A 50134-nucleotide genomic window follows, 5' to 3' on the forward strand; every position below is an offset into this window, starting at 1 on the left:
ACGATGGTGTTAAAAAGCATAAAACTGAGATAGGCGATCGCACTAAGACTGGTTCCAATAGTGTTCTGGTGGCACCACTAACTTTAGGAGAGGATGTCACTGTGGCAGCTGGTTCTGTGCTTACCAAGGATGTGCCAAACGATAGCTTGGTGATTGCTCGTAGTAGAAATCAGATCGTTAAACCCGGTTGGCGATTAAAGACCACAGAAGATTCCAACAGCTGAACAAGGATAAGGGATGGCTGTAAGTTGATCAGGTTGTTCGCAAATGAGCTAAATTGGGTGTTTCAAGAGGAGCAATAGGGGTAACAGAAGTAAGTAGCAACAAGCTTATGACTAATCACTGCGATAATATTTATTGATAGAAATTAATCTAGCCCTATGACCTGGGAAATTGCTTCTGTTGTTGCTAAATCTGTTGCCCCTATTTTAGGGATAAAAATTAAAACTAGGCTAACTCCTGCCGATATCCAAAAAGCACTAGAGGAAGCACTAAAAGCTGCCCTAGTGCGAGAAGAACCCTTGGCACCAGAGCAGCGCCTTTTCTATTACTCCGCTCCTGATGCGATCGCGCTTTTTCTGGAAGACTTTTTTCAACATATGGGAGTACAGGAGGAATTACACAAACCCCTCCAAGAGGATAACAAAGCACCATTAACCTCTTTACTTGTGGAAAAATTTAAGCAGGTAGCCTTAAACCATGCCCCCACTCAACCACAAGATAGTTTTATCCTTCCCTGGATGGAAACCTTTGTCAAGACTTATACTGATAAAACCCGCAGTTATTTACAATTTCAACTAACTAAGGAAAACTATTTACAGCAAATTTCCAACAAGATTGATCATGTTAAGTTTGCTGGGATGTTGGTAGCTCCACACCATGAAAACCATTCCCTTAAGCTTGACCAAATTTTTGTCATGCCTGAGGTAGAAGTGTTACATCCTCCCAGTAGTCAGCGACCGTTAGAGTCGCGGGCTTTTCACCCTCAGGTAGCCTTACCCGATCAGTCATGGCAACCATTGCGTACGCAAACAGTTAAAAAAACTCTTGCCCAATATTTATTACGGGTAAAAACCTGGCAGGCTACCTCTGCTAAATCCCGTAACGTGATACTACTGGGTGCGCCTGGTTCAGGTAAAACCACCTTAATGAATTATGTTGCTGTAATGTTAGCCCAGAAGCAACCAGAAGCTATTGGGTTAGCGCCAGATCTTGACTGGCTGCCGATTTTAATTGATATCCGGGATTGGGCCGAGTATTCAAATATCAGTATTCTAGAGTATGCAAGGCAGTTTGCTGAAAAAAACCTATTGGTGAAATCCCTGCCTAAAGGTTTCTTTGAACATTGGCTGGAAGATGGACGGACAGTGATGTTGCTCGATGGGCTTGATCAAGTCACAGAACCAGCCAAAGGTGAGCAAGTCGTAGGGCAAATTAAGGATTTTATCCAGCAATGTCCTAACAATTGGGTAATTATCACCTGCGATAATTCTAATTACCCTAACTCAAATTTACCCGGGGAGTTTTTATGGAACGAAAAATTTTCCCACTATCAAATTCAGTTATTTGATGACAGTAAAATTGAAGAATTTATTCAGCGCTGGTACTATAGTCAAATTCAAGACAAAGCAGAAGCACAACGACTTAAAGAAAGCCTAAGCAACCTACTATCTGAGCATGAACAGATTAGAAAACTGGCAAGACATCCCCTATTGTTGACGATTATTACTTTAATTCACCGCTATCATTTCCGATTGCCTTTGGAACGCTATCAGCTTTATGACCAGGCAGTAGATATGTTATTAACCTCCTGGGATAATCAACCAGATATTAGTCCAGATATTAGTAATAATCACAAGCTGAAATATCTGGGATTGAATGATTGTAGACGATTGATGGAACGTCTCGGGTATTGGATGCATACCCAGGAGAGTAAAAAGGAAAAAGATAAAAAGGATAAAAAAGGTAAGATAGTAATTAACCGAGATGAACTAATCGCTTGGCTTGCTAGAGAAATTAATACCCTGAAACAGATTCAGTTAGACGAGGCCAAGGCAGAGGCAAAACGGTTGGTTAATTTAATTAGCGTTCGCGTAGCGGCTCCAAAGGAGCATCGCACTGGCATTTTAACACAACAAGGGCTGGATGGTTACGCCTTTATTCATAAGATATTTCAAGACTATCTCTGTGCTCAAGAAATTAACTATCAAGCCGATAATGAAGGGGATTTTGATATTATCCTGACTCATATCCAAGACTATCTCCATGACTCTTACTGGCAAGACGTCTTGCTGCTACTAATTGCTCAGCTTAAACCCAAAAAAGCCGCTAAAGCAATTCAGGAAATTTTAAATCATGGCAGTGAGTATGAGTCTTGGTTACATCGAGATTTATTATTTGCTGCCACTTGCCTTACCGAAAATACTCAACCCTTGAAGATAGCAGATAATTCCCTACTGCAAGAAATTTTAGCCGCATTAGTTACCCTAGCAGCCAGTGATTCACGGCGAGTTGGTTACCAAATTCATCAGCAAGTCTTTCAAACCCTTTCTGACTTGAATCAGACTGAGATTAAACTTGACCTTGTACAACTATTGAAAGATAGAGCAAACTCTCAGAAAGATACACAATCCCAGGAAAGCCAAGTAGAATTAGGGCAAAACCAATTAGGGCAAAACCAATTAGGGCAAAACCCGACAGTCCTCAAAAGCTTTTTGGCAGGGCTACAGGATAAGAATGATACCGTGCGTCACCAGGTCAGTGAGATATTAACTAGTGATAGATTAACTAGTGATAGATTAAATAAATTAGACTCTCCTGACTATTATCTCACTACTCTAGATAACACTAGTCTTCCAAAAAATACTCAGAACTCATCACTAAGTACTATTGCTAGATTAGACAATACTTCAGAAAGCTTAGTAAATACATTGCTGAGCTGGCTAAAAGATGACGATGCTACGGTTCGTTCTGAAGCAGCTTTAGCATTAGGTGAATTGGGTCAGGTTTCTGAGCTAGTCGTGAATAGCTTGTTGATGCGGTTAAACGATAAAAATTCTCGTGTTCGTTACTCCAGTATCTGGGCATTGGGCAAATTGAAGCAGCCTGGTAAAACCGTTGTGAGTGCGTTATTGACAAGGCTAAACGATCAAAATACTCGTGTTCGCTGCTTGAGTGCTTCGGTGTTGGGTAAATTAGAGCAGCGTAGTGAAACCGTAGTCAGTGCTTTAGTCACATCCCTCAAAGATAAAGATTCTGATCTCCGTTGTGCCGCTGCTACTGCTTTAGGTCAGTTAGGTAATGGTCAGTTTGGGAACCTTTCTGAAACAGTGGTCAGTGCCCTACTACCACAGCTAGAAGATGAAGATTCTGATGTACGTTGTGCCGCTATTAATGCCTTAAGCCAGTTGGGTAATTCTTCACAAGTTGTGATCACTGCCTTGCTGGGGTGCCTCAAAGATGAAGAGTCTGGTGTACGGGCCTCAGCAGCTGAAACCTTGGCTGAGTTAGGTAAACCATCTAGTTATGTGTCCAATGCTCTTGCACAATGGATTGAGCTGCACCAAGCCTCAGAGTATGTTGGTAGTGCAATTGATGCTCTATGGAATTTGGAGATCGCACAGTAGATTATTCGTTATAGGTCAAATCATTTTTGGCAAAAATCACCATTCTATTCTTAAGAAAATCAATAGTTTTAGGATAAATCCATCCTGGAACCTTTGGAGATTCTCGGTCAAATACAATGTGATAAGGATAGTTTTCCTCTAAAAGATCGCTAAAAAATTTGTATAGGGAAGGATAGTCATTTTTAAGACGGACAATAAATCTGTTGTAGTAGCGGGAATTAACCGCAATATAGTCTGGTTTTCGGTCTATCAATCTCTCAAGGGTATACCATTGTGTATCTTCTTCTCTATCTTCCTTCTCCCAGCGTATATGTGTTGACCACTGCAGGCGTGCCATTATCCAGGGATTATCTTTAAATAGACGGCTAAACTTTTTTTTCCGCCCGCTAATATCTGGCATTCTTTGTTCTGTTAAAATCACCCATGGTATCTTACTAAATTGTGGAGAATAGGCACTCGATTCTATTGAACTTCCCTTTTCAATATTTGTTTTTACCCACTCTTGAGCTACCATTCTAGGGTCTTCTGTAAAACGCTTACCCACATAAAAACTGCAAATCAAATTGTAACTTAAAATAACTAGTAAAAGTCCAATCATTAACCACCGATTTACCTTGATTTTAGTCCAGAATACACCAGAAATAATTAAACCAAAAGGAACTATTGGCATGACGAATCGAGTTTCCATTCTCGGAAAAGATCCAAACTTAAAATAATATAATAAAAATAAACTAAAAAGTAACAATATCCCTTTATGTTCGAGGTGGTTTTCCTTGTCTACAGCAAGACTATAAAAACAAAATAAGAAGCCAAGCAAAAACACTAACCATGATGGGAAACCGATAATTTCTTGGATGGCGACAACAAATTCACCAAAACTATTCCCTTCTGCAATTCCCCCATAGACAGGGGTGACAATATAGTTGTACCAAAAATGCTCCCAAAAAGTAGAATAGTCAAGTAAGGCAAAGGGATTGCATACCAAAAAACCAATAATGACCATCGAAAGACCAATAATAAGTTTTTTGTCGAACAGTAATTTTTTCCATTGCCTCCATGAGCTCGAAGTCAAGGAAAGAACATGAGCAACAACAATTCCCATTCCTATTGCCAAACCATTATATTTAGTAGCTGTGGCAATTCCCGTGCAAAAACCAGCTAGAACATAATCCGATAACTTGCCATATAACAAAATATTTTGAGCGAAATAGAAGGATAATAACATCCAAAACATTACGGGAATCTCTGTTGTCAAAAAATGACTAAAGCTGATGAAGCCTGCGCTGGTAGCAAAAATAATTGTCACTAGGCGAGCTGGGAAAACCCCAAAAAACCTCTTGCAGATCTGATAGACTAAAATAATTGAACCTAAAAACAGAAAAACTGTTAGCATTCTTGACCAGAGGAGTTTAGCTGGATTAATATCATCGGCGGATAGATGTAGAGTATTGCCGATTAATTCAAAGGGTAAAACAGATAAAAAGTAAACAAAATAGGTATGAAAAGGTGGCTTCTGAAATGACTCTGGATTGAAAGGTAATTTTCCAGCTTGAAAAAGTTCTTTAAAGCCCATTTGGTCAGGATTCCATTCTTCCACCCATCCCCAATTAATCCCGTAGATACAGAAAACTAGACCCAAGAAAAGAGCAAATAGCAAAACTTTGTCTAATTTTTTGAGCATTTCAGCACTCTTCATATCATGTCTGCTTGATTACTTACGATACAGCAGTTTTCAATTGGGTTAGATACTTTCGTCTTGGGTTAATGGGAGCAGGGACTGCAGTCGCTCTCATAAAAAATGGCTAAAAGTATTGCTAGGCAACGCTTTTAGCCATTGAGATACTATTTAGTATAAAAAATCAATTATCAAAATCTCAAAGCTATACACAATAGTAGTTTGAGGTGAGTGACAGCTCCTACACTGATTCAATAGAATCAGTGTAGGCTTCCCAACCAATCCAGCTATTGCTTAGGAGGCGTTGGGCTTTAAGAACGGACTGCCCTCTCTTGATGCAAAGCGCGAGTGGGGGAAACCCCCCAAGACCGCGCTGCATCGCTGCCGCTCTGTTTTTTTTGACTTTTTTAAGATTGTTTTGCTGACAAACCAGCATTTAAGGCCGTAGGCCACGCGGGGCGCGTTCGGCTTTGTTTGTCAGTATATACACTATAACATTTTCAAAAAGACCCTATGCAAAATCAATCCCACACTCACCCTTGGCCGTAGGCCACGCTGCGCGAACGTTTTGAGGTGTGGGGCTTCTTTTGCCGGATGCTAAAGTGAACAACTTAGTCTAACAGGTACCGAAGAGCCATTAATAATGATTATAAATATTTCAGCATCCTGTATCCGTAATTGTTCAGATACCTTTAAATCGACTTAAATCGACTTAAATCGACAAAAATTCCACATCCTTAGTCATATTCAACGTATCCACAATCTTTTCGCCACTATGATAAGCCGCTAGCAGAACTTCGCTAGTTTTGCCCCATGCGATCGCACCATTAGCATCTAGAGCGATAGCGGCAAAATCTCGCTGATTCTTCCGAGCTTCCTTAAATGAACGCTCCATGGCATTCACCAGGGATGAACCATCAGTGACTCGCACCACAATCCGTGCTGCTAGACACTCTTCCATAATGTCTTCCCCGATACCGGTGCAGCTCACTGCTGCATCAGAAGTAGCGTAATTTCCTGCTGGCATCGCGGAGTCACTGACGCGACCAATCCGTTCAAAACCCTTACCACCAGTAGAGGTTCCTGCTGCCAGATGACCCCGGCTATCTAGTACAACCACACCAATGGTTCCCCGTCGAGCTTCAGAGCTCGTCACCAATTCGTCCTCAGCAATCACTCCCGCCATCTTATGGCTAAAATTGGCCTGCCTTTCTTGAAGCCACTCTTGTAACCGCAGCTGCGTCATAGGATTGTAAACCGGGAGTTGCAGGTCTCGTAACAATTCTGCAGCTCCATAGTCCGACAACACGCGGTCATCGGAGCCTTGCAACGCTTCTGCCAGCTGAATCGGATGCTGCACTCGCGACACATTAATCACACCGCTGAAGCGCTGAGATTGACCTTCCATCAGGGACGCACTCATCCGGATTTGCCCATCTGATTGCAACACCGAACCGGTGCCAGCATTAAAGCGCGGGTCATCTTCTAACAGTTGGCAGCCTCGGACAACAGCATCAGTTGCACTACTACCGTTCACTAACAAGGCATAAATCTCCTCAATAATTGAGTGGAGGGACTTGCGAATCGCATCAGCCCCTCCTTTGCCTTTTATAGAACTACCAGCACCACCGTGGATAATGACTTTGGGACACACCGTCTTCACAAACATACACAAGAATGAAGAAAATATTAAGGATTAAAACATTTAGTTTGAATTATGAGACATTGGAGTGTCAAGTGTCAAAATATACAAAACCCTAAAAACTGACTAAGAAAACTTCTCGATCCAGCCCTGGTTATCCTTGATACTTCATACCTGCTTCACGCCAGATTTCCTTCTGCGACAGCGCTCTGAGCAATATTTGACTTCCTCCCAACAATCTTGCCATTTTTTGCGCCATGTAAAGGAACGTTGACAAACAGGGCAAATTTTTGTTGGCAGGTTCGATTTCAATTGCTGGCGTGTCATATTAGTTTTATTATAAATAATGACTACTCATAATTGTAACAAATTATTAAGTTATCTCAAGTTTATTTAATAATTTTTACAAAACTTAATTGTATGCCAGGGCAAACCCATCTAAATTCCACACCCCTTATCCAGTAAGGATTTCATCAATTCATGAACAACAAGACTCGATTGCTGAAATCCTAACAAGTGCCTACCTTTCAAACATAAGATGCGAAAGCCGCTGAATTATATGCAGGTTAATTGTTAATCGTTACTTGGTAATTGGTAATCGTTAATTAGTAATCGTTAATTGGTAATTGACCATTTTTCAGGTTTGATTGTCTATAGCAATGTCCATATAGGTTGTGAAATCTCACGGAAGCAGGATGCCCACAATAACAATGATTTTGGTTATTTTTCGTTTATTGATGTTCACAACTCGTTTATAAAACGAGTTTTTTGTCATACTTATGAGGTACAAATTCCTGGGTTTTAGGGATTAAGTGGTAGGGAATTGGTAGTAGGAAATTAGGAGTATGTAATTAGGACTAACCAATTGGGACTAGGCCATTAGGAGTAGGGATAAGCCAATTGACTGTACATCATTACTAGGAGAAATGCTATAGTGATGGACAAAAGAAATCTTCTCACCTTTCCCAACCCATCGATAACAATTAATCAAACTAACAATTAATTAAGCTAACAATTAATCAAAGAATCTATGCAACCTATTCGACAAGGCGACGTTATTTTACTTCCTGTAGAGCAAATAAATGGACAACAGTTACCTCACCTAACCCTAGCAGAAGGGGAGGTAACTGGACATTCCCATCGCATCAGTGACGGTGTTGCTAAGTTATACGAAAAAAAGGGCATTCTTTATCTACAAGTTCTGTCAGAAACAGCAACCTTAACTCACGAAGAGCATCAGCCAATTGAGCTTCCCCAAGGTAGCTGGATGGTGCGAATTCAACGGGAATATGAACCTCAAGGATGGCGATATGTTGCTGACTAATATCATTTCCGGTTGACTACTTATATAGCAAAGGGAACAGGGAGTAGGGAGTAGGGAGTAGGGAGTAGGGAGTAGGGAACAACAATTATTACAATTCCTACACGGATCCCTATTCAAACTTGTAACGTGAAACTTGATCAAGTGAAACTTGATAACGTGAAACTTGTAACGTGAAACTTGTAACTTGATAACTTGTAACTTGATAACTTGTAACTTACCAATTACTAATTACTAAGCATTCAGCTGACGGCTGACAGCTGACGGCTGTATGCTTACCTCGATACTATCTCCTTAAACTTTTTCCAGTCGAACCAAAGCATTGTAGTCTGGAATATCCACTTCAGGCGATCGCTTGCGTTTATCCAATAGCACATTTCCCTCAGGCCAATGTACCTGTAAATTTCCTGGTGTAATCGGTGCGATATGGATGTTTCCTTGGAATTGACCCTGTTGATTCCTCAGAATTACGGCATCGCCATGGTTTAATCCCAGTTTTTTAGCATCCACCCGACTCATCAGCACGGCCTTTCGCTTTGCCCCAGTAATGGCATCTTTCTGTTCTTGTACCATGCTGTTAAATTGTTTACCTCGCCTGGTGGCTACTAGGAAATGACCGTCTGGCAGTTCTCGCTTCGGTGGAGATAAGGGGGAAAAATGGGCTAAACCATCCGGTGTGGGGAAATTCCAGCCAAAGCAAAGATGGGAACCGCCATACTGGAACTGATCACCAGCTTCCTTAAGATGTTGGATACCAGCATACTGGGGGATAACCTGGGCAATTTCTGCCCGAATCGCGGCTGTGCTATCAAAGTGTAATTTATCTGCCAAATCCGGACGCACTCGCTGTGCTAGTTCCATAAAGACTTCCCACTCCGGACGGGCTTCCCCAATCCGAGGGCCAGGAATTTCTGGACTGAAAATCACCCTTCTCTCGGTACTGGTTTCAGTTACTCCCCCTGGGATTTCGTAGCGAGTCGTGGCGGGTAACAAGATTACGGTTTCTCCAGGTTCTACTAACATTTGACTGGAGAGGACAATATCCATATGGACTCTCAGAGGGATTCGCTGTAGTGCCTCTTTGATATAATCTGGTTCTGGCAACACCTCCAGGAAATTGCCTCCGACGGAAAATACTATATCCAACTCCCCTGAATGGGCAGCATCAATCATTTCCGCTGCTGTTAATCCTTTGGTGGTGGGGACTTCAAACTGCCATTGTTGGCTGAGCTTGGCAGCATTTTCTGGAGTAATGGGCTTGCCACCAGGAAAAACCGTGGCATAGCATCCCATTTCTGCTCCTCCTTGCACCCCAGAGTGCCCCCGAATCGGCATTAACCCACAGCCTTCTCGACCAACAAACCCTTTGGCTAAGGCTAGGTTAATGATGGCTCGCACATTATCTTCGCCACACTTATGCTGGGTAATACCCATGCTCCAGACAAACACAGCTTTATCAGCTTCAGCTAGCATCTTGGCAAAGGCGTACATATGTTCACGGGAAGTACCGGAAAGCTGTTCTAGTTCTTCCCAGGATTGGTTAGCTAGGGTTGCTTTTAATTGCTCAAAATTAGTCGTATGATTTTTGATGAAGGATGAGTCTACCCAATGGTTAGCAATCATCTCCTTGAGCGTTCCATTGAGGAATGCCATATCCCCACCCATATTGATTAAAAAGAAGTCTTCGGCAAATTTAGTACCAAATAAGGCACTTTCGGGAATCGAAGGCACCCAATAGCGTTCCATACCTGGTTCTTGGTAAGTGTTAATTACCACGATTTTGGTACCAGCCTTCTTAGCCCAGTGGAGATACTTAACTGTAACTGGCTGATTGTTGGCAACGTTAGAGCCAATAAATACTAATAAATCTGTACCAATCCAATCTTTATAAGAACAAGTAGTAGCTGCTACCCCTAATCCCGCTTTAAGTCCAGCGGTACTGGGAGAATGGCAGATGCGAGCAGCATTATCTATATTATTAGTCCCTATCGCTCGCACTGCTTTTTGGGCAGCATAGTAGGTTTCATTTACTGTACCTCTACTGGTTAGATAAACGCTAAATCGGTTAGTGCTGCTATCAATGGGTGAAGGTAAACTATTCCTTAGGGAATCACTGATTAATTCCAGTGCTTTATCCCAACTAATTCGACGAAATCCTTGCTCCCCTCGTTGCCGCATCATGGGGTAAGCAAGCCGTCCTAAATCCCGCAGTTGGATACTTTTTTTCCTCTGAAGCTGAGAGACATCTGCTAAGATTTCGGGGTCAAATGCTGCCATGGTATTCATCCGCAACAGCCGCAGCCGGACATTACAGACATGGACGCCATCAACAGTCCAGTCTTTCATACCAGTAGTGCCAAGGGCGCAACCGTCGCACACTCCCTGATTTAAGATATCCCAAGCATAGGATAACTGGTCTCGGTTTTCCCAAGCTGCTCTGAAGACTTCCCAATAATTGTTCGGGTATTGTTCACCAATACCGAATGGTTTCCAGTTTGCCCAGTAGGAAGGAGTCCAGCCTTTTTTGGGTTGACGCAGCATGAGTTTTGAGTAAGGTAAAAATCTGGGTACTTGATCACATTACCATAAACTTTAGCAGAAAAACTATTACGTAATATTAATTTTGTATCTATTACTAATTAGAGCAACTAAAAGATAGTTTAAGACATAGTTTGTTTCTTAAATAAAACAGTTGGGTAGGGTGCGTTAGGGACGGACTCGCCCTGATTTTATCAGTAGCCAGTATTGGGACAGTCCGTCCCGTAACGCACCACAGGTTCAAACAGCATGCATTGAGATGCACCCCAATATAACTATGTATTCAACGTCAGTTGTTAGCTATCATCATTAAAATAAACCTGTTTGATTATAATTTAATAGTTCGAGATTATATCGAATTTAAAGTCTGGGGAAAAGCCCATCATCTTTCCGTAACAGAGATTAGCAACAAAGCACCTCAAGTAGCTTAGCCATGACCGTAGCGTGGCCATTACCGTAGCGTCGTGACCCAAAGGCCAAGGCCAACGGCTGATATCTGAATGCTTACTCTTAACCTTTACTTCGACTGCTATACAAAACATTGGGAAGCAGGTATCCTATGCCTAAAAAATTTGTAGCACTATTAGATACTATTAGATAGGATTAGCAAAATGATTAAACTACCGATAAGGTCATATAGCAGTTCTCAATTGGGTATTGAAAACTGCTATCAACCAACTATGAATCAGTACCGCAGCAAAACTAAATCCCAAGTCTGGGTAGTGGAAAACAGCCAAGTGCGATCGCGTTTAGATCAACTGGCAACAGAAGAACCTTTGGAAATTCGCCTGACCTCTCCCCAGAAAACCGTTGCGGTGACGATGCGCACCCCAGGGGCAGATTTTGAACTAGCAGCAGGGTTCCTCTACAGTGAAGGAATTGTAAAGGATCGGGATGATATTCAACGGATTAGCTACTGTGTGGATTCTAATCGAGATGGTGAGCAGCGCTATAACATTGTGAATGTGACCCTGAGGCAGGAACTGACTCCAGATTTGCAGCCCCTGGAACGCCACTTTTTTACCACCAGCGCCTGTGGAATTTGTGGAAAAGCTAGTCTTGAGGCACTACGGTTGCGAGGGTGTCCAGTGATGTCTGATGCTATGGAAGTCAGCACTGAGGTGATTTACAGCCTCTCGGAACAGCTGCGTTCAGCTCAATCAGTGTTTTCCACAACTGGGGGAATCCATGCTGCTGGGTTGTTTAATTCCCAAGGAGAGTTACTCTCGTTACAAGAAGATGTGGGACGTCACAATGCTGTGGATAAATTGGTGGGTTCAGCCTTATTAACTAATCAACTGCCCTTAAGCGATCGCATTGTGATGGTAAGTGGGCGCTCTAGTTTTGAGATTCTACAGAAATGTCTCATGGCTAGGGTACCAATTGTTTGCGCTGTATCTGCGCCCAGCAGTCTAGCGGTAACCCTAGCCAGAGAGTTTGGGATTACTCTAGTGGGATTTCTGCGGGGAAAACGGTTTAATGTTTATTCTGGGAAAGAGCGTATTTGCAGTTTTTTTGATCATGGTTGATATGTCAGCATTCAGCCGTTAGCTGTCAGCTGTCAGCATTCCGTAACTCAGATTAAACTTTTGCTTACCTGTTGTCTTGTCCAGTCGCTTATTCAAAAGCTGTTTGGTGTAGCTTATCCTATGCCCATAAGCAAATCAAGTACCGTGGCACAGGCTAGAAGCCTGTGCCACCCATTACCTGATAGCTGATAGCTGATAGCTGATAGCTTACGCTAGATTACACAACAACAAAATCGTCAGCCGTAATCAGATTGGAGTTCACATCAGTCAAGAAAGCTAACGGTTGATTATTTTGAGTTGTGATCCAGGTGTCACCATTTTGTTCAAAGATAGAAAGTGACCCAAAGGTCAACCCTCCCTCTAATTGCAACAAATCTACACCATCTTCAAAGTCAACAATAGTGTTCTTGCCTGCAGTGGACAAGACAAAGGTATCTTCTCCAGCGCCACCAGTCAGGATGTTATCTCCTTGACCACCATTGAGGAGGTCGTTACCGCTACCGCCAAAGAGTTGATCTTGACCTTGGCCCCCTAAGAGGGTGTCATTACCCTCGTCTCCAAATAACTTATCGTCACCGCCGCCACCGTCAAGGAGGTCATCACCCGCCCCTCCTTGGAGGGTGTCTTGACTGTTAAGACCCTTGAGGGTGTCGTTTCGTGAAGTACCAGTGAGATTATCATTATTTGAGGTGCCAATTTCCGTGATACCCACAACAAGTATAGAACTCGCATCTGAGAGAGTCCATGCGCCACGCCCCAGAGTGCCAGCTACCAGTAGGTCATCGCTGGGATCGTAGTCAAGATCCCAAACAGGAACATTAGGTAAATCCGTTCCTAGCTTTAACCAATCGGTGAAATTATTGCTGCTAGTTGCTGAAAAGATGCCTATATTGCTGCCAACTACGATCCCATCTACCGTAGAACCGGAAATAAACTCAATTGATCGCAAGTTCAAATCCGCTGGCTCTAAATTTAAGTTGGTAGCGAAGTCTTGCAGGTTGCCCGTGATATCGATCCAGTTATTTGCATCAGTCGTTTGAAATACCTGGTCATCATCAATGGCAAAGCCAGTCATCCAGTCGTCGCTATCGAGTACGATGTCTCCAACGAATCCACCAGAATAGTTAGTGTTTTCTAATGTTCCGTCTGATGTGGTGCGGACAAATATGTTAGATTGAGATCCGACATAAATTACGTCTGGATTATCTTGCCCATTCCGACGACCACCATAGGCAATTGGATCGCCGTCACCGCTGTTGACCCCCACACTACCGCCGCCAGCCGTGTTCACAATAGTGACGTTATCACCCTGGTCAAACGATTCGTAGACGCGAGTGCGTCCACCAATAGCAATACGGTTGGGATCAACTTCATTGACTACTACTGGTGTGACAAATTGTCTATCAAAAGTGTTGAAACCATTTAGAGTAGGAAAAGTCTCGCTGATTCGGTTGTTATTTGCATCATAGACCCGACGTCTGAAACTATCCAGATTTTGAAAGCTTGAGTATCGCACCGATTGCTGATCGTTATTAGGATCAATCGAAACTGCGACATCGCCACCATCAGCCGTAGACACGCTGTCCCAGACAACTGAATCAGAGTTATTTTGTTGTGTTGTTCCTGTATCTTGGTTTCCGCTGATGATAATGTTGGAAACAGTATCGTAAGCAATATCGTGGATCTCAGTCACCTGCAAATTGCTATTGAGGGAAAACCAATCTCCAGTGTTGTCTTGTGGATTGGTGCGGCGGTAGATTCCTCCATCATCCACTTCAATGATGTCACCATTGGCATCGAAGGTCATTTCGCGGGAATCGGCGTGTGGTGAACTGTTGTTTGCCGTTCCGCCATTGGGAATGGCTGTAATAAGGTTGCTGTGGGTCAAATGTTCCCACTGAGGGGAAGGAGACTCATTGGTTGGATCAACTGTCGTATCACCACGGAACAGTCGCCCAGAAAAAGTTCGTGCCCCTACAAAGGTTGGGAAAGTTGTGGTCTGCCCTCGAGGTGCTCCTTGCCGATCACCACCGATATAGACAACATTCTGATTGTCAGGATCGGCAAGAATCGAGAAATGTATAGCTCCTTGACCTCCTGGTTTTTGTGTGGGGTTGAGACCCACATTTGTCGGGTTTCCTCCAACTACTTCTGGGGTCCGTGGCAAGTCCATTTGAGTCCAAGTTGGGTTGGTTGCCGTTGGATTGTCTGTAAATCCGATATAAGACGGTTGCCCATTGGTGAGAACAGCAGTGTATAGGCGACCATTGCTTGCGACCGCCATCTCTGTGTTATTATTACCTACCTCAGTGATGACCCCATCTAGATTCGCATCCTGATCAGATACGTTAGTCCAATTAGCTCCACCATCATCTGAACGAAAAATACCGTTGCCCTGAACCGATACGTAGAAACGCTGGTTATCAGTTGGGTCACCCACTAGATCAAAGGCAGCTCCCGCATCAAGTCCATTGCTACCTGATATGAATTCCCAGCTTGCACCATTGTTAGTGCTGCGGTAAACACCCCCTTGAGTACCACCACGAAAATTATTAGCACTGACTAAGAGCGTGTTGCCGCGAGAGGCCACACCTGAAATATTTCGTCCTGACAGCAGAGTTTCATCGGCTTCATCAACCATACCGTCACGATCGTTGTCCAGGTTATCAGCCGTTCCAAGTTGAATCCAGGTATTTCCTCCGTCAGTGGTCTTTAACAAACCGGTTAAAGGTCCTGGCACGTCTTGATCCTCAGAACGGAAGAAAGAACTGAAACGACCTATGCCAGCAATGATCGTTTGATTGGTTGGATCACTCGGATCAAATTCCATTGCGCCAATGGAATTCCCTAGCAAGTCATCCGTAAGCGGTGTCCAGTCTGGGCTGCTGTCCGTTGCATTCGTTGTTTTCCAAATCCCGCCATTTGTGGCTCCGATATAAAGGATATTGGCATCATCAGGGTGAGCAAGCACCGTATGAATTGCCCCAGCCACCTCATTATTAGGCTGAACATTCTCAACTTGCCCATTCTGTGCCGGACTCGGTCCCTGGGCGATCCACTGTCCTTTAGCTAAAACTGAGCCATAAGCTGCTCGTGTTGCTGCCTGAAATGCCAACGGGACTTCAACATTACTGGTGGTTATTTCTAGTTCCCAGTCTCCTCCCAGTGCCCCAGAACCAGTGGGCTTTGTAGAAGCAGCAATTTCCGCCCCAGTTAGGTAGTGTAGCTTTTCCACAAACTCCATACCCGCATCCCCAGCAGCAACATTGCAACCGTAAAGAAGGATAGGAATAGAAGTGAACTTGCCTTCCTGAGTAAGAGAAGTTGAAGCAATCCAGGTCTTTAGTTGTGCACCATAGTGATTTAGAGTGTCTAGACTTAACTGGCTATTCCCTAAATACAAACACCCTGGTGAACCATGAGAAATGATGTGAATAGCAGTAATATCAGTGCGTCCTTCCAGAACCTTGGTAATTTCTTCAACCCCATCCTGTGTAGAGTCCAGGACAATCACCTCAGCTTCGGGTACCGTACCATTAACTAAACTCTGATAATCATCAACCCCTGAGTCAATAAAGACAATAGTGCTAGAGGTTTTGGAGTGACTTCCCAAAGCTTTGTGTACCTCAGTCTCCCCAAAGTTCAACGACTTATCGAGATCGTTAAAACTTGCATATTTGATATCAAACATGCTAAAATGCCCCTTTATGATGTGTTGGTTTGTAACAGTAGCCACTGGTGAAATGGCTACTAGTCTCAGCAGTCCTCTAAAATCCCGTTGATTACTGTTAGCATCCTGCACATTCTTATTAGTAGGTGGCTGCCATCCACCTACTAATAGTGACAATTTGCCAACAGAACCAAGCATTCGATAATCAGGGTTTGAGTAATTACAATCTCAACCCAAATTACCAATCAGATATTTAGGATAATATTTGCGACATAAACTATCCTAACTACACATCCGGCAACTATAGGCGAAGCTTTGATGAAGTATCACTCAAGTTTTATTAAATTTAAGTTAAGCAAAGCTTTCACATTTAATCAGATGATATAGATTTTTTATTTGAGTTGTGAACAGACTCCCAAAGGGCACAAGGCAAGAGGCAAAAGGCAAAAGGCAAGAGGGGCAATAGATACGGATTTTTATTGGACAATAAAAAAATACCTCCTAGGTTTACATCTCATTTATAAACCCTATAGCGTTTCTCGCAGTTATGAGGTACAGTGTTTTTTGACACTGATTTCCTGTCTTGATGATTTTTAACGACAAATTAAGTACATTGTCTTGATGCAATAGCGAGTGGGGGAAACCACGGCAGTCGCTCATGGGGGAGACCCCCAAGACCGCGCTGCCTTCCCAAGACCGCGCTGCATCGCTTTCTTATAGCCTACTCCCTACACCCCACACCCCACACCCCACACCCTACACCCTACACCCTACACCCTACACCCCACACCCAGTAAGGCTCACAAGCTGAGGGGGTGACAAGGGAGCTAGAAGGTAGACTGAATCAGCTTCATGGCTCTTTTACCCCTCTGAAAAAAGGGTAGTTTATTGCATTTATTTATCATTAATTTTTGAGCTAAGACTGACCAAAACTCCATTCCTACTATCCATAAAAGCCCGTATTGACCTATCCAAAAGTTACTATGTCGTTGCTGTATTCGCCCTAGTTATTGTAGACGATTGATATATTTTTGTTGTCCTAGTTGTTTGATATTTACCCATTGCAAAGCAGCAGTAGTATAGGAGATTGCTATTAATAATACTAGACGAGTTAAACGTTCAACAGAAGCTTTAGACCCTTCTAGATTATAACCACCACTCTTACAATCCTTAAACATCGCTTCAATTCCACTTCGGGCTTTATAGGCTTCCCAACTTTCTTTTAAGCTCTTGATATTTGTTAAAATATACCAAGGTTAATCTGAGCTCTTACCTTTGTATTTTCTTTTGTAGTAGGCGGCAATCGCCATTCCCCCAAACCCTTTACTTTTAGTTACCTTGACTCCAGTAAAATTTTTTTCATTCTTTGAAGTTACCGTAAGAGAGTGGAGCCTTTATGGGTGAGCAATTTTGCAGAAAAGGTTTGAATATTTTGTAATAAGGCTCCACTCTCTAAGGTTTCGTCTCCCGGAGATAATTCTAAGGAATTTAGTTTTTTAAAATCTTTTTCTTTCTCCTGAAGGTGCGCTTTCCGTAGGCGAATTTAATTCGCCACGGGTCGCACCTGAATGTAGGTATTGGCTTTTTGACGGAAAGCAAAATCTACATGCTTTGATTGGAGCCATTTAGCTAGTTCAACACGCTAGATATTCTCTATCTCCGATAACCACAAAATCGTCACCTTTTAACATTTCAATTACCGGAACCAGTAAAGCTTGTTGTTCTGACAGGTTACTGCACCCACGTTTATCTAAAAAAGTCCAATAAATCGGCCAAGCTCGTTTCGACCAAATTACGCTGACCATAAATAAGTTGTATTGCTTCCATTGAGTTCTATCGAAACTTCCTGAAATTTGAGAACCCCCGTGCTTCAGCCGGGGTCAGAAGTTACCGCAAGAATAAGGCAGCCTTTATGGTTGGTCGGCTATGAGCAAAAGGGTTAAAACTTTATGATTAAGGCTGCCTTATTCTAAGGTTTCGTCTCCGGGATGAAAAAGAGAGACTGGATTTATCCAGTCGTGTCCTCTATCTGACTTCTAATCCAGCGCTCCACATACTCACCCGCACTAATCCCAGATTCCTTTGCAGATAGTTGCAACCATTTCCAAGCACTATCTGTAAGCATTATATTATGTGGCTTTTTTAGCTGGTCATGGAGTACAGGAACTCCTCTCATTCTTTTTCGCGATCTTTCTTGAGATTGACTTGAAATTGTTAGTTATTGCGCATATACTAAGATTATGATAGCAAATAGGTCAAGGTTGTCAATATGTATAAAACTATCCCAGTAAAAGCGGTGCTTTCAGATGAAGAAAAAGCCTTCTGGGAATTCCAGTGCCAGCACTCAAACAGTCTATTTAATTGTGCTATCTATTACTCAAAACAGAAACATTATAAGTGGTTAGAGGATCAGGAAGCTTATACTACTTACTGGCGTGGAGATGAACTAAAAGCAGGATGGAAGACTTACAAGTGTGGTGTTAAGTATCCAGAAATTGATAAAGCCTTAAAAATGTCACCCCACTATAAGGCAATGGCAGCTCAATCCGCTCAACAGACTCTCAAGACAGTAGGTGAAGCTATTAAGAGTTACAACCAGCTAGTAGGTCTGTATTACAAAGGGGAAGTAGACAGGCCAAGATTTCCCCGGTATCGCAAATCAGGAGGGTTATTTTATGTTACATTTCCACGACAAGCTCTTACCTATAAACGGGGGCTATTTTATCCATCTATTAGCAAAGAAAGCAAGCCAGAACTGCTAACTGAAATCATCCTAACTCCACCAAATTTTATAGATCCGGATTGGGTAAAAGAAGTCACGATTCGTCCCTGTTACGGTCAATTGTGGATTGACTGGGTTATAGATGACGGAAAACAGCCAGTGAAGAGTAACTCTAGTTTGGATTATTCTCAGGCTCTGGGAATAGACCATGGTGGCGATAACTGGCTGACCTGCGTGTCTACCCTTGGAAAAAGCTTTATCATTGATGGAAAAAAACTCAAGTCCATGAATCAAGGTTATTCTCGACTAGTTGCTAAACATAAAGCCGGAAAGCCTGAAAGGTATTGGGACTCTATTTTAGATCGAATTCAATTAAAGCGAAACAATCAAATGAGGGATGCGGTAAACAAGGCTGCCCGATTTATTGTTAACCGCTGCTTAAATGATGGAATTGGAAATATTGTCATTGGCTGGAACGAGGGTCAAAAGAATCGTTCCAATATGGGGAAAAAGGGTAATCAAAAGTTCGTTGTTATACCAACCAAGCGACTAATACAAAGGTTGGAGCAATTATGTCTAGAATATGGAATCAGATTAATAATCACAGAAGAATCCTACACCAGTAAAGCGTCTTTCTTAGATGAGGACTTCTTGCCGACTATAGGTGAAAAACCCGTTCGCGTAGCGTCGGCTTTGCCGAAAGGATGGAGAGCCTCTGGTAGAAGAATTAGACGAGGACTTTACCAAACTGCTTCAGGAAAGTTGATCAACGCCGACTCCAACGGCGCTGCCAACATCCTTAGAAAAGTAACCACACAGCCATTCGACCTGGCTAAGGTGGCTAGGGGATCTTTGACAGTCCCACATCGGTATAACTTATTCAGTGATTTGTCTAAATCATACCGATATAAAGGTGGAGCAGGACGGGTTTACCCTCCTGCGTAACAACCTTTGAGAATCCCCCGTGCTTTAGCCGGGGGAGATGTCAACAAGAGCAATAAATAGATGTTTAGATTGAGGGCAATGAGTCTGAATTCTCAAGGGGTGACAACAAAGCTCAAACCTAGGCAGGTGTTAGGTTAATGGTTAATGGTGTTTGGTTTAATGAGCGCGACTCGTGTTGTTATATTTCCCAGCATTTGAAGCAATTTTAACCAATCCAACTGCATAGATAGTTTTAATCAACCACTATGCCATGAAGATGTTCACGCTTCACCTAACCCCTAAAACCTAACCCCTGTAATATTTTCAATTAGCTTGTCACCCCGTCAGGTCTGAATTAGATGTTTAATAATTGGAAACCATAGTAAAGTTACACTCAGTTGAGGGAGTTTGAGGAATTTTTGTAAGTAACGGCGACGACTCTCAAATAATATCGGTTGAGGAAACAAAGCTGCTAAGGGTTCAATCCTGACTTGCGTGGTGATTTTGTAACAGCCCTACCAATAACTCAACAGTTATAAATTGAGTTGAGTTTAATCGGCTTTGAAGATGAGTCTGGTAAAATTGAGGTAGCATTTTCAATCTTATTGGTCTTGTTGACAATTGAGACCATTATTTTTTGACCACAAGTCGCTCTAATTGCCAATTAATCAGGCTTCTGGCTTGGTTGTCACCCCGTCAGAAACAAATTCGCTATCCTGTGGTCAAAAAAGGAAAAACGGTTGCTAAAAAAGGTAAAAATAAGAAGACGTAACTAAAATTTTGAAGACATTTGTTAACATCTCAGCTTCAAAAGAAGACTGGGTTATTTTATCATAGTCTAAACTCCAGTTAATCTAACTAATTATGAATATTTGTATAAACGTTAAAAAATAAATCCCCATTATAGGGACGTTAAATTATGTCTATATTTATCAATAAACAGCATCATTTTAAGCATGGTTATACCTAGAAAAAGGAGGCTAAATAATTCCTTTGTTAGCCTCCCGTTTTGGGTCATCGTCAACTACCAATTACGAATTGCAAATTACCGATTACCATTATTCCAAATTCAAAGTAGACCAAGTTATAGAACCTACAATCCCATCAGCATATAATCCTTTAGCTTTCTGATAAGCAATCACAGCAGATTTTGTCTGAGAGCCAAAATCCCCATCGGTTGAACCAGAATAAAATCCTTGGGTTTGGAGCAGCTGCTGTAGTTCCTCTACTTCTGATCCAACTGCTCCTTTAATTAAAGGAAGATAGGCCGATGAGGGTTGAACGTTACGCCATCTTTCTGAAAACTCTTCCAAGACTTCTTTTGGTAGTTGTTTTTCTAGCCACTCAATCGCTTGTTTTTGGTGAGGTAAGCCACGATAATACTTGTAGGTGTTAAGGAGCAGCACAGGCTCCCGCTTCTTGTTACCTGGTTCCGAAGGAGATTCCTCTGATGGTTTAGAAGAACTTTTCAGTGCTTCCCAGGTCTTTGAACCCACTAATCCATTGGCATTTAGTCCTTCAAACTTCTGAAAGGAAATCACTGCTTTGGTAGTAGCAGGACCAAAAATGCCATCAACTGGACCGGGACTAAACCCTTGAGTTTGGAGGGATTGCTGTAGATCTTTGACTTTCAGACCAGTGTCTCCTTCTCTGAGATAGTCTTCAACTGATGAGTCAAGGCGCTGACGAACTTCTCGGCGCAACCGAGGCAATTGACTGTATAACCAGTCCCCAGGGCATTGGGTTGGTGAAAAGTCTCGATGCCCTTTAATATTGTCTGGGCTAATCTTGGTAGTATTGCAAATCGAAACACATAAATCTACCAAACTTTTCCATTGTTTGGCATTCATCCGGTAGCTGATAAAGGTGCCTTCATTTTCAATTCCAGGTGACTGGTTACCTAGAGTACTACCAGCATGAGCAGAGCTGACAGAACGTCCTTTTTTAATCGCTGATAAGGAACCCTGTCTACCTTCGAGTAAATGTCCACCCGTGGTATTCAAAAAGTTGTGACCTGAGTCATCCCAGCCAAACCCATCCATGTGGGATTTTTGAATACTCCTAGCCAAACTTCTGGAGCCCCATAAGGTTCCTTTGGATAGATCATTCGGGGCATTGGGAGTAGCAGTATGGTGAATAATAATATATCGTGGTCTAGTGGTATCTGGCCATTGTTTTGGGGGTTTAGCTCCCCATTCTTTTGCTGAAATGACACTAGCAGTGAAAGACATATTGACTTGCGGTCTCCAGTTATACTAATTTACTAGTGGTATCCTTGGAATAGGATGGGATCAGGTAACCAAACCATATAACCAAACTATGGATTTGGCTGAGGTGGATTGGCCACTATTGCTGACTGGATCTTAGCCTTCAATTGCGATTATCATCTATAGCAGTTCTCAATTAGGTGAAGTACTTTCGTCCTGGGTTTTAGGGAGTCAGGAGTCTGGGGAATAAAATTGAATGTACCTCATAAGTATTGGAAACGCTATATACTATGTAGGTAGGTATGTAGCTAGGTAGCAAGAAACATAACAAGCAACCAGGCTTTTGAAGGTTACAGTTTACGCTCAACACTCAATAAAAACCATTTGGACTTCAATGATTTTAAGCTAGTCAACTTAGAAATAAGATTAAATTAAGTAAGTCAACTACAAGTCAGTTAACTACAAGTAAGTCAACTATGCCAAAAGCAATCTGGAACGGAGCGTTACTAGCCGAGAGCGACGAATGTGTGGTGGTGGAAGGCAATCAATACTTTCCCCCCGACTCCATCAACAAGCAGTATTTCAAGGAAAGTACTACCCACACAACCTGTTATTGGAAAGGTGAGGCTAGTTATTACACCATACTGGATGGTAAGGAAAATAAGGACGCAGCCTGGTATTACCCGAGCACCAAGGAGAAGGCGAAACCCATTGAAGGGTATCTTGCTTTCCGGGGCGGGGTGAGAGTTGAGGTGTAGGTGATAAAGTGACTTTTTAAGGGGGATTTGGGAAAATTTTCCCCAGCAGTTGCCATAAAAGCTATAATATGTGCTATGATCTAAATCGCACGGTACGCGGACGTGGCGGAATTGGTAGACGCGCTAGATTTAGGTTCTAGTGTCGCAAGACGTGAAGGTTCAAGTCCTTTCGTCCGCATCTAAAGGTGCGACCCAAGGGCGATTTACTCGCCCTTGGAGGCGCGCACCTAAGCCAATCAGGGTTTTAGGTTTCTGTAAACCTAGAACCCTTAAGCAATTATTAGCGGTTAGTTGTATTTAGTGACTATTTTCTTTAGTTGATAAGTAGTGCAACCTTACCTGTCATTGAACCGGCTTCGATAGCGTTGTGAGCAGCAGCAGCTTCTTTGAGGGGAAACCGTTGGCTGAGGTGAATTTTCAGTTTACCTTCATCAATCCAATTAGCACACTGCTGGAGAATCTCGGTTTGGTGCTGTTGAGCTGTAGTGAGTCCTTTCAAGGCTGGGGTGAGCATGAGTTCTAGACTGATTCGCAAATTATGCGATCGCGCTGTCTTCAAATTACCCTCGGCTGGGTCTGGTTGGAGGATAGTCACAATATCCCCATATACTCGCACTGTTTCACAGGTGTCATAAAAAGTTTTACCGCCTACAGTATCGAACGCCAAATCTACTCCCTCTCCCCCAGTCCAATCCAAGGCAGCTTTGACAAAGCTAGTTTGTTTGTAAAGGATAGGATAGTCAGCACCTAACTGACGCACTAATCTAGCTTTTTCTTGAGAACCGACAGTAGTACAAACCTCAGCACCTTTGAGCTTAGCTAGCTGAATAGCAACGTGACCAACACCACCAGCACCTGCCTGAATCAGCACCTTTTGTCCTGCTTCCAAGCGTCCTCGGTCATACAATGATTCCCAGGCAGTGATCAGTACTAGAGGAGCAGCAGCGGCTTCAGGGAAGGAGAGGGATTTAGGCTTGTGGGCAACTAAGGACTGATCAACAACAGCTAGTTCGGCATAGTTACCTGTACCAGATAATCCTAATCCCCCAGCACAGAAATACACTTCATCACCAACCTGGAATTTATCGACACCAGCACCAAGGGCTTCTACCACACCAGCACCATCGCAGCCTAGGATAGCTGGCATTTGGTCACGGTAAACGGTGCCTCTACGCCGCAGTTTGGTGTCAATGGGATTAACACCAGCAGCGTGAAGACGCACCAGGATTTCTGTGTCGTTTTTAATTGTGGGAGCTGGTACATCCTGAAGTTCGAGCACTTCAGGTGTACCAGGAGCGGTCATTACAATGGCTTTCATTGGTCATTTGTTAATTGTTAATTGTTAATTGTCAATGATCAATGGTCCATTTTCAATTAACTTTGCACAAATAACTTTGGACAAAATCGCCCTTTGATGATTTGCCTTGATGATTTGCCTTTTACAGTGATCATGCTGTACATAGTTGTGCTGTCGTTTGACTATAGCGACAGGGATGGCTGAAGAGTGCTTTAGGCTGGGATTGGTGTTCTACTCGAAAGACATTGCTATAGAGATTAGCCAGGATTTGTTTACCAGAAAGGCTTCGGTCTAGGTAGGGCAATGCGGGTTTGATATAAGGATAGACAACATTCCAGTAAAAGTTTGGGTAGTTCCGGCGCAAATCACCAGGATTACGATAGCCTAAAATCTGATTTTTCCCGATTTCTTCAAACTCGTAGAACAAGGCACTAATTTTTTGTAAGTAGCGGGGATCAGCCAGCTGACCAATCAAATCTGCTGCTCTGACTAAACCAGGATAGTTAACCGTGTCTTGATGATCCTGATCAGCAGGTACTGGGAAACGGGTTAATTCAATATTTTTCTTAATCTGCTCAGTATCAATCAGCAGGTGATTACCAAAGTGTTCCTCAATAAACTGCTTACCCCGGTCTACATGATAGGGAGTAAGGCTAGCATCAGTGGCACCTGTAGGTAGAATAATCATACTATTGTCTATTCCTGTGGCATACAATCCTTGGTCTGGTTGGTCTTGGCGACAGATACCTTTGATATAGCCAATGTCATGGCACAACAAAGAGATAATCACGTGCAACCAGTCTTCACAGGAGACGCTCCCTTCGCAGATGTGCTTACCCCACAAGATTTCCTGTCCGACTAGGGTAACTAGGACGGTGTGTTCAATGTTGTGATAAAGAGCGTCACTATTAGCAATATTTTCCAAAGCCATGTGGGTAGCCCAAGTAATCAGCTCACAGTAGTCTGATTTAAGGTTGCCATAAGTGCTGTGGAAACCTGTCTCTAGATTTTTAACACAGGTATCAATGATTATCTCGGTAGGATTAAACATAATGCTAGACATATAGGAAAAAGCAGATCTCGGAATAGGGAAAAGAGAATAGCCATGCAGCAAGAGAACAGGGGAGCCAGTGAGCCCAAAGGGGGTTCCCCCCATCAGCAACTGAGGTGGTTTACCCCATTTGCGACTGCATCAAGACAGGAACTTCGGAATTGGGAAAAAACCCTCTGTACCTCATAAGTATGGAAAACGCTATAGCTAAATCGATGGTAGATAGGTCTTGCATTTTTGATCTTCTAATTTCATAAAATTCTCTTTGAACCTCATATATTCATCAAACCCCACTTGCATAGTGACTTACCGCCTGAGATGATCTCACTTATGACTGACTTGTGACTAACTTTTAGTGTGTCAATGGTATATCAGCAACTCCTCATTTAGATTTCAGCTGATCCTGACGGTCAAATCCAGGGGATTTCAGGTTAGGGGTTAGGGGTTAGTAGTTAGTTAATTGGTCTGGCATTGCTCAATCATGCAATGATTTTAATAGTTTTTTGGAATGGGCAAGATGCTGTAGAACGAGCATCTTGCCCGTTTCATTTCCCAGGCAGGATGCCCACCCCACTGATATTAATTCCGCACCTCAGGAATGCCATTGGTCTGACTAACTACTAACGACGTTTTGTTTGGCAGCTTTCACCTATATTTAGATAAACGCTAGATCAAAGTCCTCAGCATTCGCCCTGAGGCACTTAGCTTTGTTAGGTTCGGCACAAGGAGCGAGGTATTAACCTTACGTTTGTCAAGTTTTCACCCACAATGTATGAGGTATCTACCAAGCTGATAGCTGATAGCTAAAAGCTGATAGCTTTATGAACAGAACCGATCAAGCTCCCAATTTTGGGAAATACAAGTGCAACGGGGAGTGATATGATCTGACCAGTACTCAGTGCCACCAAACCCAGCGTTTTAGCTTGAGGGAAAAGGCAAGAGAGTACTGAGACATCTATAACCTCGTATAGGTTTGATTGCCATTAATCAAACTCTAGCCTGTGTTTAATACATCAGGGTAATTTGTGGAAAAAGGCTCACAAGCCACGTCTAATCCATAATTTGTGTGAAAATCTTCACAAACCCAGGGCTAGCTCAGCTTTTCGATAAGCTAGTTAGGATGGGTTTAAAATTAGCATAAATACTATCTTTTTTTGGTGCATCTTGATAACCACCTAAGCGCTATGTCTAGGGGACAAAACCGATTATTCAAAATCTCTATCGGCAAGACTGAGATGTTCTTAGAAAAATTGAATCAACTAGATTTGACTGTAGCATTTGATCAGCTAACACCTCGTAAACGAGAGGTCTTGAAGAAAATGTTAGCGGGCCAAAGCGATCAAGCGATCGCTAAGTCGCTACACATCACAGAAGCTACTGTCAGAAAACATGTGCAGCAGCTGTGCGAGAAATTTGAGGTGAGGAATGCACCAGGTGAACACTACTCACTCCGTAATCAGTTAATTGACCGACTTAGTGAATATTACCCTAAGTTAGTAAATCCAGAATTATTAAGTAAATCTAGATCTTTGAGCCTCCCAGCGATGCCAGAGTCAGAAGGGCAACAACAGCCCGTTTCTCTCAATGTTGACTTTTATATCGAGCGCATTCCCTATGAAGATCAGTTGTTAGAGGCAATTGTGAAGCCTGGTGCTCTAATTCGGATAAAAGCACCCCAGCAAATGGGCAAAACCTCCCTGATTGAAAGAGTTCTGGCTGAGATCAGGAAGCAACGTTATCAAGCTGTGACCTTAAGCTTTGAGTTAGCAGATAGTACCGTCTATAGCGACCTCGGCAAATTCTCACGGTGGTTCTGTGCCAGAGTTGGTCAGACTCTAGGGCTATCAAATAAGTTGGATGAGTATTGGGATGATATTTTTGGATGTAATAGTAACACCACAGATTACTTTCAGGAGTATTTATTAGCAAAAACTGAAAGGCGGATCGTACTGGTTATAGATAAAGTTGATCGGGTGTTTGAACACCCCGTTATTGCTGATGATTTTTGTCGCCTTCTGCGTGGTTGGTATGACATCGCTAGGCGGGGCGATCGCAGTAGTGCTATCTGGAAAAAACTCCGGTTGGTTATAGTACATTCTACAGAAATTTATAGCTCCTTGGATATCAATCACTCACCACTTGCTAATGTGGGATTGGAAATTGAGTTGCCAGAGTTTAGCACAGAGCAGGTACAGGAGTTAGTTAGACGTTATGGACTGGATGGGAATCCCAGAGAAGTCGAGGAACTGATGGCGATGGTGGGAGGACATCCTTATCTGTTGCGCAAAGGTTTAGCTTATATTAAAGATCATAACATTACCCTAGCGCAACTGTTAGAGCTGGCACCCACAGAAGCCGGACCATTCAGTGACCATCTGCGACGCCACCTAGGAAATCTCAAACAGTCTCCAGAATTGGAAACTGCCTTGGAGAAGGTGGTTCAAGCAAACAGCTGGGTAACTATCCCATCGGAGCAAGCCTTTAAGTTATACAGCATGGGGTTAGTAAAGTTACAAGGGAATAGCGTCATGGCTCGCTGTGATTTATATCATAAGTATTTTTGCGATCGCCTTTGCCAGCGGATTGAACCTGAATCCTGAGTGGGTCAGTTCATTATTTATACATAGTTTAAACATTCTGTATTTATATAACCTTAAATCTTAAACCTACTCTATACCGAATGCCAAAGGCGAACAACGGTCAACCTACCCTTCACCGAACGCCAAAGGCGAACAACCTTGGCCAATAGGCCACGCGTGCGCGTTCAACCTTGGCCAATAGGCCACGCGTGCGCGTTCAACAGTCAACCTTGGCCAATAGGCCACGCGTGCGCGTTCAACAGTCAACCTTGGCCAATAGGCCACGCGTGCGCGTTCAACAGTCAACCTTGGCCAAAAGGCCACCCTACGCGAACAAAAGTTAACAAATAAAATGACCTACGAATATATATACTCAGGGACTTTACCAGCCGATGCTCTTACCTATGTGAAGCGACAAGCAGATAATGATTTATATGAAGGATTGAAAGCTGGACAGTTTTGTTATGTATTGAACTCAAGACAGACTGGAAAATCTAGTTTACGAGTGCAAGTAATGCGTCGGCTTGAAGCAGATGGGGTTGCCTGTGCAGTAATTGATTTATCCATGGATGGTACTCAGCATGTCACTCTCGATCAATGGTATGCCAATATTGTCCGCTCTCTGGCTAGAGACTTCGAGCTAGATATTAATTTACGCACTTGGTGGCGCGAGCGATCAATGATATTTGCGGTGCGACGATTGAGAGAATTTCTTGAAGAGGTTTTGCTCCAGCAAGTTACTCAAAATATTGTAATTTTTATTGATGAAATTGATAGCGTTCTTAGCCTCGATTTCCCTACTGATGATTTTTTCGCGTTTATTCGCGCCTGCTATAACCAACGTGTAGATAAGTCAGACTACCAACGCCTTACGTTTGCGCTACTTGGAGTAGCAACACCATCAGATTTAATTCAAGATAAAAAACGCACACCCTTTAATATCGGTCAGGCGATTCAGCTATATGGCTTTCAGTTGCACGAAGCACAGGGATTAGCCCAGGGATTACAAGGAAAAATTAGTAATCCCCAGGATGTCCTGAAACAGGTATTGTACTGGAGTGGAGGTCAACCTTTCTTGACCCAAAAGCTTTGTAAACTCCTGTTGGATTCTGTATCTACTCTCCCAAAAGCTGGTGATACAAGGTGGGTTGATAAATTAGTGCGATCGCAAGTGATTGATGATTGGAAATCTCATGATAATCCGGAGCATCTTAAAACTATTCGTGATCGTCTTCTTAAGAATGAGCAACGGGCTGGGCGATTACTGGGATTGTATCAGGAAATTCTGCAACGGGGAGAAATAGCCTCTGATGACAGTTCTGAACAAATAGAATTGCGGCTATCGGGATTAGTAGTTGAAAAGCAAGGAAAATTAAGGATTTATAACCGTATTTATCAAGCTGTTTTTAACCAAAATTGGGTAGATAAAGAATTAGCCAATTTACGACCATATAGTAAGGAAATTACTGCTTGGTTAGACTCCGATGGTCAGGATACATCCCGACTCCTGGGGGGACAACAGTTACAGGATGCATTAAGATGGGCGCTTGGGAAAAGCTTAAGCCATCAAGATTATCAGTTTTTGACCACTAGCCAAGAATGGGAAAAGCGAGAATTTAAAAAGGCGTTAGAAGAAATTCAACGGTATTCAGAAGCCAGACGACAAGGGAAACTTAATCCAGCCCTAGCGGCTACGACTAAGGAAACTATCTATGAGTCTCTTCAACACCTGACCCCAGAAAGTTTTAAACATATTGTTTCCAACCTTGAATTAGACTTACGAGTTTTTAATCAAACCTTATCCATGATGGATACTCTGATCGACCGAGAAGGGTTTGATTCCATTTTCAATGAAATGTTACGGTCTATCACCTTCAAAACTGGAGAGATACTCCAGGCGGATCGCACGACTATTTTTTTATTAGATGAAGCCAAAAATGAACTCTGGTCAATTGTGGCAAAGGGAGAAGGAGGAGACTCAGAAGAGATTCGGGTGCCTGCGGATAAAGGGATTGCTGGTTATGTTGCTCAAACTAAGAAAACTGTCAATATTCCTTACGATTTATATGACGATACCCGTTCTAATACTGCTAAGCAATGGGATACCAAAACTGGATACCGTACTTATACCATGCTGGCTTTACCCTTACTGGATGAACACGGAGATTTAGTGGCTGTTGTCCAATTACTCAATAAGTTAAAACAACCGCCGGTTTTAGACGCGCCCTTAGCTGATAAAATTAATATAAAAGGCTTTACCCCAGAGGATGAAGAACTTTTTGCGCAATTCGCCCGCTCCATTCAAATGATTCTTAAATCCTCTCGCTTATTTTATAAAGCAGCTCAGAAACAACGAATAGCTTCAGCATTGATAAATGCGACACAATCTCTGGGTCAAAGTAGCTTGGATCTAGAAGAAACTTTGAATAAAGTGATGAATCAGGCTCAAGAGCTAATGTCTGCTGATCGCAGCACAGTCTGGATGTTAGATGAGGAACAGGATGAATTATGGACAAAAATAACGGTTGCTGATGGCACATTAAAAGAAATTCGGATTCCCAAAGGAGCTGGCTTTGCTGGTCAAGTTGTTACTACTAAACAGCCACTGATAATTCCGTTTGATCTCTATGACCATCCCAATTCAGAAACTGCTAAAAAAACCGATAGCCAAACCGGTTATCGCACCTGTAGTTTGTTAGGAATGCCTGTATTTAACGCCGATAATCAATTAATTGCTGTTACCCAATTAATCAATAAAAAGAAGCAGGGAAATTTTCCCCCATACAATCCCGCCGATTGGCCCCACCCTCCCGATTGCTGGAAGGCAAGTTTTGATCGTAGGGATCAAGACTTGATGGAAGCATTTAATATTCAAGCGGGTGTAGCGCTTCAAAATGCTAAGCTGTTCAGTAAAGTCAAGCAACAACAGCTAGAGCAGCGAGATTTAGTCTTTAATGTATCTAGTGGTGTAATTTTTACCAATAAAACCGGTCAGATTATCCTAGCCAATGATCACGCTAAGGATTTTATTGGTTTGAAAGATATTGAGCAAAAGTCTTTACGGAACTTGCTCCACATTAAAAATGGGAATTTTTCCCAATGGTTTGATGTAGCATTAGCGGCCAAGAATGAAGAAGAACGTCGGCAAGATTATTCAGCTCAAACCTTAGTATCTCATAATACTCAAGCAGAACACAGTGTGAATCTATGTATTATCTCTTGTCCTGATGCTTCTGATGTTAATCAGATTTCTACTATCCTAGTGATTATTAATGATAGTGGCGATGAGAAACAAAAACAGGATCAGCAAAAGCTAGTGCGTAGTGTGTCTAGGGTCGGCAATCCTTATGGTTGAAATTCTTTTATAATTAGAGATGATGTGGATTCAATGAAGTGATGAGTTTGGACGAGAACCCAGTGATTTATTTAAGTTATTTAATTCAGGGTCATGTTTGGGTGTAAAACTGTAGATGCCAAATCCCTGAATCAAAAATGTCCGTATTTCTTGATTCAAATCTTGATTAAACTGTAGATGCAAAACTCCTGAAACGACAAATCATCACCAATTTACAATCAAGATTATCCGAGGCTTAAGCATTTTTATTTTGTTTTTTCTTTTATAAAGTCATTGACCCCTTTTAATGAATAATGTTCAACGACTTTGTTTCCGTCGTTATCAATAACTTTATACCGATATAGATCTGAGGGTCCAATACAACCATCATTTTCCACAATTAACTCCTTATAACCAAGTTCTTTTAATTTTTCATAACAGTTGTTATGTTTTTTAACATCAATGCTCTTATGATCAACAGAACACTCAAAGTTTGGTTTTACTCCAACTTCATATTTATCAGCTATCAGATCGACTTTTTCCTTTACATTTTTTAGCGTTGATTTAATCTCGTTTAACTTTTCTAGCACCTACTCATTCCTCCGGAATTTAATTTCATTCAATGTAAATACAATTTCAGTAATTTGCTGTGATCTGAATCAACTTATGGTCTGATTTTTATCACCGACCTTCTCTTCAAAAAAACCCTTGTTACTCTCAAGGTAAGCTATAGGATTTTTCTTTGAATAGTGAATATAATCTCTTAAAAAAAGGCAATAGGCAAGAGTTAATCAACTAGGGATGTATTACCACTGCCTACTGCCTACTGTCTACTGCCTACTCCCAGAATGAAAGTATCTTACCTAATTGAGAACTGCTATAATGACTTGTCACTAACTTGAAACACCATCAAATGTTGGCTGGGTAAATCATTATTAGTTTCTTGCCAAATGTCCTTCTGGTAAATCTGTTGCCACCAGAGTTTGATAAGACCTAGCCAGAAGCTTCGCTAACCACAAATAGTCTTTCCCTAGAGAAACTTCCTTTGTATAGGAAATAGTTATATCCATAGGAAAACCTATTTCATAGTCGTTTATCATTACAAATACTTCGGCTTGACTATCAGGATAGTTTAAGGTTTCACATCTTAAATCGAGGCTTTTAGACAAAAATTGAATCAACTCATATTCATCTACTACTTTATTTAGGTAAAATTGCATGTCTGTGGACAACATAAATTATTATCTCCTTAATCAAAGAATATAGTTTTAAATGTTTGATTATAGTTAAAAACTAGTTAATCCAAAATTTTGAGCAATTTTTTTAACTAAATTAGCCCTATGCTCTGGGAGTATCCCTTTCGACACTAACACATTGATTGTTTGCATGGCTTTCTTATCATCTTGTTTAAATTGCTTGAGAAGTTTATACTCTTGGGAAGAAAGCTTCTCAATCCCAGGTCCATCAATGGGATAGAGGATGTCATCATGGAAACCATAACGTCTTCCTGAAGATGTAGTAAAAGTATTACCTGTTTTGGTAGCGTTTCCATTATTGATTTCATTTACATCAACTTGAACTAAGGATTTATCAATTGTAAAGAGGCTATTCCCCGTAGCTTTAGGTATAGATAAGCCACTAACGAAATGTCTATTATTGGGAAATCTAAGTGGCAAAATAAGACTACATTAACCTATACTATCATCGGGATTTATTTTAGCGTCTACAGGATATTTATTTTATTTATAGTTTACTAACTTGATTGAAGTCAGGTTATACACCCAACCAGACACGATCGCGGGATCTATCGGAATATTAGGGAATAACTGGTGCTAATGGTGCTTGTTTGGTTAAGATTTCGAACGTTTTGCTATTTTTATCAGTTTATCAACAATTTTAATTCTTATTTTTCAGACGTTGAGCGAGTAGACAATCCTCAAAGCTCAATGCTTCTTCGTCTAGGAAGTTGGAAATTGCCATTTCAATGGTAGCTTCCAGGGAACATTCCAATTCCGTAGACTTTTCCTGGAGTGCAACCTTTATGTAGTCAGGCAAATACTTGACAAGCTGAGCGATCGCATCTGGGGAAAGGTGTTGGGTGGTGAAGGTTTGAGTCATAAGACTAGGGTTGGTTAAACTTGTAAAGCCGAGTTTTGTGGAACGGGCATCAGGTGTGGAACTGGCATCTTGCCAGTTTCAATATATTATCGGGCGGGCATCTTGCCGTGGAATGGGCATCTTGCGTGGAACTGGCATCTTGCCAGTTTCAATATATTATCGGGCGGGCATCAGGTGTGGAACTGGCATCTTGCGTGGAACTGGCATCTTGCCAGTTTCAATATATTATCAGGCGGGCAGGATGCCCAATCTACTCCTATTCATGGGAAGATTCAGCAACGCCCTATCGATTGCTTTGGTCACTTATCCTGTCCAATAACCCACTACAACAAGTGCAATTAGCCCAACGGGCTAGGGCTTAACCTACGCACTTTCAACGCTTCTTGAGAATTGAGTTTACGCTTTCCGTTTAATATATCTACAATCGTTTGCTCTTGCTCAAAAATACCTAACAAATCTTGTATCGTTAGATTATAGTCTTCCATTAATGTCTGTAATAATTCTGCATCGGTTAATTCGGGGAATTCTTCAGTTTTTTCTTCATAGTCATAGACTAACATCCCTAATACCCTGAGATAATCTTGATCATCTTGATTAAGCGGTTTTTGATCTAATAGATCGTTGATTCTTTGTTGGGTGGCGATTAATTCAGCATCATTGGTAATGGGACGGGGCGCAAATTCGGTGATTAATTTCAGGTAATAAGGACTAGGGTTGGTTAAACCAGTTGTCATTTTTCCATTTCTCCTTATCCTAGTCTGCCTTAGTATACTATTCTGGGGAATATCATAAAGCAGAACAATTTCACCAGGACGCGATTAACGTAATTGAAAAGTTCTACGGTCCCAATCACCCTAACCTAGCAGTGCATAAAGCAAGTTTGGCACTGACCTACAAAACCCTGGGGCGCTTGACCGAGGCCATAGAATTGTATCAAGAGTGCATCAAGTCCCTCAACTCAAGTTACGGCAACAATCATCCCCAAGTGGGAATGTACCTGAGTGATTTGGCTTGGCTGATCTCGGAAGAGAGTAACGAGTTGGACAAGTTAAAGCTAGCTGTGAGCTTTTTCCACAAATCTCTGAGCATCCTCACGCCAGTGTTAGACCCCAATCATCCTAGTATTCGCAATGCCCGGAAGGGGCTAACTGTGCTCTACGGTCGAATCGGGAGTAGGGAGTAGGGAATAGGGAGTAGGGAGTAGGGAATAGGGAGTAGGGAATAGGGAACAGGGAGCAGGGAACAGGGAACAGGGAATAGGGAGCAGGATTTTCGAGCACTCTTACCGATCAGCATAAATCTGTAATTGGGATAAAAATCATACCAATTTGCGATCGCGAATTCCCATCCATTCCGAAAAAGTGATGCTCCAAAAGAGCCCCTAAAAGCCAAGGCACTTTCTTCTGGTGTTATCTTTTTATGCCAAATAAGGTATACTGTTTGGTGAGGTAAGGTGATGACAGATAAAGTAATTTACTGGGTTGGCTCTTCTAGAGAAGAATTATCGGATCTTCCTAAGGAAGCACGGCGGAAGGCTGGTTATGAATGCTTCCCCCACCTCGCGTAGCAGGTGGGGGTGTCTTTCTTAATTACAAGGTTTTATCCCTCGCGATAGGCGGCATTCTCGCCGAATAGCCAGGACTTTTGCTGGACTATTCCCCCAAGTCGTTTCCGCTATGGGGCAATAATAAGAAACTTTTACCTAGAGTCTGACGTATATAAACCGACTACAAAGGATTTACAGGTTTGTTTTCCCTGGCGTTGAGAGGTCGTGCCTCTAGGTTGCTCAGAATCTTGTTCTGTCCTTTGCCGTACCGCTCAAGCTACATTAATTATAACACAATTTTTTGTTCCTTGACCCCCACCTGAACGAGGCAGGGCTGTTTCATTCTTGAGCCTAAAATTCCTGGATGAGGGGCTCAAAGCCCCTTGTAATCAGCAAATCGCCGTTTTTTTATACTATGGAGTTTACTTTTATAAAAACAGGGGCGAAACGGCTGTCACTCGGAAGGCTCAGCCAACCGAAAAAGTTAAAATGAAACAGCCCTGCCTGAACGAGGTGGGGGAATGCGTCACAAAATCTGTTCAATTGAGAGCTATCCAAAGGGGTCAAAAACCTACAGATTATAAGCCGATGCCCACAATTGGCAAGGGAGTTGAAGAGATTCGCATTTGGACCGGAGAAGCCTATCGGATTTTCTATGTGGCTAGATTTGAAGAGGCAATTTATGTACTTCATGTTTTCCAGAAAAAAACACAGAAGACCTCAAAGCGGGACATTCAACTAGGACAGAAGCGTTATCAGGAGATGGTTGAGTTTAGAAAGTAACAAAAGGATAAACATAAAAATGACTGAAGAAAAAACTGTCAACGTCCTGTTAGGGGATGACAATGTATTTAAAGATTTGGGATTTGAGGCAGAAGAAGCAATGAATCTCAAGGTAAGAGCGGATCTGATGTTAGATTTACGTTCCTATATTCAGGAGCGGGGATGGACTCAAAATGAGGCAGCAGAGTTTTTGGGAGAAACCCAACCGAGGATTAGTAATTTAATGAATGGTGAAATTAGTCGATTCAGTGTGGATAAGTTAATTAATTTGCTAGGAAAAGTAGGGATGGAAGTGAAGGTAGAAGTCGTACCGAAAGTTTTATAGTTTTCAGCTATCAGCGTGTCGCGTATCAGCTGACCACTGACGGCTATCAGCGTGTCGCGTATCAGCTGACCACTGACGGCTATCAGCTATCAGCTGACCACTGACTGCTAAATGGATCCCATTAGACAAAACAGTTTCAAGATATTAACATTAAATTATCAAATAATTTTTTTAAACTATCATGTTTAGTCTGAGTGACATCCATCCACTCTCAGAATTCCAACGGAGCGCTAAAGCCTTTATCGCAAGGCTCAAACAAACTAAAGCACCAATGGTTCTTACTGTTAATGGCAAAGCTGCTGCAGTTGTTCAAGATGCTGAAAGCTATCAGCAACTTCTCGATAGGATGGAATTGCTTGAGTCTATTGCGGGCATCCGAAAGAGTATTGAGGAATTTGAACAAGGAGAAGGGATTCCGTTAAAGGAAGCATTTCATCGTGTTCGCCGTGGTTCTCAACAGAGGCTCGAAAGTATAGATCAACTTTTAGGTGATGATCCAGAAATCTAAAGCACGTTTATTAAGCTATTGAATCGAGTGAGTGCTGGGTTCGAGATACGAAATCAGGTGAAGTTATTGGTCGTTGATTCGGAAAGTGAGGTGATTGAGCAATGGATAGATTAAAGCGTTATCGGGAAATTGTTCAGGAAGTTTTAACAGAGTATCATCAGATCAATGAAAAATCTGGTTCTACCACTGAAAGTGCTTTAGCGTTTGATCAGCTACAGGATCAGTATCTTTTGCTGGTGATGGGTTGGTGGAAAGATGAACGGATTAAAAGTGTGATGATTCATATCCGTTTAAAGGATAACAAGATTTGGATTGAGGAAGATTGGACCGAGGAAGGGGTGGCGACAGATTTGTTACAGAAGGGGATACCACCAGAGGAGATTGTTTTAGCATTTCATCCACCTCATCTCAGACAATATACTGAATTTGCGATCGCGTAGCTTGATCTACGGTCAATCGCACTAACTAGGCTGCTGTATTGATAGTTGGTTCGGGAAGCGTTTCACCTGTTTCTTGATAGGCTATCACCAAAGATTCTAAAGCTTCAGTTCCATTATTAACCGCTTCTTCATAAGTATCGCCATGACTCCGCCATTGTTGTCCGGGGAAGTCGGGAAAACCAACTAGAAAACAATTATCTTCTTCTGACCATTGAATTATCATTGGATATTTAAGTTTGATCATTATTACAATTACCCTTTACTTCATCAATAGCTTTTTGTACATTCTTTTCTTGATAGGGTTTAGCATCGTTTCCGTCTTTACCTGAAACTGTGAGTTTCCCAAAATAAAGAGGATGTATCCAGTTTGTATGACTTCCTTTACCTCGTATTTCTGTAAAACCCGCTTGGTGAAGCATTTGTTTGAGTTCTATGAGGTGCGCTTTCCGTTGGCGAATTAAATTCGCCACGGGTCGCACCTCCTTATTTTCTTTGGCATTTGGTAGAGATTTTACATATCATCTAGTTTATCTAACTCAAAGCTAGATGAAAATCTCAACTGGTGAAAGTGGCTTAAGTAGCGCGAACAGTGAAAATAGCTTACTTTTGCTAAACTTTTTTTTAACCTGTTACGACAGTCCCATAAGCTGGTCTTCATTTAAATTTGATGGTTCTGACAGCTGGGGAGCTGGGGAGCTGGGGAGCTGGGGAGAGGGTTTGACGGTTTTTTTATAACTGAATAATACCCAATTTAAATGCGCAACAGCTTAGGAATGCGATCGCAAAAATTCAAAGTATCTCGGGTAGCCTCCCTAAAACGTAGGCTCCTCAAGACCAAATCTCATCCATCTTGAGCACAAATCCAGGTAAAACTGGCTCACCACTCACCGTTGCTGGATTATCCAGCTGTTCAACTTCCGCCCCAAGACGATATACATAAACTTGGCGCTGATCTGGGTCAATCAGCCAACCGAGCAAAGTCCCATTTGACCTATACTCTGCCATTTTGTCTTGCAAGTTTTTCAGGCGATCACTTCCAGAACGTAGCTCAATCACAAAATCAGGGCATAGGGGTACAAACTTCTTTCGTTGTTCTTTAGTTAGGGATTGCCACCTCTCTAGCTTGACCCAAGCAACATCAGGAGAACGATTTGCTCCATTGGGAAGTATAAAGCCAGTAGAAGAATCAAAACCTTTCCCTGTACCATCTTGGCATACCCAATTGCCAAACTGAACAATCAAATCAAAATTGCGACCGCCAGTTTCCCCTCCTGTAGGAGTCATAATAATAAGCCTTCCATCTTCGTGGCGTTCGATCCGTAACTCCCGATTGAGCTGACAAAAAGCAAAGAATTCCTCATCACTCATATCAAAAGCCGGACGGGTCTTTAGCTCTAAGGGCGTTGCTAGTTGTGGTGTGATGGATCCAGTCATAATTATCAGGCGCGATTTGCCTTCCCCAACAGGCATCTTGGTGGAACCGGCATCTTGGTGGAACCGGCATCTTGCCGGTTACAATTTCCACCCTTATCCCTCTACCTTATTATTTAGCCTTATATAGATTTTAGATCAATTCGCGATTAGCTCCATAGCTGCCCATGTCCTCCAACCTCGACCCAAAGAATAGAAACGTTACACTAGAAACGCCGCTTCACCATCTGCCACCATGCCATCTACCAGTCAACCCCTGAACTATCCCAAAAGCCGCAAAGCCGACCAAGTCGATGATTACCACGGTACTGTAGTTGCTGACCCTTACCGCTGGCTAGAAGACCCAGATTCAGAGGAAACTAAGGCTTGGGTAGAAGCACAAAATCAAGTCACCTTTGGTTATCTCAGCGAAATACCAACACGGGAAACACTTAAGCAGCGCATCACCAAGCTATGGAATTACGAGAAATATAGCACTCCCTTTAAAAAAGGCGATCGCTACTTCTATTTCAAAAACGATGGTCTTCAGAACCAAAGTGTTCTCTACACCTTGACCTCCCTAGATGCTGAACCAACCCTATTACTCGACCCCAACACCCTTTCAGAAGACGGTACCGTTGCCCTATCGGGTTTAGCCATTAGTAAAGATGGTAAGCTGCTAGCCTATGGTCTGTGTAGGTCTGGTTCTGACTGGCAAGAGTGGCAAGTGCGGGAGGTGGAAACCGGTCTTGACCTCTCGGATCAGATTAAGTGGGTAAAGTTTTCTGGGGCATCTTGGAATCACGACCATCAAGGTTTCTTCTATAGCCGCTTCGATGAACCCAATGAAGCCACTAAGTTAGAAGAGCTCAATTATTATCAAAAGCTCTATTATCATAAGTTGGGCACACCCCAGTCAGAAGATAGTCTGATTTATGAGCGCCCTGACCAGAAAGAATGGTTCTTTAGTGGTCGAGTCACTGAAGATGATAATTATCTTATCATTATAGTTGAGCAGGGTACTGACCCCAAGAATCTGGTGTTTTATAAAAATTTGCAAGACCCAGATTCCCCAGTTGTGGAACTCATTAACGAATTTGATGCCAGCTATAGCTTCATCGGGAATGATCAATCAGTATTTTGGTTCAGCACAGACTTAGATGCCCCTCGTAGTCGAGTTATTGCCATAGATACTAATCATCCTGAGCAGGCACAGTGGCAAGAAGTAATTCCCCAAGCCGATGAAACCCTAGAAGGTGTAGGCTTACTCAACAACCAATTTGTGGCCGATTACCTCAAAGATGCTCACTCCTCCATCAAAATTTTTGACCTGGATGGTTCCTTTGTACGGCAAGTCGAATTACCTGGTATTGGTTCCGTTGGTGGTTTCAATGGGTTACGTTATGATACTGAAACCTTCTACAGCTATACCAGCTTCACCACCCCTGCAACCATCTATCGCTACGACATGGTAAGTGGAGAAAGTACCATTTTCCGGCAGCCCCAGGTAGACTTTAATCCCGATGACTACGAGACCAAACAAGTTTTCTACCCTAGCAAAGATGGCACCCAAGTGCCTATGTTTATCACCCACAAGAAGGGATTGGAGTTAGATAGCAATAACCCCACTTACCTCTATGGCTACGGCGGCTTTAATATCTCCATAACCCCCAATTTCTCCATTAGCAATCTGGTATGGATGGAAATGGGAGGTGTTTATGCTGTTGCCAATCTCCGTGGTGGCGGTGAGTATGGGGAAGATTGGCACCAATCTGGGACGAAACTCAACAAGCAAAATGTATTTGATGATTTCATAGCAGCGGCGGAGTGGCTAATTAGTGCTCAGTACACCTCACCCAAGAAACTTGCGATCGCAGGCGGTAGCAATGGGGGATTATTGGTCGGTGCTTGCATGACTCAGCGTCCAGACTTGTTCGGTGCAGCTCTACCAGCTGTGGGAGTACTAGATATGTTACGCTTCCATAAATTTACCATTGGTTGGGCCTGGTGTTCCGATTTCGGTTCCCCAGATAACCCAGAGGAATTTAAAGCCCTTTACGCCTATTCCCCATTACACAATCTCAAACCAGGAACCGCTTATCCAGCTACCCTGATTACCACCGCTGACCATGATGACCGGGTTGTCCCTGCCCATAGTTTCAAATTTGCGGCAGCCTTGCAGGAGGCCCATGAAGGGGAACAACCAGTGTTAATTCGGATTGAGACCAAAGCAGGCCATGGTGCAGGGAAGCCCACCAGTAAGATAATTGAGGAGATTGCTGATAAGTGGGCGTTCTTACTCAGAACCCTAGAGGTAGAGGTTTAGAAGTTAAACAGAGCATAACTTGCCTAGGATTTTAAGGGTAGGATTTAGGACACAACTCACGATATCGTATATCATTTTTTTGACAGAAGGGGGCAAAAAAGCCCACTTCTACTGCTCTTTTTGACTAGAGTGCTGGTTAATCATGGACCTATCTGCTATTTTAAACGTTGCCCTTGGCTTATTTTTTGTCTACCTGATCACCAGTCTGTTAGCCTCTGAAATCCAAGAATATCTCGCTAGCGTTTTACAATGGCGGACTAAACACTTACAGAGGGCTATCGAAAATTTAATTAATGGTGGGATTCAGTTACGAAATATAAAGCTGAAAGATGTAGTTGATGAGTCAGATCAAGAATCAGTTAACGTAACCGTTGATCAGATTAACAATTTAAAAAAGACCAAACGGCTTTTAAAAAAACTCTATCAAAATCCGTTGCTTAAATCAGTTAATCACGAAGCCAAAGACCTAGATAACCAAAATGAATTAAAGTCAAAATCTAACTCAAAGGTTAGTGGCCCTTCCTATATTCCATCAGATACCTTTGCCACCGCTTTAATCATGACCATTGTTCAGCAGGCATCAACCTTCAAAAATAATGCCGAGATTACCCTGGACAATTTTAAAACAGCCCTTGAAGAAGAGAAGATAAAAAATTTACTTCCTGAAGACTTAAAGATAACGCTTTTAACCCTGATTGATAAAGCAAAATTTGAATACTCTGACCGGAACAAAGACCTGAAAAAACTCCAAGAAGAACTAGCAACATGGTTTGACGAATCCATGACACGAGCTGCAGGGGTATACAAGCGTCAGTCTAAAGCCATATCTTTTTTAATTGGATTAGTGATTTCCCTAGCCTTGAATATCGATACCATCAATATCAGCAATCAATTCTATAAAAACCACAGTGTAAGAGCTGCTGTCAATCAAGTCACTAATAGGATTGTTAATGAAACCGGTGCCTGTTTACAGCAAGAACCAAACAGTAATGACTGTTATGATAGTATAACCTCAGCTGTAGATGACCTAGCCTTTCTTCCCATTGGCTGGGGAGAAACTAATCTTATAGAGCAGTTTGAAGAACCGAATCATCTTCCCAGAGAGCTGGGTTTGACTTGGGTTTACTTCAAATTCGTTGTCGGGATTATTTTGAGTGCGATCGCAATCTGTATGGGAGCCCCCTTTTGGTTTGAAGTACTCAATAAGTTGGTCAACGTTCGTAATACTGGATACAAACCAAAATCCTCTAAATAGACTCCCAAATAGACTCCCAACTGCTAGACCTATTGAGGCTGCAAGGCAAGAACTATAGCCTGGGTCCAGTGTACCTTGATCGGTGTAAACCTACAGGGTAAGTAGCACGAACTGCTTTTTCCAGTATTTGGTTCAAATATATTGAATAATAATTGGAGATTAAATTGGCCACCATTTTTAATCGCCTTCTTCAAGTCTTTCTCCGGAAATAATGCATCTTTAATCTTTTCATCGCTCAGCTTAAATTCGCAATTTTGACCAGGACGAATTTTACCAACGTCTTGGCTTTTCGGTGCCTCTTCCATATCACCAGAATTTACCCAAACCATAGGTCGTGCATTATTTCCCAAGTCAGTGATAATACTCTTATCCCAGTCTATTTCAATATAAACAGGATTCTCGTTGGTTTTATTTTTAACACTCAGTTTAAGATCCTTTAAGTCATCCAATTTATAGCTAGGATCGAAGCCAAAGTTGACTTCCATGAAATCATTAAGATTGTGCTTTTCCAGTTCCTGATTGATAGCATCAGAGTCTACCTTAACGGTTATGAGTTTGTCTATTTCCTGAAACGCTTTGTACAAAACGTAAGTAACGCCAATTATATAAATCGTCAGGATTAGCAAGTTTTGGTCGTTATCCATGGATAGTAAACCTCTGCAAAAGACTAGTCTAAGGTTTTATTAGTTAATGAGAAGTAGAGTCTCGATAGTAGAGTCTGGATAATTATTGGTAAATTATACTCCATAAATGAGTTTACCCAAGATTGACTCACGCCATGACTAATGACGAATCAAAAAGCAGCTTGTCCCTGAGGACAAGCTGCTTTAAGGCTTTATTCTAGCAAAGCAAGAGACTAGCTAATGGCACTAGATAATGGCACTACATCATGCCCATGCCGCCCATGCCGCCCATGCCACCCATGCCGCCCATGCCGCCCATGCCACCCATGTCGGGAGCAGGAGCAGCGGATTTGGGTTCAGGTTTCTCTACCACCAGGGCTTCTGTGGTCAAGACCATACCAGCGATAGAGGCAGCATTCTGTAGGGATGAGCGTACTACCTTGGCAGGGTCAATAATACCTGCAGCAATCAAGTCTTCAATTGTGTCAGTAGCAGCATTATAGCCAACGTTACCAGTACTCTCCCGTACTTTCTCTACAATGACGGAACCTTCAACACCAGCATTATCGGCCATCTGACACAGGGGAGCTTCTAATGACCTGGCTACAATAGTTGCACCAACTTTCTCTTCTTCCTGTAGGTCGTTTGTCAGTGCAGAAATTTTTTCTATTAAGCGAATCAAGGTTGTACCACCACCAGGAACAATCCCTTCATCTACCGCAGCTTTAGTAGCATTGAGGGCATCTTCAATCCGCAGCTTGCGGTCTTTGAGTTCTGTTTCAGTTGCCGCACCAACCTTAATTACGGCTACACCACCGGCCAGTTTAGCAATCCGTTCTTGCAGTTTCTCCTTATCGTATTCGGAGTCAGTTTCTGCTAGCTGGCGGCGGATTTGCTCAACTCGCTTTTCTACATCTGCCTTAGTTTGACCACCAGCTACAATGGTGGTGCTATCTTTGTCAATGCTAACTTTGGTAGCATTTCCTAGCATATCTAGAGAGACAGTATCCAGGCTCAAACCAACGTCTTCGGATATCACCTGACCACCGGTCAAAACTGCAATATCCTGTAACATTTGCTTGCGGCGATCGCCAAATCCCGGTGCCTTGACCGCAGCGGCATTCAACACACCCCTGGCCTTATTCACCACCAGAGTTGCCAAGGCTTCTCCATCTAGATCTTCGGAAATAATCAGCAAGGGTTTGCTGTCACGAGCCACTTTTTCCAGAATCGGTACCAAATCCTGGATCACACTAATCTTTTTATCGGTAATCAGGATGTAGGGGTTTTCAAATTCCACTGTCATCCGTTCGTTATCGGTCACAAAGTAAGGGGAAATATAACCGCGATCGATCTGCATCCCTTCCACTACTTCTAATTCGGTGGAGAGGGATTTGGATTCTTCAACGGTGATCACACCATCTTTGGTGACCTTTTCCATGGCTTGGGCAATCATCTCACCCACTTCTGGATCGTTACCAGCGGAGACTGTAGCAACTTGAGCGATCCCAGTTCCCTGAACCGGCTGTGCCATGCCCTCAATCTCTTTGACCAGCTCGGCAACAGTTTTTTCGATTCCTCGGCGCACAGCTACAGGATTTGCGCCAGCTGCCACATTCTTAAGACCTTCTCGAATCATGGCCTGAGCCAGAATGGTAGCTGTGGTAGTGCCATCTCCAGCAACGTCTTTAGTCTTGGATGCGACTTCTTGAATCAGTCTAGCGCCAGTATTTTCTAAGGGGTCTTCCAGTTCAATATCTTTGGCAACGGTAATACCATCATTGACAATCTGGGGTGCCCCATACTGTTTTTCCAGAAGCACATTACGACCTTTTGGACCAAGGGTAATACGTACAGCATCAGCTAGGGCATTAACCCCCCGCTCCAATGAGCGTCTGGATTCTTCGTCAAACGAAACGATTTTTGCCATTGGTTGTTTAAAGTTGCTTTGTGTCTCCATTAGCAAATTTAGCACTCTTACACGAAGAGTGCTAATTCGTCTGACAATTTTAAACTTTCCGGAACTTGAAACACAGACCTGCCGGGGGGTTCAAGCCATAACCATACCACCATCAACATTAAACACTTGTCCAGTGATATAGGCAGCAGCTGGATCAGCTGCCAAAAACCTCACCATCCCAGCTACTTCTTCTGGCTGACCGTAACGACCTAGAGGGATGTGCTCGATAATGGCTTCTGACTTAAGGTCAGTAGTCATATCAGTGGCAATAAAACCCGGAGCTACGGCATTGACTGTAATGCCACGACTAGCTAACTCTTTGGCAACGGTTTTGGTTAAGCCAATCACACCAGCCTTGGCAGCACTGTAATTGGATTGACCAGGGTTTCCCATCTGTCCTGCTACTGAAGCAATATTGATAATCCGACCAGACTTTTGCTTGAGCATCAGTTTGCTCACTGCTTTGATACATAAAAATACCCCAGTCAGGTTGAGATTAATGACTGCGTGCCAATCTGAGGGTTTCATCCGCAATAACAAGTTGTCGCGGGTAATCCCAGCATTATTCACTAGCACGTCTATACGACCAAACTTTTCGAGAGTCCCTTTAACTAGGGCATCAACTTGTTCAGCTTGAGACACATCAGCCTGAAGTGCTAAAGCTTCACCCCCAGCATCAATGATAGCCCCTACAACCTGATCAGCTGCAGTACTGGAACTGGCGTAGTTGACTACAACCTTTGCCCCTGATCCAGCTAAGGCCAGGGCTATAGCTCGGCCAATTCCTCGCGAGGCACCGGTCACGATGGCTATGCGATCGCTTAATTGTTCGGAAGATGGTTGCGCAGATGTCTGTAATGTTTCCATAAACCTTGAACTGTTTTCCATCCTGCTAATCTTGTCTTGTGGGCAGGAACGGTTTCCTCCAAAGTTAACTTTACAAGAATCTTTAGCTTAGTCCAGCACCAATGATTTTGGACTAGAATCGAGCACAAGGTTAGTAAACAGCTAGAAAAAATGTTGCAGAGTCTACCAAAACTCTTATGATTTGTTATAGTTAAATTAGGGTAACACCGACAGGGATTATTATGTAACTTAAATTAAAGCCGAAAACCAAGGGTTTAATAGTTGCGCTCTCTATCCCGGTGGAACCAACTTTTTTGACATTTTTATGGCGCTCGTGGGATATTCCTGAGAGCTTTGGGAGATACCCCCTGGATGTGAAAGCATCTTGCATTAGCGGGCCAAAGTCTATCTTGGTAGACTTTGGTAGCTAAAAAGTATCGGACTAGGAAAGGTTTCTTGCTCATGGCCGTTAAAAAGCAGTTCAAAACATTCCAAGAATTATTATCTGGCTCAGATGTGCCCGTGTTGGTAGATTTCTATGCCATTTGGTGTGGGCCATGTCAGATGATGGCTCCTATCCTAGAACAGGTCAATGCGGAGCTCAAAGATCGTTTGAAAGTTGTAAAAATTGACACGGACAAATACCCCCAGCTTGCTTCCCAGTATGGCATTGAGGCGTTACCAACCTTGGTACTGTTTAAAAACGGTCAGCCTCAACAACGCATAGAGGGGCTCAGACCAGCGGAAGACCTGATTCAACTATTACAACCTTTGATTTAAGATAATTTCGGGTGAGATTGTCCTTGATACCAGGACTGAGATTATCAGCTGATTGCTGATTGCTGATTGCTGATTGCTGATTGCTGATTGCTTAGGTACCTTGCTCTTTGACCTTTTTTCCCAGAGTGATGGGATTAGCCCCCGTGATTTATCTGGGATTTATCCGGGGGATATCAGCCTGCTAGACCAAAAAACCTAGCTAGGAAGATGGGGCTTGATCCGAAGAGGAATCCGAAGAGGAATCCGAAGAGGAATCCGAAGAGGAATCCGAAGAGGAATCTGATTCTTCTTCGGCAGATGGGGTGGAATCGCTGCTAGGGGTAGCTGATTTTTCTTTATCTTTAGCACGCTCCTCTCGCTTTTTGCGATCAGCTTGAATGGCATCTTCTATCACTACCCGAGCCTGTGCCATTTTTTCCAGGTTGCTGCGGTACAACTCCAAGTCTTTTTTGAGCTTTTCGGAAGGAAGATTTAATCCACTAGTGATTTTGTTAATTACTTCTTCGAGCTGCTTTTGATCCTGAGCTAACTCCGAGTCCGCCTGCTCTAGTAGTGAAAATAAACCAATGGCAAACAATCTGCTGTACTTAAACTGAGAATTTTGTGCGATCGCAGCTATAGTGGTAGCCAAATCCCCAGTCCCATTTTCCGAGGTTGGTGAACTGAACCAGGAGAGCAAATCTTCTCCAGACATAGACTCTACGCTACTTTTGAGCCTTTGGGCATCTTCCTGGTACTGGTGAGCTTCACCTCCGACTGCTTGACACAGAGCATTAAAAATTGATTCTTTATCATTTTCCGGTTGATAGCTCTGCATAAACCGGTCAAAGCATGTCACCACACCTAAGCCATAGATGGGGTCGTAGTTAAAATCGACATTAACCGACAGCAAATGCATCTCTACCATCAACTCTTCTACTACACGTCGGTAAATAGAGTTAATGGGACGAGTGTGATAGGTGTAGAAATCCCGTTTAGTATCCGAGACTGTGCGAACAGTATTCACAAGGCAGATCAGAATTGAAGCTTTATATTATTTTTATTATCTCCGATGAAGCGCCTACCACCAAATCAAAGATGATGGTGGGGGTTGCCAGTTTCATCCGCCGATGCCAGATTGGTTTATTCAGGTGGGGATACTACTGGATAAACCATCTAAGGCTTCTTCCTCCGTTTCAAAAATTTCAAACACCGTGTCCATCATAGTGACTTCAAACACCAGCTTGGCGTCTGGATGAACAGAACAAATGCGAAAGCTGCCCTTAATTTTGTCAGCATCTCGCATGCCAGCCACTAAGGATGTCAAACCCGAACTATCAATAAAGTCAACCTGACTCAGATTAACCACTACATGCCTGCGCAGTTGGGAAATACACTCTTGCAATTTCAGACGAAAAGGCCAAGCTGTAGTGATGTCCAGGCGTCCAATCGGTTTCAAAACAATCACATTTGTACCATCTTCAGTAGTATGAGTTTTCTGATCGATATGAACCATCAGCACCTCCTTGTCGCAGCTACCGCTGATTGAAACCTTACCAAATCTAATCATTAAGAGTTGAGAGTGCGTCCCGAACGATTCAGGTGCGACCCGTGGCGAATTTAATTCTTAATGGGTCAAGGGCACCTGTAGGACTAGCGCCACCTTTAGCCCCTGACTGCTTCCCAGCCAACTGAAAAAGCTCCAAAATGTTTTTTAATTAATACGCCCTGACTAATACGCCCTGACTAACAAATTAAGCGGGGAAGACTTTTCTTAAAGCAAGCCCTCTGTGATTGGGATCATAGAGCTACTCACTGCAAGCTAGTTTAGCTTACAGTGATTGGTGAAATGTCAGGGAGCGTATCCCAATTTTTGCACAAATCTGGCCATCAGACCTGAAGATGAAGGTAATGATGGGGATGAATCTTGGATTTATATTCTATCTTTACCCAGCTATCATTCGTCAGCTATCATGTATCAGTTATCAGTTATCAGCTATCAGCTATCAGCTATCAGCTATCAGCTATCAGCTATCAGCTATCAGTCATTGGCCGTAGGCCATGGTACTTGAGGTGTTATCAGCTTGTGAATAAGCGATGCAGCGCCGCCAAAGGGGGTTTCCCCCACTCGCGCTTTGCATCAAGACAACAGGTAAGCATTGGAATAATGCTGAGTTACTTCAGCTGACGGCTGATAGCTGACGGCTGATACCTGACGGCTGATTAGCTGACGGCTGATAGCTGACGGCTGATACCTGACGGCTGATACCTGACGGCTGATACCTGACGGCTGATACCTGACGACTGATACCTGACGACTGATACCTGACGACTGATACCTGACGACTGATACCTGACGACTGATAGCTAACATCGAACCATCCTAGTATTGCCATACAGTGATATGACAACAGTTTAAGCTGTCCAGTTTGCCCAGTCTTGAGGCTTGAGAAATGTCTCATACAGTTCAGCTTCAGGTGTATTGGGTTCAGGTTGGTAACCGTATTCCCAACGCACCAAGGGGGGTAAGGACATCAGGATGGATTCAGTACGCCCGTTAGTTTGCAGACCAAAAATTGTGCCTCGGTCATACACCAGGTTAAATTCTACATATCGACCCCGACGATAGAGTTGGAAGTTACGCTCTCTGTCTCCATATTCCATATTGCGACGGCGCTCTACAATGGGTAGATAAGCGGGTAAAAAGGACTCAGAGCAGGTTGTGACAAAGGCAAATAACTCTTCCCAACTCCGAGGCTCTAAAACCCCAAGCTTGTCACTGTAAGCTGCTGCGGAACCATCTGGATGGGGACCACGATAGAGTTTACCCGTGCCATCTTGATAGTCAAAAAATAAGCCCCCAACACCCCGCATTTCTTGACGGTGTTTCAGATAAAAATACTCATCGCACCAAGACTTGAACACTGGGTAATACTCAGGGTGATGAGTATCACAGGCTTGTTTCAATTGGCGGTGCAAATGGGCAGCATCTTCAGCAAAGGGATAGTAAGGGGTCAAATCGATTCCCCCACCAAACCACCAGACTGGTCCTGCCTCAAAGTAGCGATAATTTAGGTGAACTGTGGGCACATAGGGATTACGAGGATGCAATACTAGGGAGGTACCAGTAGCGAAAAAACCATGTCCAGCTGCCTCGGGGCGCTGCTTCAAAATTGAAGGTGGCAGCTGTTTGCCCCAAACTTCCGAAAAGTTAACCCCACCCTGTTCGATTACTGAACCATCGCGCATCACACGGGAACGACCACCACCCCCTTCTTCTCTTTCCCAAGCATCTTCTCTGAAGGTGCCAATCCCGTCATCTTTTACTAGAGCTTCACAAATCGTATCTTGCAGCTGTTGCATCAACTGCTTGACTCTCTCCCTAGAGTCAGCAGGAGGTAAAGAAGTGGTATTAGTGGTAGTTGTTGTGTCCGTCTGAAAAGCTGTCATAAACAATCCTAGTGAGTATCTAAGCCAAACCTTAAGTTTGCCTTGCCAATGTTATTGGTTGGTAATTATTGGTTGGTAATTATTGGTTGGTAATTATTGGTTGGTAATTATTGGTTGGTACGATCGGGTACCTTCAGGGGAATCCCTGGGGGTTGGCAAAACTCCCAGGCAGTTGAGATCATATCCTAAATAAAGAGGGATTTTTCAACCAAAGCCATTTGGGGAAGATCATAAATCTGCCTGAGCATAGCTGGGGGAGGCGTCTAGTGATTCTTAATTTTTCTTTCAAGTTAATTGCTGGTCACGAGGGGATTTGGTGTAAGTTTTCCCTCTTCAAGACCTATCGCGCCCTGAGTACTGCCCCAGTGGAAGTTCTCTGGCAAAAATTGATCAACTTAGCCGATGTGTCTTGGAATCCCCTACTGTCAAGTACCAATGCTCCGAAAGGTTTAATGGCTAAACCTGGTTTAATTTATCAGGTAGTCACTCGCTTGATCCCAATTCCAGTGCGAATTTTTGTAGAGCGTGTCTTACCCGGTGAACTACTCAGTATACGATTTCTGGCAATCCCTGGAGTGGAAAATCGGGTCACTTACCAGGTAGAATCCACCCTTTGTGGTACCTATATTTCCTACTCAGTTACCCTAAAAGGCTGGTTATCACCCTTAATCTGGTGGATGATTCGCCCCTACGTGGCGCGGGTGGTATTTGAATTAGCCCAGGCTGCCGAGCAGGTCAGAGCAATCTAATACCGAGTTGCATTCAAAGATAGTAGATTGGTTGGATCGGGAGATGGGGAGATGGGGAGATGGGGAGATGGGGAAATAGGGAGATGGGGAGATGGGGAGATGGGGAAATAGGGAGATGGGGAGATGGGGAGATGGGGAGATGGGGAAATAGGGAGATGGGGAA

46 protein-coding genes, 1 tRNA gene and 1 pseudogene are annotated in these 50134 nt (G+C 42.9%); 22 read left to right on the forward strand and 26 right to left on the reverse strand.

All coding sequences use genetic code 11. From position 1 onward, the window contains the following. A partial coding sequence (locus F6J99_RS02780; RefSeq protein ID WP_293111611.1) for a DapH/DapD/GlmU-related protein occupies window positions 1-224 on the forward strand: 224 nt, incomplete at its 5' end. 156 nt (window positions 225-380) lie between these two features. Further along, window positions 381-3626 (forward strand): HEAT repeat domain-containing protein, encoded by a 3246-nt coding sequence (locus tag F6J99_RS02785; RefSeq protein WP_293111612.1) that lies wholly within the window; start codon window positions 381-383, stop codon window positions 3624-3626. A 1-nt stretch (window position 3627) separates the two neighbouring features. On the opposite strand, the gene F6J99_RS02790 is transcribed toward F6J99_RS02785, so the two are convergent. The 3 genes from F6J99_RS02790 to F6J99_RS02800 all read right to left on the reverse strand — a co-directional run bounded on the left by F6J99_RS02790 (window position 3628) and on the right by F6J99_RS02800 (window position 7270). Continuing rightward, entirely contained in the window at window positions 3628-5322 is a 1695-nt protein-coding gene (locus F6J99_RS02790) for a glycosyltransferase family 39 protein (RefSeq protein WP_293111613.1), read from the reverse strand. Window positions 5323-6013: 691 nt separating this feature from the next. Next, the gene (locus F6J99_RS02795) at window positions 6014-6970 is read right to left on the reverse strand and encodes an isoaspartyl peptidase/L-asparaginase (RefSeq protein WP_293111614.1); all 957 of its coding nucleotides are present in this window, start codon (window positions 6968-6970) and stop codon (window positions 6014-6016) included. A 141-nt stretch (window positions 6971-7111) separates the two neighbouring features. After that, window positions 7112-7270, reverse strand: coding sequence for a DUF2256 domain-containing protein (locus tag F6J99_RS02800; protein ID WP_293111615.1), 159 nt, complete (start codon window positions 7268-7270; stop codon window positions 7112-7114). 703 nt (window positions 7271-7973) lie between these two features. On the opposite strand from F6J99_RS02800, the gene F6J99_RS02805 reads away from it, so the two are divergent. Then, the gene (locus F6J99_RS02805; protein WP_293111616.1) at window positions 7974-8267 is read left to right on the forward strand and encodes a hypothetical protein; all 294 of its coding nucleotides are present in this window, start codon (window positions 7974-7976) and stop codon (window positions 8265-8267) included. Window positions 8268-8558: 291 nt separating this feature from the next. On the opposite strand, the gene F6J99_RS02810 is transcribed toward F6J99_RS02805, so the two are convergent. Further along, window positions 8559-10805, reverse strand: a complete 2247-nt coding sequence (locus F6J99_RS02810; RefSeq protein WP_293111617.1) for an FdhF/YdeP family oxidoreductase — start codon at window positions 10803-10805, stop codon at window positions 8559-8561. A gap of 332 nt (window positions 10806-11137) precedes the next feature. Next, window positions 11138-11344, reverse strand: a complete 207-nt coding sequence (locus tag F6J99_RS02815) for a hypothetical protein (protein WP_293111618.1) — start codon at window positions 11342-11344, stop codon at window positions 11138-11140. Window positions 11345-11482: 138 nt separating this feature from the next. Between F6J99_RS02815 and fdhD the strand changes: the two genes are divergently transcribed. After that, window positions 11483-12331, forward strand: a complete 849-nt coding sequence (fdhD, locus tag F6J99_RS02820) for a formate dehydrogenase accessory sulfurtransferase FdhD (protein WP_365972489.1) — start codon at window positions 11483-11485, stop codon at window positions 12329-12331. A gap of 217 nt (window positions 12332-12548) precedes the next feature. Here the strand turns inward: fdhD and F6J99_RS02825 are convergent, their stop codons facing one another. Then, window positions 12549-16199: a DUF4347 domain-containing protein gene (locus tag F6J99_RS02825; RefSeq protein WP_293111620.1), complete on the reverse strand. Its 3651-nt coding sequence runs from the start codon at window positions 16197-16199 to the stop codon at window positions 12549-12551. 460 nt (window positions 16200-16659) lie between these two features. Here F6J99_RS02825 and F6J99_RS02830 point away from each other — a divergent pair, with 460 nt between their 5' ends. Further along, the gene (locus tag F6J99_RS02830; RefSeq protein ID WP_293111621.1) at window positions 16660-16812 is read left to right on the forward strand and encodes a hypothetical protein; all 153 of its coding nucleotides are present in this window, start codon (window positions 16660-16662) and stop codon (window positions 16810-16812) included. Window positions 16813-17008: 196 nt separating this feature from the next. On the opposite strand, the gene F6J99_RS02835 is transcribed toward F6J99_RS02830, so the two are convergent. Further along, entirely contained in the window at window positions 17009-17179 is a 171-nt protein-coding gene (locus F6J99_RS02835) for a hypothetical protein (RefSeq protein WP_293111622.1), read from the reverse strand. A 1091-nt stretch (window positions 17180-18270) separates the two neighbouring features. Here F6J99_RS02835 and F6J99_RS02840 point away from each other — a divergent pair. Further along, entirely contained in the window at window positions 18271-19668 is a 1398-nt protein-coding gene (locus tag F6J99_RS02840) for a transposase (RefSeq protein WP_293111623.1), read from the forward strand. A gap of 1037 nt (window positions 19669-20705) precedes the next feature. Here F6J99_RS02840 and F6J99_RS02845 read toward each other — a convergent pair. Beyond that, window positions 20706-21878 (reverse strand): N-acetylmuramoyl-L-alanine amidase, encoded by a 1173-nt coding sequence (locus tag F6J99_RS02845; protein WP_293111624.1) that lies wholly within the window; start codon window positions 21876-21878, stop codon window positions 20706-20708. 452 nt (window positions 21879-22330) lie between these two features. Between F6J99_RS02845 and F6J99_RS02850 the strand changes: the two genes are divergently transcribed. Next, window positions 22331-22612 carry a DUF427 domain-containing protein gene (locus F6J99_RS02850; RefSeq protein ID WP_293111625.1) on the forward strand — a complete coding sequence of 94 codons (282 nt, stop codon included), beginning with the start codon at window positions 22331-22333 and terminating at the stop codon, window positions 22610-22612. Window positions 22613-22708: 96 nt separating this feature from the next. Further along, window positions 22709-22790: transfer RNA gene (locus tag F6J99_RS02855), tRNA-Leu, on the forward strand. 135 nt (window positions 22791-22925) lie between these two features. Here F6J99_RS02855 and F6J99_RS02860 read toward each other — a convergent pair. Together F6J99_RS02860 and F6J99_RS02865 are read right to left on the reverse strand one after the other, a co-directional pair. Next, entirely contained in the window at window positions 22926-23930 is a 1005-nt protein-coding gene (locus F6J99_RS02860; RefSeq protein ID WP_293111626.1) for a zinc-dependent alcohol dehydrogenase family protein, read from the reverse strand. Between the two features lie 130 nt (window positions 23931-24060). After that, a complete protein-coding gene (locus tag F6J99_RS02865; protein ID WP_293111648.1) occupies window positions 24061-24960 on the reverse strand; it encodes an Npun_R2479 family HD domain-containing metalloprotein in 900 nt (299 codons plus the stop codon). Window positions 24961-25446: 486 nt separating this feature from the next. Here F6J99_RS02865 and F6J99_RS02870 point away from each other — a divergent pair, with 486 nt between their 5' ends. From F6J99_RS02870 to F6J99_RS02880, 3 genes are all read left to right on the forward strand, one after another. Then, window positions 25447-25584 (forward strand): hypothetical protein, encoded by a 138-nt coding sequence (locus F6J99_RS02870; RefSeq protein WP_158517550.1) that lies wholly within the window; start codon window positions 25447-25449, stop codon window positions 25582-25584. 611 nt (window positions 25585-26195) lie between these two features. Continuing rightward, window positions 26196-27560 (forward strand): AAA-like domain-containing protein, encoded by a 1365-nt coding sequence (locus F6J99_RS02875; RefSeq protein ID WP_293111627.1) that lies wholly within the window; start codon window positions 26196-26198, stop codon window positions 27558-27560. Window positions 27561-27891: 331 nt separating this feature from the next. Next, the gene (locus F6J99_RS02880) at window positions 27892-30894 is read left to right on the forward strand and encodes an AAA-like domain-containing protein (RefSeq protein WP_293111628.1); all 3003 of its coding nucleotides are present in this window, start codon (window positions 27892-27894) and stop codon (window positions 30892-30894) included. Window positions 30895-31139: 245 nt separating this feature from the next. On the opposite strand, the gene F6J99_RS02885 is transcribed toward F6J99_RS02880, so the two are convergent. The 4 genes from F6J99_RS02885 to F6J99_RS02900 all read right to left on the reverse strand — a co-directional run bounded on the left by F6J99_RS02885 (window position 31140) and on the right by F6J99_RS02900 (window position 32991). Further along, window positions 31140-31463 carry a hypothetical protein gene (locus F6J99_RS02885; protein WP_070395546.1) on the reverse strand — a complete coding sequence of 108 codons (324 nt, stop codon included), beginning with the start codon at window positions 31461-31463 and terminating at the stop codon, window positions 31140-31142. Between the two features lie 345 nt (window positions 31464-31808). Next, window positions 31809-32108: a hypothetical protein gene (locus F6J99_RS02890; protein WP_293111629.1), complete on the reverse strand. Its 300-nt coding sequence runs from the start codon at window positions 32106-32108 to the stop codon at window positions 31809-31811. A gap of 51 nt (window positions 32109-32159) precedes the next feature. Beyond that, window positions 32160-32549, reverse strand: coding sequence for a hypothetical protein (locus tag F6J99_RS02895; RefSeq protein ID WP_293111630.1), 390 nt, complete (start codon window positions 32547-32549; stop codon window positions 32160-32162). 220 nt (window positions 32550-32769) lie between these two features. Continuing rightward, a complete protein-coding gene (locus tag F6J99_RS02900; RefSeq protein ID WP_293111631.1) occupies window positions 32770-32991 on the reverse strand; it encodes a hypothetical protein in 222 nt (73 codons plus the stop codon). Window positions 32992-33001: 10 nt separating this feature from the next. On the opposite strand from F6J99_RS02900, the gene F6J99_RS02905 reads away from it, so the two are divergent. Further along, window positions 33002-33310: a hypothetical protein gene (locus F6J99_RS02905; RefSeq protein WP_293111632.1), complete on the forward strand. Its 309-nt coding sequence runs from the start codon at window positions 33002-33004 to the stop codon at window positions 33308-33310. Window positions 33311-33329: 19 nt separating this feature from the next. On the opposite strand, the gene F6J99_RS02910 is transcribed toward F6J99_RS02905, so the two are convergent. Then, entirely contained in the window at window positions 33330-33725 is a 396-nt protein-coding gene (locus F6J99_RS02910) for a hypothetical protein (RefSeq protein WP_293111633.1), read from the reverse strand. Window positions 33726-33772: 47 nt separating this feature from the next. Between F6J99_RS02910 and F6J99_RS02915 the strand changes: the two are divergent. Continuing rightward, window positions 33773-34174 (forward strand): annotated as a pseudogene (locus tag F6J99_RS02915) (tetratricopeptide repeat protein); the annotation flags it as partial. On the opposite strand, the gene F6J99_RS02920 reads toward F6J99_RS02915, so the two are convergent. Continuing rightward, window positions 34147-34383, reverse strand: coding sequence for a hypothetical protein (locus F6J99_RS02920; RefSeq protein WP_293111634.1), 237 nt, complete (start codon window positions 34381-34383; stop codon window positions 34147-34149). The pseudogene F6J99_RS02915 and the gene F6J99_RS02920 sit on opposite strands and share 28 nt — an antisense overlap. Before the next feature lie 667 nt (window positions 34384-35050). Between F6J99_RS02920 and F6J99_RS02925 the strand changes: the two genes are divergently transcribed. The 4 genes from F6J99_RS02925 (at window position 35051) to F6J99_RS02940 (ending at window position 36593) form a co-directional block, all read left to right on the forward strand. Beyond that, window positions 35051-35320, forward strand: coding sequence for a type II toxin-antitoxin system RelE/ParE family toxin (locus F6J99_RS02925; RefSeq protein ID WP_293111635.1), 270 nt, complete (start codon window positions 35051-35053; stop codon window positions 35318-35320). Between the two features lie 19 nt (window positions 35321-35339). Further along, entirely contained in the window at window positions 35340-35645 is a 306-nt protein-coding gene (locus F6J99_RS02930) for a helix-turn-helix transcriptional regulator (protein ID WP_075898002.1), read from the forward strand. A 181-nt stretch (window positions 35646-35826) separates the two neighbouring features. Continuing rightward, window positions 35827-36153, forward strand: coding sequence for a type II toxin-antitoxin system Phd/YefM family antitoxin (locus F6J99_RS02935; protein WP_293111636.1), 327 nt, complete (start codon window positions 35827-35829; stop codon window positions 36151-36153). Window positions 36154-36254: 101 nt separating this feature from the next. Beyond that, entirely contained in the window at window positions 36255-36593 is a 339-nt protein-coding gene (locus F6J99_RS02940) for a XisI protein (protein ID WP_293111637.1), read from the forward strand. A 25-nt stretch (window positions 36594-36618) separates the two neighbouring features. Here the strand turns inward: F6J99_RS02940 and F6J99_RS02945 are convergent, their stop codons facing one another. The 3 genes from F6J99_RS02945 to F6J99_RS02955 form a co-directional block, all read right to left on the reverse strand. Then, entirely contained in the window at window positions 36619-36816 is a 198-nt protein-coding gene (locus F6J99_RS02945; RefSeq protein WP_293111638.1) for a type II toxin-antitoxin system HicB family antitoxin, read from the reverse strand. A 7-nt stretch (window positions 36817-36823) separates the two neighbouring features. Continuing rightward, entirely contained in the window at window positions 36824-37063 is a 240-nt protein-coding gene (locus F6J99_RS02950) for a type II toxin-antitoxin system HicA family toxin (protein ID WP_365972481.1), read from the reverse strand. A gap of 358 nt (window positions 37064-37421) precedes the next feature. Beyond that, on the reverse strand, window positions 37422-38027 hold the full coding sequence (locus tag F6J99_RS02955; RefSeq protein WP_293111639.1) for a Uma2 family endonuclease: 606 nt from the start codon (window positions 38025-38027) through the stop codon (window positions 37422-37424). A gap of 232 nt (window positions 38028-38259) precedes the next feature. Between F6J99_RS02955 and F6J99_RS02960 the strand changes: the two genes are divergently transcribed. Then, window positions 38260-40329: a prolyl oligopeptidase family serine peptidase gene (locus F6J99_RS02960; RefSeq protein WP_293111640.1), complete on the forward strand. Its 2070-nt coding sequence runs from the start codon at window positions 38260-38262 to the stop codon at window positions 40327-40329. A gap of 142 nt (window positions 40330-40471) precedes the next feature. Then, window positions 40472-41584 carry a hypothetical protein gene (locus tag F6J99_RS02965; RefSeq protein ID WP_293111641.1) on the forward strand — a complete coding sequence of 371 codons (1113 nt, stop codon included), beginning with the start codon at window positions 40472-40474 and terminating at the stop codon, window positions 41582-41584. A gap of 29 nt (window positions 41585-41613) precedes the next feature. On the opposite strand, the gene F6J99_RS02970 is transcribed toward F6J99_RS02965, so the two are convergent. From F6J99_RS02970 to fabG, 3 genes are all read right to left on the reverse strand, one after another. Then, complete coding sequence (locus F6J99_RS02970; RefSeq protein ID WP_070391961.1) at window positions 41614-42228, reverse strand: hypothetical protein; 615 nt, start codon at window positions 42226-42228, stop codon at window positions 41614-41616. Between the two features lie 238 nt (window positions 42229-42466). Beyond that, window positions 42467-44137: a chaperonin GroEL gene (gene groL, locus F6J99_RS02975; protein ID WP_293111642.1), complete on the reverse strand. Its 1671-nt coding sequence runs from the start codon at window positions 44135-44137 to the stop codon at window positions 42467-42469. Between the two features lie 120 nt (window positions 44138-44257). Beyond that, window positions 44258-45055 (reverse strand): 3-oxoacyl-[acyl-carrier-protein] reductase, encoded by a 798-nt coding sequence (fabG, locus tag F6J99_RS02980; RefSeq protein WP_365972485.1) that lies wholly within the window; start codon window positions 45053-45055, stop codon window positions 44258-44260. A gap of 420 nt (window positions 45056-45475) precedes the next feature. On the opposite strand from fabG, the gene trxA reads away from it, so the two are divergent. Beyond that, window positions 45476-45793, forward strand: a complete 318-nt coding sequence (gene trxA, locus F6J99_RS02985; protein ID WP_293111643.1) for a thioredoxin — start codon at window positions 45476-45478, stop codon at window positions 45791-45793. Between the two features lie 199 nt (window positions 45794-45992). Here the strand turns inward: trxA and psb29 are convergent, their stop codons facing one another. Together psb29 and F6J99_RS02995 are read right to left on the reverse strand one after the other, a co-directional pair. After that, a complete protein-coding gene (gene psb29, locus F6J99_RS02990; RefSeq protein WP_293111644.1) occupies window positions 45993-46799 on the reverse strand; it encodes a photosystem II biogenesis protein Psp29 in 807 nt (268 codons plus the stop codon). Between the two features lie 120 nt (window positions 46800-46919). Further along, a complete protein-coding gene (locus tag F6J99_RS02995) occupies window positions 46920-47288 on the reverse strand; it encodes an STAS domain-containing protein (protein WP_070396558.1) in 369 nt (122 codons plus the stop codon). A 328-nt stretch (window positions 47289-47616) separates the two neighbouring features. On the opposite strand from F6J99_RS02995, the gene F6J99_RS03000 reads away from it, so the two are divergent. Next, window positions 47617-47844: a hypothetical protein gene (locus F6J99_RS03000; RefSeq protein WP_293111645.1), complete on the forward strand. Its 228-nt coding sequence runs from the start codon at window positions 47617-47619 to the stop codon at window positions 47842-47844. 68 nt (window positions 47845-47912) lie between these two features. Here the strand turns inward: F6J99_RS03000 and F6J99_RS03005 are convergent, their stop codons facing one another. Both F6J99_RS03005 and hemF read right to left on the reverse strand, forming a co-directional pair. Further along, window positions 47913-48146, reverse strand: a complete 234-nt coding sequence (locus F6J99_RS03005) for a hypothetical protein (protein WP_293111646.1) — start codon at window positions 48144-48146, stop codon at window positions 47913-47915. 41 nt (window positions 48147-48187) lie between these two features. Continuing rightward, window positions 48188-49222: an oxygen-dependent coproporphyrinogen oxidase gene (gene hemF, locus F6J99_RS03010; protein WP_293111647.1), complete on the reverse strand. Its 1035-nt coding sequence runs from the start codon at window positions 49220-49222 to the stop codon at window positions 48188-48190. 266 nt (window positions 49223-49488) lie between these two features. Here hemF and F6J99_RS03015 point away from each other — a divergent pair, with 266 nt between their 5' ends. Then, window positions 49489-49971, forward strand: coding sequence for a polyketide cyclase/dehydrase and lipid transport protein (locus F6J99_RS03015; RefSeq protein ID WP_070391956.1), 483 nt, complete (start codon window positions 49489-49491; stop codon window positions 49969-49971). The last annotated feature ends 163 nt before the right edge of the window (window positions 49972-50134 follow it).

The sequence above is a fragment of the Moorena sp. SIO4G3 genome, assembly GCF_010692305.1.
GTDB classification, from domain to species: domain Bacteria; phylum Cyanobacteriota; class Cyanobacteriia; order Cyanobacteriales; family Coleofasciculaceae; genus Moorena; species Moorena producens_A.

Coding starts and splice junctions, on each gene's coding strand:
- F6J99_RS02880 (WP_293111628.1), top strand. CDS start 27,892: ATGACCTACGAATATATATACTCAGGGACTTTACCAGCCGATGCTCTT.
- fdhD (WP_365972489.1), top strand. CDS start 11,483: ATGAATCAGTACCGCAGCAAAACTAAATCCCAAGTCTGGGTAGTGGAA.
- F6J99_RS02785 (WP_293111612.1), top strand. CDS start 381: ATGACCTGGGAAATTGCTTCTGTTGTTGCTAAATCTGTTGCCCCTATT.
- F6J99_RS02890 (WP_293111629.1), bottom strand. CDS start 32,108: ATGTTGTCCACAGACATGCAATTTTACCTAAATAAAGTAGTAGATGAA.
- F6J99_RS02970 (WP_070391961.1), bottom strand. CDS start 42,228: ATGGATAACGACCAAAACTTGCTAATCCTGACGATTTATATAATTGGC.
- F6J99_RS02960 (WP_293111640.1), top strand. CDS start 38,260: ATGCCATCTACCAGTCAACCCCTGAACTATCCCAAAAGCCGCAAAGCC.
- F6J99_RS02900 (WP_293111631.1), bottom strand. CDS start 32,991: ATGACTCAAACCTTCACCACCCAACACCTTTCCCCAGATGCGATCGCT.
- F6J99_RS02805 (WP_293111616.1), top strand. CDS start 7,974: ATGCAACCTATTCGACAAGGCGACGTTATTTTACTTCCTGTAGAGCAA.
- F6J99_RS02995 (WP_070396558.1), bottom strand. CDS start 47,288: ATGGTTCATATCGATCAGAAAACTCATACTACTGAAGATGGTACAAAT.
- hemF (WP_293111647.1), bottom strand. CDS start 49,222: ATGACAGCTTTTCAGACGGACACAACAACTACCACTAATACCACTTCT.
- F6J99_RS02965 (WP_293111641.1), top strand. CDS start 40,472: ATGGACCTATCTGCTATTTTAAACGTTGCCCTTGGCTTATTTTTTGTC.
- F6J99_RS02870 (WP_158517550.1), top strand. CDS start 25,447: ATGATTTTAATAGTTTTTTGGAATGGGCAAGATGCTGTAGAACGAGCA.
- F6J99_RS02860 (WP_293111626.1), bottom strand. CDS start 23,930: ATGAAAGCCATTGTAATGACCGCTCCTGGTACACCTGAAGTGCTCGAA.
- F6J99_RS02845 (WP_293111624.1), bottom strand. CDS start 21,878: ATGTCTTTCACTGCTAGTGTCATTTCAGCAAAAGAATGGGGAGCTAAA.
- F6J99_RS02940 (WP_293111637.1), top strand. CDS start 36,255: ATGGATAGATTAAAGCGTTATCGGGAAATTGTTCAGGAAGTTTTAACA.
- F6J99_RS02825 (WP_293111620.1), bottom strand. CDS start 16,199: ATGCTTGGTTCTGTTGGCAAATTGTCACTATTAGTAGGTGGATGGCAG.
- trxA (WP_293111643.1), top strand. CDS start 45,476: ATGGCCGTTAAAAAGCAGTTCAAAACATTCCAAGAATTATTATCTGGC.
- F6J99_RS02800 (WP_293111615.1), bottom strand. CDS start 7,270: ATGACACGCCAGCAATTGAAATCGAACCTGCCAACAAAAATTTGCCCT.
- F6J99_RS02810 (WP_293111617.1), bottom strand. CDS start 10,805: ATGCTGCGTCAACCCAAAAAAGGCTGGACTCCTTCCTACTGGGCAAAC.
- F6J99_RS02795 (WP_293111614.1), bottom strand. CDS start 6,970: ATGTTTGTGAAGACGGTGTGTCCCAAAGTCATTATCCACGGTGGTGCT.
- F6J99_RS02945 (WP_293111638.1), bottom strand. CDS start 36,816: ATGATAATTCAATGGTCAGAAGAAGATAATTGTTTTCTAGTTGGTTTT.
- F6J99_RS02790 (WP_293111613.1), bottom strand. CDS start 5,322: ATGAAGAGTGCTGAAATGCTCAAAAAATTAGACAAAGTTTTGCTATTT.
- fabG (WP_365972485.1), bottom strand. CDS start 45,055: ATGGAAAACAGTTCAAGGTTTATGGAAACATTACAGACATCTGCGCAA.
- F6J99_RS02835 (WP_293111622.1), bottom strand. CDS start 17,179: ATGTTTAAGGATTGTAAGAGTGGTGGTTATAATCTAGAAGGGTCTAAA.
- F6J99_RS02840 (WP_293111623.1), top strand. CDS start 18,271: ATGTATAAAACTATCCCAGTAAAAGCGGTGCTTTCAGATGAAGAAAAA.
- F6J99_RS02955 (WP_293111639.1), bottom strand. CDS start 38,027: ATGACTGGATCCATCACACCACAACTAGCAACGCCCTTAGAGCTAAAG.
- F6J99_RS03005 (WP_293111646.1), bottom strand. CDS start 48,146: ATGTTAGCTATCAGTCGTCAGGTATCAGTCGTCAGGTATCAGTCGTCA.
- F6J99_RS02875 (WP_293111627.1), top strand. CDS start 26,196: ATGTTCTTAGAAAAATTGAATCAACTAGATTTGACTGTAGCATTTGAT.
- F6J99_RS02830 (WP_293111621.1), top strand. CDS start 16,660: ATGGGGGAGACCCCCAAGACCGCGCTGCCTTCCCAAGACCGCGCTGCA.
- F6J99_RS02850 (WP_293111625.1), top strand. CDS start 22,331: ATGCCAAAAGCAATCTGGAACGGAGCGTTACTAGCCGAGAGCGACGAA.
- F6J99_RS02865 (WP_293111648.1), bottom strand. CDS start 24,960: ATGTTTAATCCTACCGAGATAATCATTGATACCTGTGTTAAAAATCTA.
- F6J99_RS02910 (WP_293111633.1), bottom strand. CDS start 33,725: ATGACAACTGGTTTAACCAACCCTAGTCCTTATTACCTGAAATTAATC.
- groL (WP_293111642.1), bottom strand. CDS start 44,137: ATGGCAAAAATCGTTTCGTTTGACGAAGAATCCAGACGCTCATTGGAG.
- F6J99_RS02930 (WP_075898002.1), top strand. CDS start 35,340: ATGACTGAAGAAAAAACTGTCAACGTCCTGTTAGGGGATGACAATGTA.
- F6J99_RS02815 (WP_293111618.1), bottom strand. CDS start 11,344: ATGTTTTGTATAGCAGTCGAAGTAAAGGTTAAGAGTAAGCATTCAGAT.
- F6J99_RS02935 (WP_293111636.1), top strand. CDS start 35,827: ATGTTTAGTCTGAGTGACATCCATCCACTCTCAGAATTCCAACGGAGC.